The sequence below is a fragment of the Pseudomonas sp. M47T1 genome, from assembly GCF_000263855.1.
Taxonomy (GTDB): Bacteria; Pseudomonadota; Gammaproteobacteria; order Pseudomonadales; family Pseudomonadaceae; genus Aquipseudomonas.
Genome location: NZ_AJWX01000003.1, coordinates 114058 through 171728, shown reverse-complemented (window position 1 = coordinate 171728; position 57671 = coordinate 114058). Strand labels below are relative to the sequence as shown.

Annotated in this window: 48 protein-coding genes and 1 pseudogene (2 of these 49 only partly in view); 26 read left to right on the top strand and 23 right to left on the bottom strand. The window is 63.9% G+C overall.

The genetic code is table 11. The annotated features are described in order from the left end of the window. The 10 genes from PMM47T1_RS04650 to PMM47T1_RS04605 all read left to right on the top strand — a co-directional run. Positions 1-36 carry the end of a sensor histidine kinase gene (locus tag PMM47T1_RS04650; protein ID WP_043300723.1) on the top strand. Its footprint begins 1236 nt before the window's first position, so 36 of the gene's 1272 nt are visible here — the last part of the coding sequence; its start codon lies beyond the left edge, outside the window; it ends in the stop codon at positions 34-36. Between the two features lie 86 nt (positions 37-122). Then, positions 123-815 (top strand): YoaK family protein, encoded by a 693-nt coding sequence (locus PMM47T1_RS04645; RefSeq protein WP_008366257.1) that lies wholly within the window; start codon positions 123-125, stop codon positions 813-815. Positions 816-1004: 189 nt separating this feature from the next. Continuing rightward, positions 1005-1919 carry a LysR family transcriptional regulator gene (locus PMM47T1_RS04640; RefSeq protein ID WP_008366255.1) on the top strand — a complete coding sequence of 305 codons (915 nt, stop codon included), beginning with the start codon at positions 1005-1007 and terminating at the stop codon, positions 1917-1919. A gap of 135 nt (positions 1920-2054) precedes the next feature. Next, a complete protein-coding gene (locus PMM47T1_RS04635) occupies positions 2055-3515 on the top strand; it encodes a gamma-aminobutyraldehyde dehydrogenase (protein ID WP_008366253.1) in 1461 nt (486 codons plus the stop codon). A gap of 105 nt (positions 3516-3620) precedes the next feature. After that, on the top strand, positions 3621-4772 hold the full coding sequence (gene ydcS, locus PMM47T1_RS04630; RefSeq protein WP_008366251.1) for a putative ABC transporter substrate-binding protein YdcS: 1152 nt from the start codon (positions 3621-3623) through the stop codon (positions 4770-4772). Between the two features lie 153 nt (positions 4773-4925). Next, complete coding sequence (locus PMM47T1_RS04625) at positions 4926-5954, top strand: ABC transporter ATP-binding protein (protein WP_008366249.1); 1029 nt, start codon at positions 4926-4928, stop codon at positions 5952-5954. A gap of 1 nt (position 5955) precedes the next feature. Further along, on the top strand, positions 5956-6912 hold the full coding sequence (locus tag PMM47T1_RS04620) for an ABC transporter permease (RefSeq protein WP_008366248.1): 957 nt from the start codon (positions 5956-5958) through the stop codon (positions 6910-6912). Then, positions 6902-7711 carry an ABC transporter permease gene (locus PMM47T1_RS04615; RefSeq protein ID WP_008366246.1) on the top strand — a complete coding sequence of 270 codons (810 nt, stop codon included), beginning with the start codon at positions 6902-6904 and terminating at the stop codon, positions 7709-7711. The genes PMM47T1_RS04620 and PMM47T1_RS04615 overlap by 11 nt, the downstream gene beginning before the upstream one ends. Positions 7712-7733: 22 nt before the next feature. Further along, positions 7734-9158, top strand: coding sequence for a gamma-aminobutyraldehyde dehydrogenase (locus PMM47T1_RS04610; protein WP_008366244.1), 1425 nt, complete (start codon positions 7734-7736; stop codon positions 9156-9158). Between the two features lie 209 nt (positions 9159-9367). Beyond that, positions 9368-10846, top strand: a complete 1479-nt coding sequence (locus PMM47T1_RS04605; RefSeq protein ID WP_008366242.1) for an APC family permease — start codon at positions 9368-9370, stop codon at positions 10844-10846. A gap of 44 nt (positions 10847-10890) precedes the next feature. On the opposite strand, the gene PMM47T1_RS04600 is transcribed toward PMM47T1_RS04605, so the two are convergent. After that, positions 10891-11256 (bottom strand): hypothetical protein, encoded by a 366-nt coding sequence (locus PMM47T1_RS04600; RefSeq protein ID WP_008366240.1) that lies wholly within the window; start codon positions 11254-11256, stop codon positions 10891-10893. Positions 11257-11647: 391 nt separating this feature from the next. On the opposite strand from PMM47T1_RS04600, the gene PMM47T1_RS04595 reads away from it, so the two are divergent. Further along, positions 11648-13264 carry a glucan biosynthesis protein D gene (locus PMM47T1_RS04595; RefSeq protein WP_008366238.1) on the top strand — a complete coding sequence of 539 codons (1617 nt, stop codon included), beginning with the start codon at positions 11648-11650 and terminating at the stop codon, positions 13262-13264. A 146-nt stretch (positions 13265-13410) separates the two neighbouring features. On the opposite strand, the gene PMM47T1_RS04590 is transcribed toward PMM47T1_RS04595, so the two are convergent. From PMM47T1_RS04590 to PMM47T1_RS04580, 3 genes are all read right to left on the bottom strand, one after another. After that, positions 13411-14517: an NADH:flavin oxidoreductase/NADH oxidase gene (locus PMM47T1_RS04590; RefSeq protein ID WP_008366236.1), complete on the bottom strand. Its 1107-nt coding sequence runs from the start codon at positions 14515-14517 to the stop codon at positions 13411-13413. An 89-nt stretch (positions 14518-14606) separates the two neighbouring features. Further along, positions 14607-16316: a single-stranded-DNA-specific exonuclease RecJ gene (gene recJ / locus PMM47T1_RS04585; protein WP_008366234.1), complete on the bottom strand. Its 1710-nt coding sequence runs from the start codon at positions 16314-16316 to the stop codon at positions 14607-14609. 44 nt (positions 16317-16360) lie between these two features. Further along, positions 16361-16903 carry a YaeQ family protein gene (locus PMM47T1_RS04580; RefSeq protein ID WP_008366232.1) on the bottom strand — a complete coding sequence of 181 codons (543 nt, stop codon included), beginning with the start codon at positions 16901-16903 and terminating at the stop codon, positions 16361-16363. 141 nt (positions 16904-17044) lie between these two features. Here PMM47T1_RS04580 and PMM47T1_RS04575 point away from each other — a divergent pair, with 141 nt between their 5' ends. Then, on the top strand, positions 17045-17911 hold the full coding sequence (locus tag PMM47T1_RS04575) for a TIGR02285 family protein (protein ID WP_043300754.1): 867 nt from the start codon (positions 17045-17047) through the stop codon (positions 17909-17911). A 169-nt stretch (positions 17912-18080) separates the two neighbouring features. Here the strand turns inward: PMM47T1_RS04575 and PMM47T1_RS04570 are convergent, their stop codons facing one another. Then, positions 18081-18371 (bottom strand): DUF3509 domain-containing protein, encoded by a 291-nt coding sequence (locus PMM47T1_RS04570; RefSeq protein ID WP_008366227.1) that lies wholly within the window; start codon positions 18369-18371, stop codon positions 18081-18083. Between the two features lie 213 nt (positions 18372-18584). Here PMM47T1_RS04570 and PMM47T1_RS04565 point away from each other — a divergent pair, with 213 nt between their 5' ends. Continuing rightward, on the top strand, positions 18585-19271 hold the full coding sequence (locus tag PMM47T1_RS04565; RefSeq protein WP_008366226.1) for a response regulator transcription factor: 687 nt from the start codon (positions 18585-18587) through the stop codon (positions 19269-19271). On the opposite strand, the gene PMM47T1_RS04560 is transcribed toward PMM47T1_RS04565, so the two are convergent. The 6 genes from PMM47T1_RS04560 to xerD all read right to left on the bottom strand — a co-directional run bounded on the left by PMM47T1_RS04560 (position 19264) and on the right by xerD (position 29054). After that, the gene (locus PMM47T1_RS04560; protein ID WP_008366224.1) at positions 19264-20499 is read right to left on the bottom strand and encodes an EAL domain-containing response regulator; all 1236 of its coding nucleotides are present in this window, start codon (positions 20497-20499) and stop codon (positions 19264-19266) included. The genes PMM47T1_RS04565 and PMM47T1_RS04560 overlap by 8 nt on opposite strands. 88 nt (positions 20500-20587) lie before the next feature. Further along, on the bottom strand, positions 20588-24184 hold the full coding sequence (locus PMM47T1_RS04555) for a transporter substrate-binding domain-containing protein (protein ID WP_008366221.1): 3597 nt from the start codon (positions 24182-24184) through the stop codon (positions 20588-20590). 105 nt (positions 24185-24289) lie between these two features. Beyond that, positions 24290-25699, bottom strand: a complete 1410-nt coding sequence (gene thrC, locus PMM47T1_RS04550; protein WP_008366220.1) for a threonine synthase — start codon at positions 25697-25699, stop codon at positions 24290-24292. A 121-nt stretch (positions 25700-25820) separates the two neighbouring features. Next, positions 25821-27125: a homoserine dehydrogenase gene (locus tag PMM47T1_RS04545; protein ID WP_008366217.1), complete on the bottom strand. Its 1305-nt coding sequence runs from the start codon at positions 27123-27125 to the stop codon at positions 25821-25823. A gap of 135 nt (positions 27126-27260) precedes the next feature. Continuing rightward, a complete protein-coding gene (locus PMM47T1_RS04540) occupies positions 27261-27998 on the bottom strand; it encodes a thioredoxin fold domain-containing protein (RefSeq protein WP_008366215.1) in 738 nt (245 codons plus the stop codon). Between the two features lie 159 nt (positions 27999-28157). Then, the gene (xerD, locus tag PMM47T1_RS04535) at positions 28158-29054 is read right to left on the bottom strand and encodes a site-specific tyrosine recombinase XerD (RefSeq protein ID WP_008366212.1); all 897 of its coding nucleotides are present in this window, start codon (positions 29052-29054) and stop codon (positions 28158-28160) included. Between the two features lie 103 nt (positions 29055-29157). On the opposite strand from xerD, the gene PMM47T1_RS04530 reads away from it, so the two are divergent. Beyond that, positions 29158-30963 carry a cation:proton antiporter gene (locus PMM47T1_RS04530; RefSeq protein WP_008366210.1) on the top strand — a complete coding sequence of 602 codons (1806 nt, stop codon included), beginning with the start codon at positions 29158-29160 and terminating at the stop codon, positions 30961-30963. Here PMM47T1_RS04530 and PMM47T1_RS04525 read toward each other — a convergent pair. The 6 genes from PMM47T1_RS04525 to ffh form a co-directional block, all read right to left on the bottom strand. Beyond that, positions 30960-31379, bottom strand: coding sequence for an acyl-CoA thioesterase (locus tag PMM47T1_RS04525; protein WP_008366209.1), 420 nt, complete (start codon positions 31377-31379; stop codon positions 30960-30962). The genes PMM47T1_RS04530 and PMM47T1_RS04525 overlap by 4 nt on opposite strands. Before the next feature lie 190 nt (positions 31380-31569). Beyond that, positions 31570-31920 (bottom strand): 50S ribosomal protein L19, encoded by a 351-nt coding sequence (gene rplS / locus PMM47T1_RS04520; protein ID WP_008366207.1) that lies wholly within the window; start codon positions 31918-31920, stop codon positions 31570-31572. Positions 31921-31963: 43 nt separating this feature from the next. Then, a complete protein-coding gene (gene trmD / locus PMM47T1_RS04515; RefSeq protein WP_008366205.1) occupies positions 31964-32716 on the bottom strand; it encodes a tRNA (guanosine(37)-N1)-methyltransferase TrmD in 753 nt (250 codons plus the stop codon). A gap of 3 nt (positions 32717-32719) precedes the next feature. Continuing rightward, positions 32720-33262: a ribosome maturation factor RimM gene (gene rimM / locus PMM47T1_RS04510; RefSeq protein ID WP_043300721.1), complete on the bottom strand. Its 543-nt coding sequence runs from the start codon at positions 33260-33262 to the stop codon at positions 32720-32722. Between the two features lie 5 nt (positions 33263-33267). Beyond that, positions 33268-33519: a 30S ribosomal protein S16 gene (gene rpsP / locus PMM47T1_RS04505; RefSeq protein ID WP_008366201.1), complete on the bottom strand. Its 252-nt coding sequence runs from the start codon at positions 33517-33519 to the stop codon at positions 33268-33270. Between the two features lie 247 nt (positions 33520-33766). Then, on the bottom strand, positions 33767-35146 hold the full coding sequence (gene ffh, locus PMM47T1_RS04500) for a signal recognition particle protein (protein WP_008366198.1): 1380 nt from the start codon (positions 35144-35146) through the stop codon (positions 33767-33769). 190 nt (positions 35147-35336) lie between these two features. Here ffh and PMM47T1_RS04495 point away from each other — a divergent pair, with 190 nt between their 5' ends. From PMM47T1_RS04495 to PMM47T1_RS04485, 3 genes are all read left to right on the top strand, one after another. Beyond that, positions 35337-36149 carry a cytochrome C assembly family protein gene (locus PMM47T1_RS04495; protein WP_008366197.1) on the top strand — a complete coding sequence of 271 codons (813 nt, stop codon included), beginning with the start codon at positions 35337-35339 and terminating at the stop codon, positions 36147-36149. An 11-nt stretch (positions 36150-36160) separates the two neighbouring features. Beyond that, positions 36161-37387, top strand: coding sequence for a transporter associated domain-containing protein (locus PMM47T1_RS04490; RefSeq protein WP_008366195.1), 1227 nt, complete (start codon positions 36161-36163; stop codon positions 37385-37387). 256 nt (positions 37388-37643) lie between these two features. Then, on the top strand, positions 37644-38957 hold the full coding sequence (locus PMM47T1_RS04485) for an MFS transporter (protein WP_008366191.1): 1314 nt from the start codon (positions 37644-37646) through the stop codon (positions 38955-38957). Positions 38958-39047: 90 nt separating this feature from the next. Here the strand turns inward: PMM47T1_RS04485 and purT are convergent, their stop codons facing one another. The 4 genes from purT to PMM47T1_RS04465 form a co-directional block, all read right to left on the bottom strand. Beyond that, positions 39048-40229 (bottom strand): formate-dependent phosphoribosylglycinamide formyltransferase, encoded by a 1182-nt coding sequence (gene purT / locus PMM47T1_RS04480; RefSeq protein ID WP_008366189.1) that lies wholly within the window; start codon positions 40227-40229, stop codon positions 39048-39050. 185 nt (positions 40230-40414) lie between these two features. Next, a complete protein-coding gene (locus tag PMM47T1_RS04475) occupies positions 40415-40615 on the bottom strand; it encodes a DUF1289 domain-containing protein (RefSeq protein WP_008366187.1) in 201 nt (66 codons plus the stop codon). Then, positions 40615-41139: a gamma carbonic anhydrase family protein gene (locus tag PMM47T1_RS04470; RefSeq protein WP_008366185.1), complete on the bottom strand. Its 525-nt coding sequence runs from the start codon at positions 41137-41139 to the stop codon at positions 40615-40617. The genes PMM47T1_RS04475 and PMM47T1_RS04470 overlap by 1 nt, the downstream gene beginning before the upstream one ends. 41 nt (positions 41140-41180) lie before the next feature. Beyond that, entirely contained in the window at positions 41181-41780 is a 600-nt protein-coding gene (locus PMM47T1_RS04465; protein WP_008366183.1) for a CoA pyrophosphatase, read from the bottom strand. Positions 41781-41929: 149 nt separating this feature from the next. Between PMM47T1_RS04465 and PMM47T1_RS04460 the strand changes: the two genes are divergently transcribed. The 9 genes and pseudogenes from PMM47T1_RS04460 to PMM47T1_RS04420 all read left to right on the top strand — a co-directional run bounded on the left by PMM47T1_RS04460 (position 41930) and on the right by PMM47T1_RS04420 (position 56785). Continuing rightward, positions 41930-42487, top strand: coding sequence for an NUDIX hydrolase (locus PMM47T1_RS04460; RefSeq protein ID WP_008366182.1), 558 nt, complete (start codon positions 41930-41932; stop codon positions 42485-42487). A gap of 222 nt (positions 42488-42709) precedes the next feature. Further along, positions 42710-43132, top strand: a pseudogene (locus PMM47T1_RS04455) (L,D-transpeptidase family protein); the annotation flags it as partial. A 402-nt stretch (positions 43133-43534) separates the two neighbouring features. Next, positions 43535-44266 carry a GntR family transcriptional regulator gene (locus PMM47T1_RS04450; protein ID WP_008366178.1) on the top strand — a complete coding sequence of 244 codons (732 nt, stop codon included), beginning with the start codon at positions 43535-43537 and terminating at the stop codon, positions 44264-44266. A 30-nt stretch (positions 44267-44296) separates the two neighbouring features. Next, positions 44297-45403 carry an N-acetylglucosamine-6-phosphate deacetylase gene (nagA, locus tag PMM47T1_RS04445; protein ID WP_008366176.1) on the top strand — a complete coding sequence of 369 codons (1107 nt, stop codon included), beginning with the start codon at positions 44297-44299 and terminating at the stop codon, positions 45401-45403. Next, the gene (locus PMM47T1_RS04440) at positions 45396-46406 is read left to right on the top strand and encodes an SIS domain-containing protein (protein WP_008366174.1); all 1011 of its coding nucleotides are present in this window, start codon (positions 45396-45398) and stop codon (positions 46404-46406) included. The genes nagA and PMM47T1_RS04440 overlap by 8 nt, the downstream gene beginning before the upstream one ends. 23 nt (positions 46407-46429) lie before the next feature. Continuing rightward, on the top strand, positions 46430-48943 hold the full coding sequence (ptsP, locus tag PMM47T1_RS04435; protein ID WP_008366173.1) for a phosphoenolpyruvate--protein phosphotransferase: 2514 nt from the start codon (positions 46430-46432) through the stop codon (positions 48941-48943). Positions 48944-49011: 68 nt separating this feature from the next. Next, the gene (gene nagE, locus PMM47T1_RS04430; RefSeq protein ID WP_008366172.1) at positions 49012-50709 is read left to right on the top strand and encodes an N-acetylglucosamine-specific PTS transporter subunit IIBC; all 1698 of its coding nucleotides are present in this window, start codon (positions 49012-49014) and stop codon (positions 50707-50709) included. Positions 50710-50824: 115 nt separating this feature from the next. Continuing rightward, positions 50825-52450, top strand: coding sequence for a ShlB/FhaC/HecB family hemolysin secretion/activation protein (locus tag PMM47T1_RS04425; RefSeq protein WP_008366170.1), 1626 nt, complete (start codon positions 50825-50827; stop codon positions 52448-52450). Between the two features lie 24 nt (positions 52451-52474). Then, positions 52475-56785: a hemagglutinin repeat-containing protein gene (locus PMM47T1_RS04420; protein ID WP_008366169.1), complete on the top strand. Its 4311-nt coding sequence runs from the start codon at positions 52475-52477 to the stop codon at positions 56783-56785. 50 nt (positions 56786-56835) lie between these two features. Here PMM47T1_RS04420 and cutA read toward each other — a convergent pair whose 3' ends face one another. After that, positions 56836-57147 carry a Nif3-like dinuclear metal center hexameric protein gene (cutA, locus tag PMM47T1_RS04415; RefSeq protein ID WP_008366167.1) on the bottom strand — a complete coding sequence of 104 codons (312 nt, stop codon included), beginning with the start codon at positions 57145-57147 and terminating at the stop codon, positions 56836-56838. Between the two features lie 5 nt (positions 57148-57152). Continuing rightward, on the bottom strand, positions 57153-57671 hold the end of the coding sequence (gene purL / locus PMM47T1_RS04410) for a phosphoribosylformylglycinamidine synthase (protein ID WP_008366165.1). It continues 3378 nt past the right edge of the window; 519 of the gene's 3897 nt are visible here — the last part of the coding sequence; the start codon falls outside the window, past its right edge; it ends in the stop codon at positions 57153-57155.

Sequence of the window (57671 nt, the reverse complement as noted above, 5' to 3'; positions counted from 1 at the left end):
TGTTTTCGCCTGGACTGCGAACCGTCCCGAAAATAGAAACAATCATTTCACCTTCCGGATAATTGTTCCTGAAAGGCACCAGCGCCAGAATGGCGCTGCCCCCCAGCCCTCAAGGAATGACCATGCGCCCTCTCCACCCATCCATTGCCCCAGCGTTGAGCTTCAACGGCGGCTTCGTCGACACCGTTGGCTTCCTGGCCTTGCAGGGGCTGTTCACTGCCCACGTCACCGGCAACTTTGTCACCCTGGGCGTAAGCATTGTGCATGGCACCTCCGGCGCGCTGGCCAAATTGCTGGCCCTGCCGGTGTTCGTGTTGGTGGTGGGCCTCACTCACCTGGCGGCCAGCGCGCTGCACCGGCGCAACCTGGCCTCGCTGCACCTGTTGATGATCGCCCACACCGTTTTGCTCGGGCTGTTCCTGGCCCTGGCCGTGTGGCTGGGGCCGTTCAAGGACGGCGACAGCATCGCCGCGCTGCTGACCGGCATGGTCGGGGTATCGGCCATGGCCATCCAGAACGCACTGTCGCGCCAGCACTTGAAGGCGGCGCCGCCGACCACGTTGATGACGGGGAACGTGACGCAGGTGGCGATCGACGTGTTCACGCTGATCGGGCTGCGTGATGCCGAGGAGCGTGCAGCAGTGATGGCGCGCCTGGGGCCAATTGGCAAAAACCTGCTGGGCTTCACCGTGGGGTGTATCGGCTCGGCATTGTTGTACCTGGTGATCGGCCTGTGGTGCTTGAGCGTGCCCCTGGCCGTGGCCGCCTGGGCTTGCTGGGCGACTGCGACAGAGCGATCCGCCGTTACCCCATGAAAACCTTCCCTCAATGAACGGAGCACGTCTAGTTCGATGAGGACGAGCACATGCGCCCCTTTCGCAGAGGGCGGGAGGTAGCCATCGAAAAAAAAGATATACACTCCTACCCTTCTGCATGATCTGCCTGTAGCAGTTGCCGCCTGGCTGCGGCTACACGGGTCGTGCCCTGGAACGAGTGACCTGTTCATGATGACCCTGCGCCAGATCCGCCATTTCATTGCCGTGGCCGAGACCGGTTCGATCTCGGCCGCTGCCCAGGCGGTGTTCATTTCCCAGTCCACCCTGACCCTGGCCATCCAGCAGTTGGAGCAGGAAATCGGCGTCAGCCTGTTCAACCGCCACGCCAAGGGCATGACCCTGACCCACCAGGGCCACCAGTTTCTGCGCCAGGCGCATTTGATCCTGGCCACTGTCGACAACGCCAAGCGCAGCCTGCAGCAGAGCACCGATCAGGTGGCCGGGCAGTTGATCATCGGCGTGACCAGCCTGGTGGCCGGGTATTACCTGGCCGACCTGCTGACCCGCTTCCAGCGCGCCTACCCCAATGTCGAGCTGCGGGTGATGGAAGATGAGCGCCCCTACATCGAGCACCTACTGGTGAGCGGCGAGATCGATGTGGGGGTGTTGATCCTGTCCAACCTGGAAGACCGCCACGCCTTGCAGACCGAGGTGCTCACGCACTCGCCGCACCGCTTGTGGCTGCCGGCCCAACACCCGTTGCTGGAACACGACAGCATCAACCTGGCCGACGTGGCCCGCGAGCCGCTGATTCAGCTCAACGTCGACGAAATGGACCGCAACGCCCAGCGCATCTGGACCGGCGCCGCCCTCACGCCGCGTATCAGCCTGCGCACCGCCTCCACCGAAGCGGTGCGAAGCCTGGTGGCCGCCGGCCTTGGCGTGTCGATTCAACCGGACATGACCTATCGGCCCTGGTCGCTGGAAGGCGACATCATCGAGGCGCGGCCGCTGGCCGACCTCACCCAGACCCTGGACGTGGGCCTGGCTTGGCGCCGAGGCACCGCGCGCCCGGCACTGGTGGACCCGTTTCTGACCGTCGCCCGCGAACAACCGCACAACGGCCGCAGGCTATCTATTTAATCGAACGCTGCATTCAGTATTTAGAATTTGTAGCCCGCTCGCCCGCGCACTAGTCTCTACCCATCGAGACAATCCGTGCCCGGGCTGCCCTTCAGGAGCCTGCCCGTGAGCCCAAAAGAAAAGAGACCTCGCAACATGGCCGGCACTTCCCCCACGCCCCTGTGCACCGCACTGCTGATCGACGGCGAGCTTGTCGCCGGCCAGGGCCAGGTGGAAGCCATCATCAACCCCGCCACCGCTGAAGTACTCACCCACATTGCCGAAGCCAGCATCGACCAGGTCGAGCAGGCCATCCTGGCCGCGCACCGGGCCTTTGCCGGCTGGTCGCGCACCACGCCGCAGCAACGCTCCAACCTGCTGCTGGACATCGCCGATACAGTGGCCCGCCAGGCCGATCACCTGGCCCGCCTGGAAGCGCTGAACTGCGGCAAGCCACTGCACCTTGCACGCCAGGACGACCTCAACGCCACCGTCGACGTGTTTCGTTTCTTCGCCGGTGCCGTGCGCTGCCAGACCGGCCAGTTGGCCGGCGAATACGTGCCCGGCTACACCAGCATGGTGCGCCGCGACCCGATTGGCGTAGTGGCCTCCATCGCGCCCTGGAACTACCCCATCATGATGGCGGCGTGGAAGATCGCCCCGGCGCTGGCGGCCGGCAACACGCTGGTGTTCAAGCCCTCGGAGCACACGCCGCTGTCGATCCTGGCACTGGCGCCGGCGCTGGCGCAGATACTGCCGCGTGGCGTGCTGAACATTGTCTGCGGCGGCGGCGAAGGCGTCGGCAGCCATTTGGTGAGCCATGCCAAGGTGCGCATGGTGTCACTGACCGGCGACATCGTCACCGGCCAGAAAATTCTCCAGGCCGCCTCCAAGACCGTCAAGCGCACGCACCTGGAGTTGGGCGGCAAGGCGCCGGTGATCGTCTGCAACGACGCCGACCTGCAGGCCGTGGTCGACGGCGTGCGCAACTATGGCTACTACAACGCCGGGCAGGACTGCACGGCGGCGTGCCGGGTGTACGCCCAGGCGGGCATTCACGACCAGTTGGTGAGCGAGCTGGGCGATGCGGTGAGCAAGCTGCGCTTTGCCGGCAAGCGCGACGCAGACAACGAACTGGGGCCGCTGATCAGCTCCCGCCAGCGCGACCGCGTGGCCAGTTTTGTGGAACGCGCCCTAAGCCAGCCGCACATCGAACGCATCACCGGCGCCGCCGTGCATTCGGGGCCGGGCTTTTTTTACCAACCCACGCTGCTGGCCGGCTGCCGGCAGAACGACGAGATCGTCCAGCGCGAAGTGTTCGGCCCCGTGGTCACGGTGACCCGCTTCGACCAACTGAACCAGGCCGTGGACTGGGCTAACGAATCCGAATACGGCCTGGCCTCGTCGGTCTGGACGCAGAACCTGGACAAGGCCATGCAGGTAGCCGCGCGATTGCAGTACGGCTGCACCTGGATCAACAGCCATTTCATGCTGGCCAGCGAAATGCCCCACGGCGGCCTCAAGCGCTCCGGCTACGGCAAGGACCTGTCCAGCGATTCATTGCAGGACTACAGCGTGGTACGCCACATCATGGCCCGCCATGGGGAGCATCTCTGACCCGCGACCCGGTATCACCACTACTCTAAGAACCAGCCTCGACGAAGGCCCGCCGCACCCGTTCGAAAAACTGCCCCGACCATAATATGAAGAAGAGGGATACCCATGCACCAGCACAAGATTGCGCTGCTCAGCGCCTTGACCACCGCACTGCTGGCCAGCGCCAGCCTGCAGGCCGCCGAACCGCTGAAGGCGGTAGGCGCCGGCGAAGGGCAACTGGATATCGTGGCCTGGCCGGGCTACATCGAACGGGGCGAGAGCGACAAGAATTATGACTGGGTGACGGGTTTCGAGAAGGAAACCGGCTGCAAGGTCAACGTCAAGACGGCCGCCACCTCGGACGAAATGGTCAGCCTGATGGCCAAGGGTGGCTACGACCTGGTGACCGCCTCGGGCGACGCCTCGCTGCGACTGATTGCCGGCAAGCGCGTGCAACCGATCAATACCGCGCTGATCCCCAACTGGAAGAACATCGACCCGCGCCTCAAGGACGGCCCCTGGTACGTGGTCAACACGCAGACCTATGGCACGCCCTACCAGTGGGGCCCGAACGTGCTGCTGTACAACACCAACGTGTTCAAGACCCCACCCACCAGCTGGGGCGTGGTGTTCAATGCCCAGGACCTGCCCGACGGCAAGCCCAACAAGGGCCGCGTACAGGCGTACGACGGTCCGATCTACATCGCCGACGCGGCGCTGTACCTCAAGAGCACCAAGCCGGAACTGGGCATTCAGAACCCTTACGAGTTGAACGAAACCCAGTACAAGGCCGTGCTCGACCTGCTGCGCGCCCAGCATGCGCTGGTACACCGCTACTGGCATGACGCGACCGTGCAGATGAGTGACGTGAAGAACGAAGGTGTGGTGGCCTCCAGCTCCTGGGGGTACATGGTCAACGGCCTGAAAGCCGATAACCAGCCTGTGGCCTCGACCATTCCGAAGGAAGGCGCCACCGGCTGGGCCGACACCACCATGCTGCACACCGACGCCGCGCACCCCAACTGCGCCTACAAGTGGATGGACTGGTCGCTGCAACCCAAGGTGCAGGGTGACGTGGCCGCCTGGTTCGGCTCCCTGCCAGCGGTACCGGCGGCGTGCACCAGCAGCGAACTGCTGGGCGCCGAGGGCTGCAAGACCAACGGCATCGACCAGTTTGACAAGATCGCCTTCTGGAAAACCCCGCAGGCCGAGGGCGGCAAGTTCGTGCCCTACAGCCGCTGGACCCAGGACTACATCGCGATCATGGGCGGCCGCTGAGCGCTAGCCACGCCCTCCCCGTGCAGGAGCGGACCGTGTCCGCGAAGGCCTCACCGCGCTAATGCTCACATACCGCGGCGCCTGGTTCGCGGGCACGGCCCGCTCCTACACCGGGATCGCACCGCCCTTTTTTGCCCATCGGAGTCGCGCATCATGACGCTTGCAGTCCAGTTCACCCAGGTTTCCCGCGTGTTCGGCGAGGTGAAGGCCGTTGACCGGGTTTCCATCGATATCCAGGACGGCGAGTTCTTTTCCATGCTGGGCCCGTCGGGTTCGGGCAAGACCACCTGCCTGCGCCTGATCGCCGGGTTCGAACAGCCCAGCGAAGGCTCCATCCGCATTCATGGCGCCGAGGCGGCGGGGTTGCCACCGTATCAGCGCGACGTCAACACGGTGTTCCAGGACTACGCCCTGTTCCCGCACATGAACGTGCTGGATAACGTGGCCTACGGTTTGAAAGTGAAAGGCGTGGGCAAGCAGGAACGCCTGCAGCGCGCTGAAGAGGCCTTGGCCATGGTGGCCCTGGGCGGCTACGGCCAGCGCAAGCCGGTGCAGCTCTCCGGTGGCCAGCGCCAGCGCGTGGCCCTGGCTCGCGCCCTGGTGAACCGCCCACGGGTGCTGCTGCTCGATGAACCGCTGGGGGCCCTGGACCTGAAGCTGCGCGAGCAGATGCAGAGCGAATTGAAGAAGCTGCAACGCCAGTTGGGCATCACCTTCATTTTCGTCACTCACGACCAGACCGAAGCGCTATCAATGTCCGACCGCGTGGCGGTGTTCAACAAGGGCCGCATCGAACAGGTCGACACCCCGCGCAACCTGTACATGAAACCGGCCACCACCTTCGTCGCCGAATTCGTCGGCACCTCCAACGTGCTGCGGGGCGAGGCCGCGCGGCAATTGAGCGGCACCGACCTGCCGTTCTCCATTCGCCCGGAACATATCCGCTTCGGCGAGGCGTCCACCGCCCACGAAGTACAAATCAGCGGCCTGCTGCATGATATTCAATACCAGGGCAGTTCCACCCGCTACGAGCTCAAGCTGGACAGCGGCCAGGTGATCGCCATCAGCCAGGCCAACAATCAGTGGCAGGAACCCAGCATCGTCCTGCAACCCGGCCAGCGCCTGAACGCCCGCTGGGCCCGCGAAGCGATGACCGCCCTGCGCGAAACCGAGGGCCTGTGACATGAGCATGGCCCTGGATAAACCGGCGCTGCTGCCGCACCGCCCGCGCTCGCCCCTGCGGCGGCTTTGGACGCTGCTGTACCGCACGCCCAACCTGTACCTGTCGCTGTTGCTGGTGCCGCCGTTGCTGTGGTTCGGTGCCATCTACCTGGGTTCACTGCTGAACCTTTTATGGCAAGGGTTCTATACCTTCGACGACTTCAGCATGACGGTGACGCCAGACCTGACGCTGGCCAACTTCGCCGCGCTGTTCAACCCGGCCAACTTCGACATCATTCAGCGCACCCTGACCATGGCGGTAGTGGTGTCGATGGCCAGCGCCCTGGTGGCCTTCCCCATCGCCTACTACATGGCACGCTACACCAGCGGCAAGACCAAGGCGTTTTTCTATATCGCGGTGATGATGCCCATGTGGGCCAGCTACATCGTCAAGGCCTATGCCTGGACGCTGCTGCTGGCCAAAGGCGGCGTGGCCCAGTGGTTTGTCCAGCACCTGGGCCTGGCGCCGCTGCTGCAAGCGGTGCTGGGCATTCCGGGGATTGGTGGCAGCACCCTGTCCACCTCGCACCTGGGGCGCTTCCTGGTGTTCGTGTACATCTGGCTACCGTTCATGATTCTGCCGATACAGGCCTCGCTGGAACGCTTGCCGCCGTCATTGCTGCAAGCCTCCGCCGACTTGGGGGCCAAGCCGCGCCAGACGTTCCTGCAAGTGGTTTTGCCGCTGTCGGTGCCGGGCATTGCCGCCGGCTCCATCTTCACGTTCTCGCTGACCCTGGGCGACTTCATCGTGCCGCAACTGGTGGGCCCGCCCGGTTACTTCATCGGCAGCATGGTCTATGCCCAGCAAGGCGCCATTGGCAACATGCCCATGGCCGCAGCTTTCACCCTGGTGCCGATTGTGCTGATCGCGGTGTACCTGTCCATCGTCAAACGCCTGGGGGCCTTCGATGCACTCTGATAAAGCGCCGTGGGGCCTGCGCCTGGCTGCCTGGGGCGGGCTGGTGTTCCTGCACTTTCCCATCCTGATTATCTTCCTGTACGCCTTCAACACCGAAGACGCAGCCTTCAGCTTTCCGCCCCAGGGCTTCACCCTCAAGTGGTTCAGCGTAGCCTTCGCCCGCACTGACGTGCTGGAGTCGATCAAGCTGTCACTGCAAGTGGCCTGCGTGGCCACGCTGATCGCCATTGTGCTGGGCACCCCGGCGTCGGCGGCGCTGTACCGGCGCAACTTCTTCGGCAAGGAGGGCATTTCGCTGATGCTGATCCTGCCCATCGCCCTGCCCGGCATCATCACCGGCATCGCGCTGCTGTCGGCGTTCAAGAGCCTGGGTATCGAGCCCGGCCTGATGACCATCATCATCGGCCACGCCACCTTCTGCGTGGTGATTGTCTACAACAACGTCATTGCCCGGCTGCGGCGTACCTCGCACAGCCTGATAGAGGCGTCCATGGACTTGGGCGCCGACGGCTGGCAGACCTTTCGCTACATCATCCTGCCCAGCCTGGGCTCGGCGTTGCTGGCAGGCGGCATGCTGGCGTTCGCCCTGTCGTTCGACGAAATCATCGTCACTACTTTCACTGCCGGCCACGAGCGCACGCTGCCGATCTGGTTGCTCAACCAACTCAGCCGCCCGCGCGACGTACCGGTGACCAACGTGGTCGCCATGCTGGTGATGCTGGTGACCATGGTACCGATCCTGGGCGCCTACTACCTGACACGCGGCGGCGAAAGCGTGGCCGGCAGTGGCGGCAAATAAGACCTTCAAAGGGGAAAACAACATGCAAACCCAACTGCTGATCAACGGCCAATTCGTCCAGGGCGAAGGCCCGCTGCAATCGGTGTTCAACCCGGCCCAGGGCCGCGTGCTGGTGGAAATCCACGAAGCCACCGAGGCCCAGGTGGACGCCGCCGTGCGTGCCGCCGACGCCGCCTTCGACAGCTGGTCGCAGACCGCGCCCAAGGACCGCGCCCTGCTGTTGCTGAAGTTGGCCGACGCCATTGAAGCCCACGGCGAAGAGCTGGCCAAGCTGGAATCGGACAACTGCGGCAAACCCTACAGCGCGGCGCTGAACGACGAGATTCCGGCCATTGCCGACGTGTTCCGCTTCTTCGCCGGGGCCACGCGCTGCATGAGCGGTTCGGCGGCAGGCGAGTACCTGCCGGGCCACACCTCGATGATCCGGCGCGACCCGGTGGGCGTCATCGCGTCCATCGCACCGTGGAACTACCCGCTGATGATGGTGGCCTGGAAGATCGCCCCGGCGCTGGCCGCCGGCAACACCGTGGTGCTCAAGCCCTCCGAGCAAACCCCGCTGACGGCCCTGCGCCTGGCGCAACTGGCCAACGATATTTTCCCGGCCGGCGTGCTCAACCTGGTGTTCGGCCGCGGCCCAACCGTGGGTAACCCGCTGGTCACGCACCCCAAGGTGCGCATGGTGTCGCTGACCGGCTCCATCGCCACGGGCGCCACTATCATTTCCAGCACCAGCGACAGCGTCAAGCGCATGCACATGGAGCTGGGTGGCAAGGCGCCGGTGATCATTTTCGACGACGCCGACATCGATGCCGCCGTGGAGGGCATTCGCACCTTCGGTTTCTACAACGCCGGCCAGGACTGCACCGCGGCGTGCCGCATCTACGCGCAAAAGGGCATTTACGAGCAGTTTGTCGAAAAGCTCGGCGCCGCCGTCAGCACCATCAAGTACGGCCTGCAGGATGATCCGCACACCGAACTGGGGCCACTGATCACCGCCCAGCACCGCGACCGCGTGGCCGGCTTCGTGGAACGCGCCCTGGCGCAGCCGCACATTCGCCTGGTGACGGGCGGCAAGGCCGGCGAAGGCAATGGTTTCTTCTTCCAGCCCACCGTGCTGGCAGACGCCCAACAGGACGACGAGATCGTGCGCCGCGAAGTGTTCGGCCCAGTGGTGTCGGTGACCCGGTTCGAGGACGAAGCCCAGGTGCTGGGCTGGGCCAATGACTCGGACTACGGCCTGGCGTCGTCGGTGTGGACCCAGGACGTGGGCCGCGCCCACCGCCTGAGCGCACGCCTGCAATACGGCTGCACCTGGGTGAACACGCACTTCATGCTGGTGAGCGAAATGCCCCACGGCGGGCAGAAGCTGTCTGGCTATGGCAAGGACATGTCCATGTACGGCCTGGAGGACTACACCACCGTACGTCACGTGATGATCAAGCACTGAAACACCAGCAACCTGCAGGAGCGGGCCGTGCCCGCGAGGGCCGCACAGCAATACGCCAGATGCACCGCAGTGCCTGGTTCGCGGACGCAGTCCGCTCCTGCACGGGCCAAGTGTTCACCCTTCATACAACAACGACCTGGGACGTGCCTTTGGGCACCACCCCCGGGCACCCTGCAACCTGAATCTGCCGATTCTTTCGGAGCACACACATGAGCGTCACCCCTGACATGGCAGCCGTGGACCACGATGCCGAGCAGCTCAGACAACTGGGCTACACCTCCAACTTCAACCGCAGCATGAGCCTGTGGGAAAACTTCGCCCTGGGTTTCACCTACCTGTCACCGGTAGTGGGCGTCTACACCCTGTTCGGCCTTTGCCTGGCCGCCGGCGGCCCGCCGATGTTCTGGGCCTACCTGCTGGTGGGCCTGGGGCAGATGCTGGTGTGCCTGATATTCGGTGAAGTGGTGTCGCAGTTCCCCATTTCCGGTGGCGTCTACCCCTGGGCGCGCCGCTTGGTGGGCAAGCGCTGGGCGTGGATGGTGGGCTGGATCTACTCCATCGCGCTGTGCGTGACCATCGCCGCGGTAGCCGTGGGCGCCGGGCCTTACCTCGCCGTGATGCTGGGCTTTGAGCCAAGCAACAACACCAACATTGTCATCGCGTTGATACTGACCCTGTTCGCCACCCTGGTGAACCTCAGCGGCACCAAGATGCTTGCGCGCATCGCCATGTTCGGCTTCCTCTGCGAGCTCGTGGGCGCCCTGATCGTGGGTATCTACCTGTTGATCTTCGAGCGCCACCAGCCCATCAGCGTGCTCTGGAACACCTTCGACATCAGCGTCGACGGCTCTTACTTGCCGGCCTTCCTCACCGCCTCGCTGGCGGGTATGTTCCTCTACTACGGCTTCGAAGCCTGCGGTGACGTGGCCGAGGAAACCCCCAACCCCAGCAAGCGCATCCCGGTGGCCATGCGCATGACCATCTACATCGGCGGCATCTCGGCGATGTTCGCCTGCCTGGCGCTGATACTTGCCGTGCCGGACATGCAAGCGGTGATCAACGGCACCGACAAGGACCCGGTCACCACGGTGCTCAACAATGCCTTTGGCAGCGTCGGTTCGCGTGTGGTCATGGCCGTAGTGATGGTCTCGTTCATCTCCTGCGTGATCAGCCTGCAGGCCGCCGCCAGCCGCCTGCTGTATTCCTACGCCCGGGATGAAATGGTGATCGGCAGCGGTCTGCTCAAGCGCCTGTCGGCCACCACCCAGGTGCCGGTCAATGCCCTGTTCGTGGCCGGTATCCTGCCGGCGCTGATCATCATCCTCGGTTTCTTCCTGCAGGACGCGGTGGCCACTATTGTCAGCTTCGCCGCCATCGGCATCTACCTGGCGTTCCAGATGATCGTGCTGGCTTCCCTGTACGCCCGCCTGCGTGGCTGGAAGCCCAGTGGCAAGTTCAACCTGGGCCGCTGGGGCCTGCCGGTGAACGTTGGCGCACTGGTGTACGGCGTGGGCGCCATCATCAACATGGCGTGGCCGCGTACCCCGGACGCCGCCTGGTACGTGAACTACGCCATGGTGGTGACCACTGCGGTGGTGATCGGCCTGGGCCTGCTGTACATGTGGCTGGCCAAGCCCTACGACCGCGGCAACGCGCCGGCGGGCGATGCCTGGAAAATCGGCCGCTGACATAACCGCTTTCCCGTCGCAGGCCCGGTTGCCTGCGGCAGGGCTCAGTACAACTCGCGGGCGGCCAGGCGAAAGGTGCGTGATTCATCGTGGTATTGGGCCGACTCGCCCCGCCACTGCAGAATCACCAGCCTCAGCGCCTCCGCCACTCGCGGGCGCTGCACCGCACGCTGGTACGCGCGCTCCGCGTACGGCAGCAAGCGGCTCAATTGCAGCTTGCGCCAATCACTGCCATCGAAAATGCTCGCGGAAAAATAGCCCGGCTGCGCCGGTCTGACTCCCCCACCGTCCTCACCCGCCGCGCCGCTCACATCCCGCCAGTACAGGTGGATATCGCCGCTGCCACCGAAATTCGGATCGAAGACCACATGGCCGGTGATGATGATACGCGTGGGTCTGGCTCTGGGCATGAGGGGCGTCCTCTCTGGGGTGTTGATCACGGGAGAGGCGATTATTGAGGGGTTGCCGAGGGCATTGAGGAGGAAGGATCTGGAGTTTTTGTAGGATGTTTCCCAAGACGCATGTTCGACCTACCGCTCAAGCAAGGCACGGCTGGGTGTTGGTCACCAATAAAGTAATGGAATTCATCCTTGTTCCGGGGTTACACGTGGAAAACCGGGTTCAGGACGCGGTACCCCACGCGTGCACACTGACTTTTTTTCCCACACCTTGCGAACCCATCGCCCACTTTGTTATCTGTTATGAGTTGGTTGCGTTTGGCCGAGGGCATGTCCAGACCTTTATCTCGATCCAGCCAGGCCGCCAGGAGGCAGCCCGGATTCTTTGCAGACAGGTTTATTTATGCACCGTAGGCACCTTCTCAAGGCCTCGATGGCGCTCGCCGCCTATACCGGCCTATCCGGCACCGGCCTGCTGGCCGCGCAGGCCATGGCCGCCACCGCCGATGGCGATGCCGAGCCGTTCAGTTTCGATTTGCTGCAGGCCCAGGCACGACAGTTGGCCACCCAGGGTTATACCGACCGCAAGCAAGTATTGCCGCCGACCCTGGCGAACATGACGCCGCTGCAGTTCAATGCCATTCAGTACGACCCCGAACATTCGCTGTGGTATGACAACAAGGGCCAGTTGGACGTACAATTTTTCCACGTGGGCATGGGCTTCAAGCTGCCCGTGCGCATGTACAGCGTCGACGCCGGCAAGCAGCAGGCGCGCGAGGTGCACTTCCACCCCCCGCTGTTCCACTATGACAACACGGGCGTGGACACCAAGCAGCTCAAGGGCGACCTGGGCTTTGCCGGGTTCCGCCTGTTCAAGGCACCGGAACTGGACAAACACGACATCCTGTCCTTCCTGGGTGCCAGCTATTTCCGCGCGGTGGATACCACCGGCCAATACGGCCTGTCGGCGCGCGGCCTGGCCATTGATACCTACGCGAAAAAGCGCGAGGAATTCCCCGATTTCACCAAGTTCTGGTTTGAAACCCCGGACAAGGAAAGCACCCGTTTCACCGTCTATGCCCTGCTGGAATCCCCCAGCGCCGCGGGCGCCTACAAGTTCGACATCGACTGCCAGGCCCAGCAGGTGGTAATGGCCATCGACGCGCACGTGTTCGCCCGTACCGACATCGAGCAACTGGGCATTTCGGCGATGACCAGCATGTTCAGTTGCGGTACTCAGGAACGGCGCATGTGCGACACCATCCACCCGCAAATCCATGACTCCGACCGCCTGGCCATGTGGCGCGGCAATGGCGAGTGGATCTGCCGGCCACTGAACAACCCGGCCACGCTGCAGTTCAACGCGTTCGCCGACAACAACCCCAAGGGCTTTGGCCTGGTGCAGACCGACCACGACTTCGACAGCTACCAGGACACCGTCGACGGCTACGACAAGCGCCCAAGCCTGTGGGTGGAACCCACCACCAATTGGGGCGAAGGCGCGGTGAGCCTGATGGAGATCCCCACCACCGGCGAAACCCTGGACAACATCGTTGCCTTCTGGACCCCCAAGCAGCCGGTGAAAGCCGGTGATGCGCTGAACTTCGGCTACAAGCTGTACTGGAGCGCCCTGCCACCGGTGGGCACGCCGCTGGCGCGGGTGTTTGCCACGCGCTCGGGCATGGGCGGCTTTACCGAGGGTTGGGCACCAGGGGAGCACTACCCGCAAGTGTGGGCGCGGCGCTTTGCCGTGGACTTCAAGGGTGGTGGCCTGGAGCACCTGCCCGAAGGTACCGGTATCGAACCGGTGGTCACGGTGTCCAGTGGCAAGGTGCAAGACTTCAACGTGCTGGCGCTGCCGGACAAGGGTTATCGAATTACCTTTGACTGGCACCCCACCAGCGACAGCGTCGAGCCGGTGGAAATGCGCCTGTTCATCCGCACCCATGAGCGCACGCTGAGCGAGACTTGGTTGTACCAGTACTTCCCGCCGGCGCCGGACAAGCGCAAGTACACCTGATCCTGCCGGGGCACCCGTGACGCTGTCTGATGTGGGGGCGGGTTCTACCCGCGAAAAAGAGGCTGCGGTGTTTCAGAACGCCCCGGTGCCAGTTTCGCGGGTAGAACCCGCCCCCACATTAAGACAGTGCTCCCACAACGCGGTGTTCAATCGCGCAGGTCGGATTCGTGGATGGGCTGGTCGCGGTGGGTGGCGCGTTGGTATTGCGCCGGCCAGGTGGCCAGGCGGCCGCCCAGGTCGTCGTCGGCATGCAGCGGCCAGTAAGGGTCGCGCAGCAGTTCGCGGGCCAGCAGGATGATGTCGGCCTGGCAAGTGCGCAGGATATGCTCGGCCTGGGCCGGCTCGGTGATCATGCCCACGGTACCGGTGGCAATGCCCGATTCCTTGCGCACGCGCTCGGCAAAACGGGTCTGGTAGCCGGGCCCGGTGGGAATCTCGGCATTCGCCGCCGTGCCCCCCGATGACACATCAATCAGGTCCGCGCCCAAGGCCTTCAGGCGCTTGGCCAACTCCACGGTTTCGTCTGGATTCCAGCCATCCTCCACCCAGTCAGTGGCCGACACGCGCACGAACACCGGCAACTCCTGCGGCCACACAGTGCGAATCGCTTCGGTAACTTGCAGGGTCAGGCGGATACGGTTTTCAAAAGAGCCGCCGTAACTGTCCTGGCGCTGATTGCTGATGGGCGACAGAAACTGATGCAGCAAGTAGCCGTGGGCCGCGTGCACTTCCACCACTTTGAAGTTGGCTGTCAGCGCCCGTCTGGCCGCCTCGACAAACGCCAGTATCACTTCCTGGATCTGCGCCTCGTCCAATGCCGTGGGCGCGGTATGGCGCGGGTCGAAGGCAATCTTCGACGGCCCCACCGGCACCCAGCCGCCTTCGTTCACCGGAATACTGCCGGCCTTGCCCAGCCAGGGCCGCCAGGTGCTGGCCTTGCGCCCGGCGTGGGCCAACTGAATACCCGGCACGGCGCCCTGGGAGGTGATGAAACGGGTGATGCGTTGCAGCGGCTCGATCTGGTCGTCGTTCCACAGGCCCAGGTCTTCAGGGGTGATGCGGCCATCGGCGGTAACGGCGGTGGCTTCGGTAAACACCAGGCCGGCGCCACCCACGGCGCGGCTGCCCAGGTGCACCAGGTGCCAGTCGTTGGCCAGGCCGTCGACACTGGAATACTGGCACATGGGCGACACGGCAATGCGGTTGGGCAGGGTCAGTTGGCGAAGGGTGTAGGGTTCCAGCAGCAGGCTCATGGGGCACCTCTCAAGGCATGGGGTCGGGCGCAAATAATGCTTAGAGCCTAGTCGACAACATGACCTTGAACAGGGTTCAGCCGGTTTTCTCAGCGCGGCTCGATGTGCGCGATCATCAATTGCACGGTTTCCTGGCCACGGAACTCATTGACATCGAGCTTGTAGGCCAGCTCCACCCAGCGCACGGTCGGGTTGGGCCACACCTCGCGGTCCACGCCAAAGGCGATACCATCGAGCTTGACCGAGCCGCACTCGCTCTTGAGCACCACCTTGAGATGCCGTTCACCCACAACGCGCTGCTCAGCCAGCTGGAACACGCCGTGAAACAGCGGCTCGGGGAAGTGCTGCCCCCATGGCCCGGCATGGCGCAGGGCGCGGGCCAGCTCCAGGTGAAACTCTTCAACCGCCAGGGTGCCATCAGTGAGCAGGCGACCCGTCAGGTCTTCCTCCTGCAACTGGCGGCGCACTTCCTCATCGAACGCCTGGGCGAACGCCTGGAAATTACCCTCGGGCAACGACAGCCCCGCCGCCATGGCATGGCCGCCGAACTTGCTGATCAATTGCGGCTGGCGAGCGGCCACCGCATCCAGCGCGTCACGAATATGAAACCCGGGGACCGAGCGCGCCGAACCCTTGAGCATGCCGTCGCCGGCGTCGGCAAAGGCAATGGTGGGCCGGTGGTAGCGCTCTTTCAGGCGCGAGGCGAGGATACCGATGACACCCTGGTGCCAGTCGGCGTCGAACAGGCACAGCCCGAACGGCATAGACTCCAGCGGCAGGTCCTTGAGCTGGGCCAGCGCCTCGCGCTGCATGCCCTGCTCGATGGACTTGCGGTCCTGGTTCAATTCATCCAGTTGCACGGCCATGGCTTGCGCCAGGCTGGCGTCGTCGCTGAGCAGGCACTCGATGCCCAGGCTCATGTCATCCAGGCGGCCGGCAGCGTTCAAGCGCGGGCCCAGAATGAAACCCAGGTCGGTGGAGGTGATGCGTCGATGATCGCGCTTGGCCACTTCCAGAATTGCCTTGAGGCCCGGACGCGCGCGCCCTGCACGGATCCGCTCCAGGCCCTGGTGCACCAGGATGCGGTTGTTGGCGTCCAGCGGTACCACGTCGGCCACGCTACCCAAGGCCACCAGGTCGAGCAGTTCGCCGATGTTCGGCTGCGGTGCCGAATCGTAATGCCCCAGGCTGCGCAGACGTGCACGCAAGGCCATCAGCACATAGAAGATCACGCCCACACCCGCCAGCGCTTTGCTGGGGAATTCGCAGCCCGGCTGGTTGGGGTTGACGATAGCGTCGGCCGCCGGCAGTTCATGGCCCGGCAAGTGGTGGTCGGTAACCAGTACCTTGAGCCCGGCCGCCTTGGCCGCCGCCACGCCTTCGACGCTGGAAATGCCGTTGTCCACGGTCACCAGCAGGTCCGGTTGGCGCTGCAGGGCCACGGCAACGATCTCCGGTGTCAGGCCGTAGCCGTACTCGAAGCGGTTGGGCACCAGGTAATCGACATGGGCCGCACCCAGCAGGCGCAGGCCCAGCACGCCGACGCTGCTGGCCGTGGCGCCGTCAGCGTCGAAGTCCCCCACGATGAGGATGCGCTGGCGACTGGCCAGGGCCTGCACCAGCAAATCAACCGCCGCATCCATGCCCTTGAGTTGCTGGAACGGGATCAACCGCGCCAGGCTCTTGTCCAGTTCGGCCTCGCACTGCACCCCCCGCGCCGCGTACAGGCGCGTCAGCAGGGGCGGCAGATCACCGAGAAATGGCAGGATGGCAGGCAGTTGACGCGGTTCGATACGCATGGGGCTTCTTTTTCAAAGGGCAGAATCAGGAAAGACGGCGTGGCTTAGCCGCGCTCGCCCAGCAGCCATTCAAGCTGAACTTCGTGCTGGCCACGGTCATCGGTGACAAAGATTGTGCCTTCGCTGATCATCACGTCCCACTTGATGGACCGCGGCATGTCCTTGGCCAGTATTTCCAGCACTTCCTGGGGTACGGCGGCGATGTTGACGTTCTTCAGGTTTTTCACCGCGTCCACCACCTTGGTCTGCCATACGCGCAGGCTGCCGTAGGCCAGCAGGCTGGTGCGCTCGGTGCGGCGCGAGCACCAGGTCAGACGGTCGGCGTCTGGCTGGCCCACTTCGATCCAGTGCAATACACGATCGTCGAGGCTCTTTTCCCATAGCGCTGGCTCATCCACATCCGACAGGCCGCGACCAAACGCCAGTTGCTCGTTGTACCAGAAGGCGTAGGCCAGCAGACGCACGGTCATGCGCTCTTCGGTTTCCGATGGGTGACGGGCGATGGTCTGCTTGACGCTTTCGTAGACCCCACGGTCGAGATCGGTCAGATTGAGTTCGAATTTGTAGGTCGTGGACGGCTGGGCCATGAAAGGGGCTTCTTGCTACGAGGAAAAGTCGCACAGTCTAACCGATCGTGGCCTAATCAACTAAGACCGATGGCCGACAACGTTTACCAGCAGGCGCAGACCTGTGCTACCTATACACCCAGCTGTTTCGGAGCTCGCATCATGGAAGGTTGCCGCCGATTGACGTTGCTGTTGCTGTGCCTCGCCTTACCGCTCATCGCCCGCGCCGGGGAGCCGTTGACCTGGCTGGTGCGCGACCTGCCACCGCTGACCATCGAAAGTGGCCCGCGTGAAGGCCAGGGCGCCGTGGACCGCCTGCTGCCCCTGCTGATGCAGGCCCTGCCGCACTATGACCACAGTGTGGTGCGGGTCAACCGCGCTCGGGCCACGCAAATGCTGACGGAGCCTGCGCTCAGTTGCGACCCGACACTGCTGTGGACCGCAGAGCGTAGCCAGACCGTGGTGTACAGCATCCCGGTGTTCGCCACGCTGACCAACGGCCTGATCATCCGGCGACAGGACCGCCATGGCTTCAACACTTTCATTCACCACGACGAGCTGGACCTGCCAGCCGTGCTGGCCAGCCCCAATATCAAAATTGGCCGGGTGGCCGAGCGCAGTTACGGTTCAACCATCGACAACATCCTCGCCCAGGCGCCTGAAGGCGCCGTCAGTGCCCATCACGGCAACGATGCGGTGGCCAGCCTGTTGCAGATGCAACAGCGCGGGCGCCTGGACGGGGTGTTGGGCTACTGGCCCGAAGTACTGTACCTGGCCCCTCAGGAGCAAATTGATAGCGCCGACCTGATGTTTGTACCCGTGCGCGGTGTGCCGCGCTATCAACCGGTGTACATAGCCTGCTCAAACACGCCCGCAGGCCGCGCTGTGGTGGACAGGCTCAACCCGGTGCTGGCGGGACTGCGCAGCACTACGTTGCCGGTTTTTTACGCGCAATGGCTGGATGCGGCGTCACGCGATGATTACCTGCGTGATTCACGGCGGTTCTTCGAGGAGATGGCGCAGCACTGATCGAGCGTTTCTTTTCTTTTTGCCCAAAAAGAAACCCCGGGCAGTGGGGAGGCTACCCGGGGTTAAACATGGCCCATTTGGGCCAATACGACAGGTGGCAAGCACCGGAGCACAATGCAAGCCCCCCTGCCCTTACAGGATGTGAACACAAGGGTTTGGGAAGGTTCCCCTAACGCATCGATGCGCCAACGGCCGGGGTTGCCGGGCCGTTGGCCAGGGCCGCGAGCATGCAGGGTTGCAGGCGCCCTTCGGCAACCATCAAGTCGCGATGCAGGCCGTCGACCACGTCGGTCAGGCCGTGTTTGTCAGCAAACTGCCGGCGGTTGAAGCAACGATCCAGCACCAGAGCGCCAGTCGAATCGCGCAATATCACCCGGCATTCAAGCGGGCCGCCCACGTCAACCACGTCCACGTGGTAGGGCGTCAGTGCTTCAGTCAGCAGCTCGTTGATATTTTCCATTCGATCACCACTCAGTTGTTCGAAATCAAGGTGTCTATCAAAGACCCGCCGCCAAGCCAAAAAGTTCTAAAACCCGCAGCGGGGCATTCCAGATTGCCCGTCGAATATGACAGTTGCAATGCACAAAAATCCAGCGCGTGCACCGGTGCCGATCCAGACGGTAACGTTTGCGGGGGAAATGCCTGCGAATGTGCCAGACTCAGCGCCTGGACCATGGATTTTTGCTCGGAGCCTGCCGTGAATACGTCCCACACCTCGCCGCTGCGTATCCTCGTGGCCGATGACCACCCGATTTTCCGCATAGGCTTGCGCGCGGTGCTGGAACAGGACCCGGACATGCAGGTGGTGGGTGAAGCCAGCAGCCCGTCGGAACTGACCCAGTGGCTGGAGGAAGGCGAATGCGACCTGCTGATCACCGACTTCATGATGCCGGCAGAGAACCAGAACGATGGCCTGCGCCTGCTGGAAAACGTGCGCCGCCACTGGCCGCAGCTGCCGATCCTGGTGGTGACCATGCTCAATAACGCCGGACTGTTCCGCTCCATGCTCGGCCTGGGCGTGAAAGGGGTGCTGGGCAAGGCCAGCCTGGTCAGTGAGTTGCCGCTGGCCATTGCCCAGGTGCGACGCAACAAAGTGTTCATCGCCGAGTCGGTCAGCCAGGCACTGCTGCAGGACGGCGAGGTGCGCCCGGACCGCATGTTTGAACGCGAAGCCCTGTCACCCCGCGAGATAGAAGTGACCCGCCTGCTGGCCGGCGGCCTGTCGGTAGGTGAAATTGCCGCTCAGCTCAGCCGCAGCAAGCAGACCGTCAGCGCCCAGAAAATCAGCGCCATGCGCAAACTGGGCGTGGCCAACGATGCCGCGTTGTTCATCTACCTGCAGGAGCACGGCCTCAGTTAGGCAGCAGGTTCTCATCCTGCCATTGGGCGAGGTCGCGGCTGGCCATCCAGTCGCGCAGCGCCAGGGCCGACATCGGTCTGGCCACGTAATACCCTTGCAATGCCGGCTGGCCCAACGCTTTCAGGGCCTGGAAGTCGCTGGCGGTCTCGACGCCCTCGACCACTACGTCCAGGCCCATGCGCAGCGCCATGATCAGCGCACCAGCCACCACCGCCGCCTTGCGTCCGTCTTCGGCCATGCCCCGCACGAACAGGCTGGGTATCTTCAGTTCCGAGAACGGCAGGTCCAGCAGGCGCTGGATGTTTGAGTCACCCATGCCAAAGTCGTCAATGGCCAGGTGGCAGCCCAGCATGCGCAGTCGCAGCAATGCTTCCAGCTCCAGGCTGCTGGCCGGCGCTTGTCGGCTTTCGAGCATTTCCAGGGTCAATATCGACGCAGGCAGGTCCTTTTGCTTGAGCAACGCCTCGACCTGCGGTGCAAAGTGCTCGGCCTCGATGATACCCGGCGGCACGTTCACCGCCACTGACAAGGGCTCGCCACCCTCCTCGCGCACAGCGGCGCTCAGGTTCAATGCAGCCTCCAGCACGTGCCAGGTAAGGTGCGGCATCAGCCCCGCGTAACTGACCAGCGGCAGGAAACTGGCAGGTGACAGAAGCCCCAGTACCGGGTGATTCCAGCGCACCAGGGCTTCAACGCCCAGCAACCGGCCATCAAACGCCACCTTGGGCTGGAAGTGGGTTTGCCACTGCGCCTTGAGCTGCGGCAGGTGTTCGACCGTCAGCTCATCCATGCACACCAGCTCATTCACCTCCACCAGTGGAATGGATGCCTCGGCCAGAGCCTTCTGGCGATCGAAACCTTGCAGCAACTCGTGCAGGACTACCGGGTTGGCCGGTTTTTCCAGCACCCCCAGCACGTGCATTCCCAACTGGCGAGCCAGCAGGCTGGCGCTGTCGAGCACGCTGCGTTCCAGGCTCGACAGAATGATCAGCGCCCGAGCCTGGCGATGGCGCGCCAGGTGCCGGATCAGTTGCAGGCTGTCGCCTTCCTCCATCTGCAGATCGCAGATGGCAATGTCGACCGGGCCGCGCCGTTCCAATGACTGCAGCGCAGCATCAACACTTTCGGCCGTCAGTACGTCAAAGACCCCACTGGCGTTGAGCATCTGATGCAAGGCCATGAGCTGGAACGGGCTGTCTTCAAGAACCAGAACTTTAAGTGCGTGCATGTGCATACCTCCCAATCACGCCACAGTAGGCAGTGGCGCTTGATGCACACTCTAGGGATCTGGTCAGGGTCGACACATAGGACAAGTCCTAATCTTTGTAGGGCATTTCCCAAAGTTGCGTTTCTATGTCCTGGATCAATGTTTTCATGCATTCCTTGAGCGTTGCCCACTGCTCACCGCCCGAATCGCTGCGGCGCGCCCGCGCACTGGCGTCCAGCGCAGCGGCAGCCTTGGCCATGGGCGCGGCATCAATCAGGCACGCCACGCCCTTGAGCCGGTGCAGTGACGTACGCATCGACGCCCAGTCCACCCCGGCCACGGCAAATTCCAGCGTGGAGCTCTCATCGGCGAGGTTTTTGCGCAGCTCCACCAGCATGCGCTGCATGGCCTCGGGATTGGCCTGGGTGATGCGTCGCAAGGTCTGGATATCGAAGCTGGGCAACACGGCCAGGGAGGCCAGCAACTGCCCAAGACGCTCCAGGGCAATCGGTTTGACCAGCAACTGGTTCATGCCTGCCTGCCGGCAGCGCTCGGTTTCGTCGCTGAAGGCATTGGCGCTGCAACCGATGATGGGCAGCGGCGCCTGAGCGCTTGCCGCTTCGGCTTCGCGTATGGCCTGTGCCAGCCCATAGCCGCTCATGCCGGGCATGTTGCAGTCGGTAATGACAAGGTCCACCGGCTGCGCCTGCCAGTACGCCAGCGCCTCCTGGCCGCTGCCCACCGCATGCACTTGGTGACCGAAGAAACCCACCTGCTGGCTCAGCACCAGGCGATTGGCTGACAAGTCGTCGACCACCAACACCTGCAAAACCCTGGCGGGTCTGCCTTGGGCCACCGGCGGCGGCGCCTGGGGCACTGCCGCCACCCGTGGCAAGTCCAGGTCCAAGGTAACCTGGGTGCCCTGGCCCGGGCAGCTGTGCAGCACGATGCTGCCGCCCATCAGGCTGACCAGTTGCTTGCAGATACTCAGCCCCAGGCCTGTACCGCGGGTTTCCTGCTCGTCCGGGGCGCCTACCTGGACAAACGGCTTGAATAGCCGCGCCTGCTGTTGAGCATCGATACCCACGCCAGTATCGCGCACATCAATGCGCAGGTGGCCCTCGTCGACTGTCTGCACCTCCAGGTTCACGCTGCCCTCATGGGTGAACTTCAAGGCATTGCTGAGCAGGTTGTGAATCACTTGGCGCAGCCGAAGCGCATCGAACCAGTAGACACCGTCGGCGTTGGCATTCATGTTCAGGTTCAACGACAAATGCCTGTGCTGCGCCTGCGCACTGAACAGCTGCACAATGGCCTCGAAGAACGGCCGCAACGGCGTGGCCTCCTGGGCCAATTGCAGGCTGCCGGATTCGATCTTGGCCAGGTCCAGGCTGTCGCCGATCAGCGCAATCAGGTCCCGGGCCGACTGATAGGCCACGTCCAGCGCCTGGGAAGGCTGGCTGCCACGGGCCCGGGCCATTTCACGCTCCAGTTCCAGCAAGCCAATGATGGCAGCCATGGGCGTACGGATCTCGTGGCTCATGGTGGCCAGGAATGCGCTCTTGGCCTGGCTGGCCCGCTCGGCCACCTGTCGAGCCTCTACCAGTTCGTCTTCCAGGCGCTTGCGCTCGCTGATGTCTATCCAGCCACCCAGCATGCCCTGCAATTGGCCATCAGCGCGGTAGAACGGCACCATCCACTGCCAGGCTTGCACGGCCTGCCCATCGAGTTCTATCTGGCGGTCGATGAACAGCGGCTGCTGGTCCTCCAGCAGTTTCAGGTAGTCGGCGTGCAACTGCGCGGCCTTGTCCGGGGCAATCAACGACACCTCGGGCAACAACTTGCCGCGCACCAGCTCCAACCGAGTGGAAAAGACCGTCTCGTAGCTCTTGTTGCACATCACCATGCGCCCCTGCAGGTCGCGCACGTAGATAGGGTTGGGAATGCCATCGAGCAACGCCCGCTGAAACGCCAACTGGTCGTTCAGGGCTTCTTCGGCCTGCTGGCGTTGCAGTATCTGCGCTTTCAGGCGGCTGCTCCACATCAGCGACACCAGGCCGAACAAGAGCGCAGCTGCCAGCAACCACCACACCCACGGCGCTATGCGTTGCCACACCGGTGGCGCGCCGTCCACGGCGCCCAGCCATTTGAGGCGCACCGCACGCAGCTCGGCAACCGGATAGGCTTCCAGTGATTTGTTGAGAATGCTCAACAACAGCGGCTCATCCAGGCGCACCGCAAACCGGTCGGAGGCCCAGCGGCCATCGATGCTGCGGCCTACTTTCAGCTCCCCAGGCGGGTAGCGGCCGATGGATCGCCACGCACTGACTTCGCTGTCCAGGGTGGCGTCGGCCTCGCCTTTGCGCACCAGGTCGCGGGCCTGGTCATAGGTGTCCACCAGGCGCAGATGAATGTTCGGATATTCGTCGCGCACGGTACTTTCCAGTGCATGTTGCCGGGGCAACACAAGGATCCGTCCGGCCATCTCGTCCAGCGAGGTCACCGCCGGGCCATTGCCCCGCACCACCAGCACCCAGCCCTGCCCGCCATAGGAATGGGAAAAACCCAGTAACGCCTTGCGCTCGGGATTCTCCGACAAAGTGGTGTTCATGTCGGCGGTGCCCGTGCGCAACGCTTCCAGGCTCTGGGCAATGGACGCCGAAGGGACAAACTCGAATTGCAGGCCGCTCATGGAGGAGATGGTGGCCAGTACGTCGCGATTCAGGCCTACCCAGTTACCCTGCCGGTCGCGGTACAAGTACGGCGGGTAATCGCTGGCAACCACCCGAACCACAGGGTGCGCCCGGCGCCAGGCCTGTTCTTCCTCGCTCAGGGCCACGCGGGGCTGAGCTATGTCCGAGCCCAGGCCCGCCGTCCAGCGCCCCAGGATTTCCCGGCGCAGGGAGGGGTCGATGCTGGTCAGCGCGCGGTCGAGCATCGACAGCAACTGCCTGTCACCGGCACGCACGGCAAACGCGAAGCCCACGGCCGGCAGGCGCGCACTGTCGGCCACGCGCAGGCCCATGAACGGCCGCAGCGCGCTGTAGGCGCGCACCACCACTTCGTTGCCGATGAACGCCTGCACGTCGCCTTGGGCCACCGCCTCCAATCCGCTGGCCAAGCTGGGCGCCACCACGATTTCACTGTGTGGATAAGCCGCGTGCAGCACGTCCAGGTCTACGTAACCGTCCAGCACGGCAATCTTGGCGCCACTAAGCGGCATCGGCCCGGAGAGCGCCTGACGTTGCACCACCACGGCGTCGTCGGGCATATAAGGGCGGCTAAACGCCAACCCCTGACGTTGACGCTCGAAGCCGTTGGCACTGGTAAGGATATCGATATCGCCGTTTTCAAGGGCCTCCACGGCCTCTTCACGGCGAGTGAACCCGTGAATCTGCAGCGGCTCACCAAGCCGGCTGGCGATCAGGTTGAGGTAGTCGGCGCTGATGCCGCGGTAGCGGTTGCGGTCCACGGTAATGTCGACCGGCTCGTGATCAGTGATCGACACCCCCACCCGCAGCATGCGGTGCTGGTCCAGCCACGCGCGGTCGCTGGCGGGCAGCGCCAGGGGTTCGAGTTGGGTAAAAGCGGGCATCAAGGTGAAGGGCAGGCTTTGCGCGGCCTGCACGGAGCTGCAAAACGCCAGGCAAAACAGCGCCAGCCAGCCCAGCAGCCAGCGTGTCCATGCGTGATGCGAGTGCTTCATGCCCGTGTCCTTGTACCCGGAGGGAATGGTCCAGGCTCAAGTTTGACACGTAGAAATGATAAAGCCCGTCGAGTGACGGGCTTTATGTGTTGCAGATCTAGTCAATCACAGCGGTTTGCCGCGATTGCCATGCTGGCTGACGAAGGCCTGCACGGCTTTCAGGTCGTTCGGCAGCACCGTGCACTTCTCTTCACGGCTGAACAGATCCGTGAGGTGCGCTGGCAATTCCAGGGCCTTGCCAACGCCGGCCTTGACCACGGCATCCGGGAACTTGACCGGGTGCGCGGTGCCCAGCACTACCATTGGGATGTCCAGGCTGCGGCGGCATTCGCGCGCTGCCTTGACGCCAATGGCGGTGTGCGGGTCGAGGACTTCGCCGGTCTGGGCGAAGACCTCGGCGATGGTCTCGCAGGTGGCTTCGTCGCTGACCGCCAGGGAATCGAACAGCTTGCGCGCTTCAGTCCAGCGCTCTTGCTCGACACTGAAGCCGCCACCTTGCTTGAAGGTGTCCATCAGCCCGGCAACCGCTGCGCCATTGCGACCGTGCAGGTCGAACAGCAGGCGCTCGAAGTTCGACGAGACCATGATGTCCATGGACGGCGACAGGGTGGCGTGCAGGGTTTGCTTGGCATACTGGTTGCCGCTCATGAAGCGGTGCAGGATGTCGTTGCGGTTGGTGGCGACGATCAGTTGGTTGATCGGCAGGCCCATGTTGCGCGCCAGGTAACCGGCGAAGATGTCGCCGAAGTTGCCGGTAGGCACCGAGAAAGACACCGAGCGCGCTGGGCCGCCCAGCTGCAGGGCCGCATGGAAGTAGTAGACGATCTGGGCCATGATGCGCGCCCAGTTGATCGAGTTTACCGCTACCAGGCGAGTGCCCTTCAGGAAGCTCTGGTCAGCGAAGCTGTTCTTGACCATTTCCTGGCAATCATCGAAGTTGCCTTCGATGGCGATGTTGTGGATGTTGTCGCCGAACAGCGTGGTCATCTGCCGGCGCTGTACTTCCGACACGCGCTGATACGGGTGCAGGATGAAAATGTCGACGTTTTCGCAGTGCTTGCACCCTTCGATGGCCGCCGAGCCGGTGTCACCGCTGGTGGCACCGATGATCACCACGCGCTCGCCGCGCTTGGCCAGGGTGTAGTCCAGCAAGCGGCCCAGCAGTTGCAGGGCAAAGTCCTTGAACGCGAGAGTGGGGCCGTGGAACAGCTCCAGTACCCACTCGTTGCCGTTGAGCTGACGCAGCGGTGCCACGGCGTTGTGGGCGAACGCGCCGTAGGTTTCTTCGAGGATTTTCTTGAAGTCGGCGTCCGGGATGCTGCCGGTGACGAACGGGCGCATGATGCGGAACGCCAGTTCGTGATACGGCAGGCCGGCCCACGAGGCAATTTCTTCCACAGTGAAGCGCGGCAGGTTTTCCGGCACGTACAAACCGCCATCACTGGCCAGGCCAGCCAGCAGCACATCTTCAAAGTTCAGGGCAGGGGCTTTGCCGCGAGTACTGATATAACGCATGGTTCCAAACCTTTGGTTTGAGCTTCAAGCCTCAAGCTACAAGCTGCAAGCAAGTGCACGCAAGTTTCAGAACTTGCGCCGACTTGCTTGCCGCTTGCAGCTTACAGCTAGCAGCTCTCAATTAATTGAGATGCTCGACGCGGATGCGGACAACGGGGCAGACCACGCCTTCCAGCGCTTCCAGGGCCTTGATGGCATCGTTCATGCGCTGTTCCTGCACGCGATGGGTCAAGAGGATCATCGGCACGCGACCGTCCTGTTCCTCGACTTCCTTCTGCATGATGGACTCGATGTTGATGCCACGCTCCGACAGGATGCTGGCAACCTGGGCCAGCACGCCCGGGTGGTCCTTGGCGTGGATGCGCAGGTAGTAAGCGGTCTCGCACTGCTCGATCGGCAGGATCGGGTGCGCCGACAGCGAGTCGGGCTGGAAGGCCAGGTGCGGCACACGGTTTTCCGGGTCGCTGGTCATGGCGCGCACCACGTCCACAAGGTCGGCGACCACGGAGGAAGCGGTAGGCTCCATGCCGGCGCCAGCGCCGTAGAACAGCGTGGAACCGGCGGCGTCACCGTTGACCATCACGGCGTTCATCACGCCATTGACGTTGGCGATCAGGCGGTCGGCCGGGATCAGCGTGGGGTGCACGCGCAGTTCGATGCCGGCGGCGGTGCTGCGGGCCACGCCCAGGTGCTTGATGCGGTAGCCCAGGGCTTCGGCGTAGTTCACGTCGGCAGTGGTCAGTTGGGTGATGCCTTCGGTGTAGGCCTTGTCGAACTGCAGCGGGATGCCAAAGGCGATGGACGCCAGGATGGTCAGCTTGTGCGCAGCGTCGATGCCTTCGACGTCGAACGTCGGGTCGGCTTCGGCGTAGCCCAGGGCCTGGGCCTCGGCCAGCACGTCTTCGAAGGTACGGCCCTTCTCGCGCATTTCGGTGAGGATGAAGTTGCCCGTGCCGTTGATGATGCCGGCCACCCAGTTGATGCGGTTGGCCGACAGGCCTTCGCGAATGGCCTTGATCACCGGGATACCGCCGGCCACGGCCGCTTCGAACGCCACGATCACGCCCTTTTCGCGGGCCTTGGCGAAGATCTCGTTACCGTGCACGGCAATCAGCGCCTTGTTGGCGGTGACCACGTGCTTGCCATTCTCGATGGCCTTGAGCACCAGTTCGCGAGCGATGGTGTAGCCGCCGATCAATTCGATGACGATATCGATCTCAGGGTTGGTGGCCACTGCGAAGACATCGTTGGTAATGGGGGTACCGGTAATCTGGCAATTCGGGTTTTGCGAACGCATGGCAATTTGAGCCACTTCGATTCCACGCCCGGCACGGCGGGCAATCTCCTCGGCGTTGCGCTGAAGTACGTTGAAGGTGCCGCCACCGACGGTACCTAACCCACAGATGCCTACTTTGACCGGTTTCACTCTGAACTCCCCATAAAACGGCCGACGCAGGGTCGGCCGTGACAAACCGCCGCACACCGGTGCGGCTTGGTAAATTACGGCCTGGCGGGCATCCCCGTCAGGCCTTGATCTTTGATGACAGCAAGGCGGCGCGCATCAGCCCTTGGCGCCCAGGGCCAGCTTGGCGACTTGCGGGGCCGGCTGGTAGCCAGGAATCATCTCGCCGTTTTCCAGGACGATGGCGGGCGTGCCGTTGACACCGATGGATTGGCCCAGGGCGAACTGCTTGCTCACCGGGTTGGCGCATTTGGCTGGAGTGTCGACGTTCTTGCCGTTGATCAGTTTGGTCAGCGAGTCCTGGCGGTCCTTGGAGCACCACACGGCCTGCAACTGCTCGTCACCTGGCGAACCGAGGCCCTGGCGCGGGAACGCCAGGTAGCGCACTTCGATGCCCATCTTGTTCAGCGCAGGCACTTCTTCATGCAGCTTGTGGCAGTACGGGCAGGTGGTGTCGGTGAACACGGTGATGTGCGACTTGGTCTCACCCACGGCCGGGAACACAACCATTTCGGCGGCCGGAATGCCGTTGATGGTCTTGGCCACGCCCTGGCGCTCGGTGATTTCGGTGAGGTTGACCGGCTTGCCGTCCTGCACCTGGAACAGGTAGCCCTGCATCACGAACTTGCCGTCGGCGCTGGCGTAGAGTACGCGACTGCCTTGCAGCTTGACTTCGTACAGGCCGTTGAGCGGGCTGGCGGCGATGCTTTCCACCGGCGTGTCCAGTTGCAAGGCGGCGAGGGTCTTGCGGATGGCCTGTTCGGCCTTGTCGTCGGCCAGGGCCACGGTGCTGAGCAGCGCAAGGGCGGCGGCAGCGAGAATTCGGGTCACGCGCATGGGAACTCCTGAGGCAGCGGACTAAGGGGCCAATCGTGCTGGTCGGGCGGTCCGGAAACAGCCTGCCTTCGATGCCCGCTTTGATAACCGTCCAAGCCTACCACATTCGCCGGGCGTGTCCGACTGGCAAGGCAACAAGAGATGTTCGGTATTCGCCTGTCAGCCACGCGGGTGATGGCGGGCGTGCAGTTCTTGCAGGCGGGCGCGGGCCACGTGGGTGTAGATCTGTGTGGTGGACAGGTCGCTGTGGCCCAGCAGCATCTGCACCACCCGCAGGTCGGCGCCGTGGTTGAGCAGGTGCGTGGCGAAGGCGTGGCGCAGGGTGTGCGGCGACAGCGACTTGCTGATGCCGGCCACGCTGGCCTGGTGCTTGATGCGATGCCAGAAGGTCTGGCGGGTCATCTGTTCGCCGCGCTGGCTGGGGAACAATACATCGCTGGGGCGCCCGCCCAGCAGGTCGCCGCGGCCCTCGCGCAGGAAGCGCTCGACCCACACCACCGCCTCCTCGCCCATGGGCACCAGGCGCTCCTTGCTGCCCTTGCCCATCACCCGCAGCACGCCCTGGCGCAGGTTGACCTGGTCCAGGGTCAGGCTCACCAGTTCAGTCACCCGCAGCCCGCAGGCGTACAGCACCTCGAGCATGGCACGGTCACGCTGGCCGATCGGCTCGCTCAGGTCCGGCGCCTTGAGCAAGGCCTCCACGTCGGCTTCCGACAGCGACTTGGGCAGCGGCCGACCCAGCTGCGGCATATCCACCTGCAGGGTCGGGTCCACGGCGATCAGTTTCTCGCGCAGCAGGTAACGATAGAAACCGCGCACCCCCGACAGGAAACGCGCGGTGGAGCGCGGCTTATAGGCCTGATCCACCCGCCAGGCCAAATGATCGAGGATCAGCTCGCGGCCGGCATGGGGCAGTTCAACACTTTTTTCCTGTAGCCAGCCATTGAACAAAGTCAGGTCGCTGCGATAGGCGCCGCGGCTGTTTTCCGACAGCCCTTTCTCCAGCCAGAGGGCGTCGAGGAACTGGTCAATCAGAGGGTGGTCAATGGCGGCCATGGAAACTCGTAAAAAGACCGACGCAGGCGCGCCGGATAAATTAAGTGACTCGGCCGCCCTGCGGCTAGTCTTGCCTGATCCGACCATTTTCTAGGAAGCACGGATGAATGAACAACAGATATTAGTGGCAGTGGGCGGCATCGGCGTTGCCGCGCTGGCCTGCCAGTGGCTGGCGTGGCGCCTGAAACTGCCGGCCATCCTGTTCCTGCTGCTAACGGGCATCCTGGTAGGCCCGATACTGGGCTGGTTGGATCCCCAGGCGCTGTTCGGCTCCTTGTTGATGCCGCTGGTGTCACTGGCGGTGGCGCTGATTCTGTTCGAAGGCAGCCTCACCCTGCACCTGTCGGAATGGAAGGAAATCGGTAGCGTGGTGCACCGCCTGGTGACCATTGGCGCCCTGTCCACCTGGGCAGTCATCACCCTGGCCACCCACTGGCTGCTGGGTTTCGACTGGATGCTGGCCCTGCTGTTCGGCGCGCTGACCCTGGTGACGGGCCCGACGGTGATCGTGCCCATGCTGCGCGTGGTGCGGCCCAAGTCGACAATCGCCAATATTCTGCGCTGGGAAGGCATTGTCATCGACCCCATTGGCGCGCTGCTGGCGGTAGTGGTGTATAGCTTCATCATTTCCAGCACTACCGACGGCGGCTTGAGCCACAGCCTGCTGGTGTTTGCCGGGGTGATTGGTTGCGGCGCGCTTTTTGGCGTGGCGGGGGGCTGGCTGCTGGGGCTGGTGATGCGCCACCAGTGGTTGCCGGAATACCTGCACAACCTGGCCTCGCTGGCGGCAGTGCTGGCGATTTTCATCGTTTCCAACGAGGTGATGCATGAGTCCGGCCTGCTGGCGGTGACGTTGATGGGCATGTGGCTGGCCAACATGAAGGGCGTGGATGTACGGCAGATCCTGCACTTCAAGGAAAACCTCAGCGTGCTGCTGATTTCCGGGCTGTTCATTCTGCTGGCGGCGCGCCTGGACCTGCGCGCCATGATTGCCCTGGGCCCGGTAGTATTGGCGCTACTGGTGGTGATCCAGGTTATCGCGCGCCCATTGAATGTGCTGCTGAGCACCGCAGGCTCCAACCTGGCCTGGCGCGAACGCGCCCTGCTGGCCTGGATTGCGCCGCGCGGCATTGTCGCCGCCGCCGTGTCGGCGGTGTTCGCCATTCGCCTAAACGAGGCAGGTCAGCAAGGCGCATTGCTGTTGGTGCCCCTGACGTTCGCGGTGATCATTGGCACCGTGCTGCTGCAGAGCGCCACCGCCCGCCCCTTGGCGCGCCTGCTGAAAGTGGCCGAGCCCGCCCCCAGCGGCTTTTTGATCGTGGGCGCCAGCGCACCGGCGCGCAATATCGCCAAGGCCTTGCAGCAACTGGGCAGCCGCGTGCTACTGACCGACTCCAGCTGGGAAAACATCAGCGCCGCGCGCATGGACGGCCTGCCCGTGTATTTCGGCAACCCGGCCTCGCAGCACGCTGATGCCCACCTGGACCTGGTGGGCCTGGGCCACTTGCTCGGTTTGTCCCCGGCCGGCGAGCTCAATGCCCTGGCCTGCGCGCGCTTCCGCCATGACTTCGGCCACCGCCGGCTGTTCTCCCTGGCCAGCGGCCTGGAGAGCAAGCGCAGCGACAAGCACCGCGCCAGCCACGAACACCGTGGCGAAACCCTGGGCCTGCCAGCGCTGACCTTTCAGCAACTGTCCCAGCAACTCAATCGTGGTGCCGAGCTGTACAGCACTACCTTGACCGAGGGCTTTGGCTGGGAGGCCTACCAGGCCCTGCACGGCGAACGCGCCACCTTACTGTTCGCCCGTGACGACAGCCAGTGGGTACACGTGATGACGCCCCACAGCACCCTCAAGCCCGGCCCCGGCTGGACGCTGGTGGCGCTGATCCAGAAAGAACCCGACGCTTAATCGGCCCTGGCAAAGCCCGGCAGCACTGGCACCGGGCGCTTGTCATCGTCGATGGCGACAAAGCTGAACACGCCTTCGATGGCCTTTTCGCGGCCATCGCAGCTCATGCTCTCGACAAACACCTCGACCAAAACCTTCAGGCTGGTGTTGCCGACCTTCACCACGGTGCCCACCAGTTCGACGATGCTGCCGGCCGGGATGGGGTGGTTGAAGTCGATGCGGTCGGTGGACACGGTCACCAGCGGCAAGCGGCAGAAGCGCGTGGCCGTGATGAACGACACTTCGTCCATCCAGGCCAGGGCGGTGCCGCCGAACAGGGTGTTGTGATGGTTGGTGGTGGGCGGGAACACCGCCTTGGTGACGCGGCTGACCGACAGGTCGGTGCGGCGCTGAATTTCGAAGTCGCGTGGGGCCATGGAAAACCTGCTGGTTTGCACCGCCTGCAGGAGCGGGCCGTGCCCGCGAACCCGGCACCTCGGTACGCCAGGCAAATTGCGGCGCGGCGTTCGCGGACGCGGCCCGCCTCTACAGGTAATGGCAAAGCTGAATTTCGGGTACAAAAAAGCAGCCCGCAGGCTGCTTTCTTCTTGCATCGGTAGACCGGTGTTAAACCAGTTTTTCCTTGATGCGAGCTGCTTTACCCGACAGATCACGCAGGTAGTACAGCTTGGCTTTACGCACGTCACCACGACGTTTCACGGCCATGCTGTCGATCTGCGGGCTGTAGGTCTGGAAAGTACGCTCTACGCCAACGCCGTTGGAGATTTTACGAACAGTGAAAGCACTGTTCACACCACGGTTACGCTTGGCGATAACAACGCCTTCGAACGCCTGCAGACGAGCGCGATCGCCTTCCTTCACTTTCACCTGAACGACAATGGTGTCGCCCGGGGCAAAGGCCGGGATTTCTTTGGTCATCTGCTCAGCTTCGAGTTGCAGAATGATTTTGTTGGTCATGCTGTGCTCCTAAGGTAAATCCTTGTGATCTACCATCGATACGTTAACTATCGTCCCGCTCACTGAGGTACTCCGTGAGCAGCTTCTTCTCTTCTCCAGAAAGCGAGCGTCTTTCCAGAAGATCGGCACGTCGTTCGTAGGTCCGCCCAAGGGACTGCTGCAAACGCCAGCGCCGGATATGTGCATGATTGCCACTTAGCAATACGTCGGGAACACGCTGATCCGCATACACCTCCGGTCGGGTGTAGTGCGGGCAATCCAGCAGCCCATCCGTGAAGGAATCTTCCTCCGCGGAGTCCGCATGCCCTAAAGCTCCGGGCAGCAGTCGTGTAACCGCATCGATCAGGACCATCGCCGGCAGCTCACCGCCAGACAGTACATAGTCACCAATCGACCACTCTTCATCGACATGAGCCTGAATGAACCGCTCGTCAATGCCTTCATAGCGACCTGCAATCAGAATCAAAGACTCCGATTCAGCCAGTTCGCGAACCCCCTGCTGAGTCAGCTGGCGGCCTTGCGGCGACAGGTAAATGACCTTCGCCGACTCCCCCGCTGCGTTCCTGGCCTCGGCCAGCGCGTCTTCCAGGGGCTTGATCTTCATTACCATGCCCGGGCCACCACCAAACGGACGATCATCCACCGTATGGTGACGATCAGTGGTGTAGTCCCGCGGGTTCCAACAGGTAAGTTGCAACAACCCCTGTTTCACCGCGCGGCTGGTAATGCCGTACTCGCTGATAGCCGAAAACATCTCGGGGAACAGACTGATCACTTCTACGCGCAGGCTCGCCATTGCCTAGAAGTCCGCATCCCAATCAACCTTCATTTCGCCTGCAACCAGGTCGATGGCCAACACGCACTGCTCTGTATAGGGCAGCAGGCGTTCGCGATCATCCAGGCTGTCAGCGCAAGGCTTGACGACCATCACATCGTTCGAGCCAGTCTCCAGCAAGTGATCGATCTTCCCGAGCAATTGCCCGAGGTGGTCGATGACTTTCAGGCCTTCCAGCTGGTACCAGTAGTACTCGCCTTCGGTCAGGTCAGGAAAAAGGTTACGCGGCACGCAGATCTCGTAACCGGCCAGAAGCATGGCTTCATCACGGTCTTCGAGGCCCTTGAGCTTTGTGACCAGGAACTTGCTTTGCAAGCGTCCACTGACCAGCTCTACCTGCTTGTCAACGCTACCTTCGCGCTTGAGCGTCCAGGTGTTGTAGTCCAACAGGTTGTCTATCGGATCAGTAAAGGAGTAAACCTTCACTTCGCCGCGAACGCCGTGAACCGAAAAAATCTTGCCGATAACGATCAAATCATCAGCAGTAGTAGTAGGCGTCGCGTTCATATTGCTCAGGCCGCAGCCTTGGCAGCTTCCTTCAGCAACTGAGCAACGCGCTCAGAAGGCTGTGCACCAACGCTCAACCAGTGGTTGACGCGCTCTTGGTTCACGGACAGGCGGATTTCCTGACCACGAGCCACTGGGTTGAAGAAGCCAACGTGCTCTTTGTGCGAGCCGTCACGCGGGTTACGCGAGTCGGTCACGGTCAGTTGGTAGAATGGGCGCTTTTTAGAGCCGCCACGGGCAAGACGGATGGTTAGCATTGAACATCGTTCCTGTAGTCGGTGCTGCAAATCATAATGCACAGCGGGCACACGGGTGCCCGAAAGGCCGCATATTCTCAAGGAATATCCGGACTTTTGCAAATGCCTTTTTCCGGCGCCAAACACGCGCCCGACTGATTTGCCGTATATGGCCACCCCAGGGGTGGCCGATGGACCTGCCGAAGCAGGCTTACCGCAGTGTTCGCAAGGTTGCGAACGGCGCAAGCCCGGGGGCTTGCGCGGGTAATCACATCTTGGGCATGCCACCACCGCCGGGCAGCATGCCGCCCATGCCGCGCATCATCTTGGCCATGCCACCCTTGGTGGAAAACTTTTTCATCATCTTCTGCATCTGCTTGTGCTGCTTGATCAAGCGGCCAATGTCCTGCACCTGGGTGCCGGAACCGATGGCGATCCGACGTTTGCGCGAACCGCTGATCAGGTCAGGGTCACGGCGTTCGGCCGGGGTCATGGAGTTGATGATGGCTTCCATCTGTTTGAATTGCTTCTCGGCGGCGTTCTGGGCGTTGCCCATCTGCGACAGGTTCATGCCGCCGATGCTCGGCAGTTTGTCCATCAGGCCACCCAGGCCACCCATGTTCTTCATTTGCTGCAGCTGGTCGCGGAAGTCTTCGAGGTCGAAGCCCTTGCCCTTCTTCAGCTTCTTGGCCAGTTTGTCGGCCTTCTCTTTATCCAGGGTCTGCTCGGCCTGCTCGATCAGGCTGAGCACGTCGCCCATGCCCAGGATCCGCGAGGCGATACGATCCGGGTGGAAAGGCTCAAGCGCTTCGGTCTTCTCGCCCATGCCGATGAACTTGATCGGCTTGCCGGTAATGGCGCGCACCGACAGCGCGGCACCACCACGGGCGTCGCCGTCGACCTTGGTCAGGATCACACCGGTGAGCGGCAGCGCGTCGCCAAAGGCCTTGGCGGTGTTGGCGGCGTCCTGGCCGGTCATGGCGTCGACCACGAACAGCGTCTCCACCGGCTTGATGGCCGCATGCAGGGCCTGGATCTCGCCCATCATCTCGGCGTCGATGTGCAGACGGCCGGCGGTGTCGACGATGACCACGTCGATGAATTTCAGCTTGGCTTCGCGAATCGCCGCTTCGGCGATGGCTACCGGCTTCTGGCTGATGTCGGACGGGAAGAACGTCACGCCGATGTCGTTGGCCAGGGTTTCGAGCTGTTTGATGGCCGCCGGACGGTACACGTCGGCCGACACCACCATCACGCTCTTCTTCTTGCGCTCTTTGAGGAAGCGCGCCAGCTTGCCGGCGGTGGTGGTTTTACCCGCGCCCTGCAGACCAGCCATTAGCACCACGGCCGGTGGCGTGGCGTTCAACGCCAGGTCTTCGTTGGCCGCGCCCATCAGGCCTTCGAGTTCGATCTGGACGATCTTCACGAATGCCTGGCCAGGCGTCAGGCTGCGCGACACTTCCGTGCCGACCGCGCGTTCCTTGACCTTGTTGACGAAGTCCTTCACCACCGGCAGGGCGACGTCGGCTTCCAGCAACGCCATGCGCACTTCACGCAGGGTGTCTTTGATGTTGTCTTCCGTCAGCTTGGCCTTGCCAGTTACGTGGCGCAGCGTCTGCGAAAGACGTTCGGTAAGGTTTTCAAACATGCGCGATCCTTTCAGGCTCAATTGAACCGAGGTTAAGCAGCCTGGCCCGTGATAAGTAGAGGCGCGGCGAGGGCAGGTCGGCGATTATAGCGAGAAGTCCGCGCCACGCACACCAGTGCCGCACCAGTCTTTCGTCAGACCGCCCTTCTATGCCACACTCAGCGCCTTTAGGGCTTGCTCCACAGGACTTATGCTCCCCTTGTCACCCAGTTTGCTACCCAGCCTCGCCGCCGCCTTCCTTTATGCCGCTGCGACCGCCTATCAGGGCACCCGAGTCAGCCAGCGCGCCGCGGTCGACAAACGCCTGTTGTATGTCATCGGCGCCCTCGCCGTGGTGGCCCAGGCCGTCGCGCTCAAATTCCAGCTGATCACGCCCCTGGGCCTGAGCCTGGACTTTTTTGGCGCCGCCAGTCTGATCTCCGCCGCCGTCATCACCCTGACGCTGATTGCCTGCACGCGCATTCCGGTGGAGAACCTGCTGTTGCTGCTGTTCCCCCTGGGCGCGGTGACCACGCTGATCGCGCAGTTCATTCCCAAGGGCACGGTGCCCCTGATCAATGAAGAACCGGGCATGCTCGCGCATATCCTGTTGTCGATCCTGGCCTACGGCATGTTCACCATCGCAGTATTCCAGGCGCTGTTGCTGCTGGTGCAGAACCACCAGCTCAAGCACAAGCACCCGGCCGGGCTGATCAAGAACTTCCCGCCTCTGCAAACCATGGAAAGCCTGCTGTTCGGTTTCCTGTGGGCCGGCTGGGCATTGCTGTCGATGTCACTGATTTCCGGCTGGCTGTTCGTGGAAAACCTGTTCGCCCAGCACCTGGTGCACAAGACCCTGCTGGCCTGCCTGGCCTGGATCGTCTTCAGTGTGCTGCTGTGGGGCCGCAACCGCCTGGGCTGGCGGGGTCACAAGGCCATTCGCTGGACCCTGGCCGGTTTCTGCCTGCTGATGCTGGCGTATTTCGGCAGTAAACTGGTTCGCGAATACATTCTGCACATCTGACGGGCGCGTAAATGGACAATCTGCCGTTGGGCTCGATGCTGGGTGTCGTGCTTCTGTCGATCCTCTGGTCGGCACTGTTCACAGGCGTTGAAACCGCCCGCAATCACCTGGCGGCCCTGCGCACCCGGCGCAAGGTGGGCGAGCGCCCCAGCCTGGCCTTCCCGCTGGAAAGCCTGGTGCTGTGCAACACCCTGTGCCGCGTATTGGCCGTGGTGCTGGGCGTGTTCGTAGCGGTGTACCACTGGCATGTGAAAGGCCTGTGGATGGGCGGCCTGATCATGGCCGCAGCGCTGCTGACCTTCAGCGAATACCTGCCGCGCCTGCTGGCACGCCGTTACCCCGAGCCCTTCATCGGCCTGGGCAACTCCCTGCTGCGCCTGCCGCTCAAGTTGCTGTACCCGTTGGTATGGCCGTTCAGTGGCATTGCCCGTCTATTGCTCAAGCCGTTCGCGCCCATCGCCACGCCCATTGCGCGCCAACACGACGAACCGCGCAGCGACGAGCCTGAAGATGACGCGGAACAGGACGAGGAGTCCGACGCCTCGAACCTGCTGGGCGGCCTGCATTCGCTGAACCGCATCACCGTCAACGACATCTTGGTGCCGCGCAGCGAAGTCGACGGCCTGAACCTGGACGAGCCGATCGAGAAGATCGCCGAACAGCTGATCATCAGCCGCCACACCCGCCTGCCGGTGTACCACAATGACATCAACCAGGTGGAAAAGGTACTCAACACCCGCCAGGTCAGCCACCTGCTGCCCAAGGGCGAGCTGACCATTGAGGCGTTGCTGGCAGCCTGTTACGACGCCTACTTCGTGCCCGAAAGCACCCCGCTGCACCTGCAACTGCTCAATTTCCACAAGCAGCAGCGACGCCTGGGCATCGTGGTGGATGAATACGGCGAAGTGCAGGGCATCGTCACTCTGGAAGACATCCTCGAAGAGATTGTCGGCGAGTTCGAAGACGAGCACACCATGGACAACCCCCATGTGCACCCGCAGGCGGATGGTCGCTTTGTGGTGGACGGCGCGGCGTCCATTCGCGAACTGAACAAGACCCTGGGCTGGCATTTGCCCAGCGACGGCCCCAAGACCCTCAATGGGCTGGTGACCGAGGCGCTGGAAAGCATCCCCGACTGCTCGGTGTGCCTGAAAATAGGCCGCTACCGCCTGGAAATCCTGCAAGCCGAAGAGAACCGCGTAACCCGCGTGCTGATCTGGCATACCAGCAACTCGTAGGCGCTGCCGCCAGGCTGCGAAGAGGTGCGCAGGACCTTCGACGGTGTGACGTAGATCACGGGCGCGCGGTGCGCGCCTTCGCAGCCTGGCGGCAGCTCCTGCGGGGGTTGCGCCACCTTGCGCAATTCATATAATCGAGCAAGCTTACACGGCCAACTGCCGACACCCCTGCTACCCGCACGGAGGTGCACCGGCGCACTCCTGCGGCCCACCCTGCCCCGCACTTATAATAATCATGATTGCCAGGGAACCTGCCATGAGCACCAGCACCTATGCTGCCAGCGGCGTCGACAAGCCGCTCAATTCCACTGCCCGCGTGGCCACCGCCAGTTTCATCGGCACTGCCATCGAGTTCTACGACTTCTACGTGTACGCCACCGCCGCCGCGCTGGTGATCGGCCCGGTGTTCTTTCCCCAGGGCTCGGCCACCGCGCAGATGCTCTCGGCCTTCCTCACCTTTGGCATCGCCTTTCTCGCCCGCCCGCTGGGCTCGGCGCTGTTCGGCCATTTCGGTGATCGCATCGGGCGCAAGTCCACCCTGGTGGCGTCGCTGCTGCTGATGGGCGTGTGTACCACCTTGATTGGCGTACTGCCCGGTTACGATCAAATCGGCGCCTGGGCGCCCGTATTGCTGTGCGTGTTGCGCTTTGGCCAAGGCCTGGGGTTGGGCGGCGAATGGGGCGGCGCGGCGCTGCTGGCCACCGAGAACGCGCCCAAGGGCAAGCGTGCCTGGTTCGGCATGTTCCCGCAGTTGGGGCCCTCCATTGGCTTTCTCGCCGCCAACGGCCTGTTCCTGAGCCTGGCCGTGCTGCTCAGCGACGAGCAGTTCCGCGCCTGGGGCTGGCGCCTGCCGTTTCTGCTCAGCGCACTGTTGGTAATGGTAGGGCTGTACGTGCGGTTGAAACTGGAGGAAACCCCAGTATTCGCCAAGGCCATGGCTAACCATGAAAAACTCAAGCTGCCGCTGGCGGAACTGTTTGCCCAGTATTGGCGCCCGATGCTGCTCGGCGCGGCGTCCATGGTGGTGTGCTACGCGCTGTTCTATATCTCCACGGTGTTTTCCCTGAGCTACGGCGTGGCCAGCTTGGGTTATAGCCGTGAAAGCTTTCTGGGCATGCTGTGCTTTGCGGTGTTGTTCATGGCCTTGGCCACACCGATTTCGGCAGCCTTGAGCGACCGCTTCGGGCGCAAACCGGTGCTGGTGTTCGGCGGTGTGTTGGCGATTGTTTCGGGCTTTGCAATGGAGCCGCTGCTCACCCAAGGGTCGACCCTCAGCGTGACGCTGTTCCTGAGCATCGAACTGTTTCTGATGGGCTTCACCTTCGCGCCCATGGGCGCCTTGCTGCCCGAACTGTTCCCCACCCGCGTGCGTTATACCGGCGCATCGGCGGCGTACAACCTGGGCGGCATCGTCGGCGCATCGGCAGCCCCGTTCGCCGCGCAAAAGCTGGTAACCATGGGCGGGTTGAGCTGGGTAGGCGGGTATGTGTCGGCAGCAGCGGTGCTCAGTGTGCTGGCAGTGCTGTGCCTGAAGGAAACGCGGGATGAGGACCTGAGTCAGGTAGCATAACGCGGCCATCAGAGGTGGGAGCTGGCTTGCCAGCGAGCTTTTCAGGGCCTGACAAAAAACTCGCTGGCAAGCCAGCTCCCACAGGCACGATTACAACTCTACAGTAACGGCCTGGGCGGCGCGGGTGGCCTTGGAGCGGGCGGCGTCGATAGACTCGTCACGCGCCAGGGCCACGCCCATGCGGCGCTGGCCAGCCACTTCGGGCTTGCCGAACAGGCGCAGCGCAGTGTCCGGCTCGCTCAGGGCAGCGCCCAGGTTGGCGAAGGCGGTCTGGGTGGAGTTGCCTTCCACCAGAATCACCGCCGAGGCCGACGGGCCGAACTGGCGTACCAGCGGAATCGGCAAGCCGAGGATCGCGCGGGCATGCAGGGCAAACTGCGACAGGTCCTGGGAAATCAGGGTAACCAGGCCGGTGTCATGAGGGCGCGGCGACACTTCGCTGAACCACACCTGATCACCTTTGACGAACAACTCCACGCCAAACAGACCACGACCGCCCAATGCTTCAGTGACAGCCTTGGCCACACGCTCCGATTCTGCCAGCGCCACCGGGCTCATGGCCTGGGGCTGCCAGGACTCCTGGTAGTCACCCTTCTCCTGACGGTGACCAACCGGGGCCAGGAAGGTTGTACCGCCCACGTGACGCACGGTCAGCAGGGTGATTTCGTAGTCAAAATCGATGAAGCCTTCGATGATCACCCGGCCCTTGCCGGCACGGCCGCCTTCCTGGGCGTAGTCCCACGCTTTCTGAATGTCATCATTGCGCTTGAGCAGGCTCTGGCCCTTGCCCGACGAGCTCATGACCGGCTTGACCACGCACGGGAAGCCCAGGTCTTCGACGGCCTTGCGGTACTCTTCGAAGGTGTCGGCGAAGTGGTAAGGCGAGGTCGGCAAGTCCAGCTCTTCAGCGGCCAGGCGACGGATACCTTCGCGGTTCATGGTCAGCTGAGCGGCGCGGGCAGTGGGCACCACGGTGAAGCCCTCGGACTCCAGCTCCACCAGGGTAGCGGTGGCGATGGCTTCGATTTCCGGCACGATGTAGTGCGGTTTCTCGGCCTCGATCACCGCACGCAGCGCGGCGCCATCGAGCATGTTGATCACATGGCTGCGGTGGGCGACCTGCATGGCGGGGGCATTGGCATAACGGTCGACGGCAATCACTTCAACGCCCAGGCGTTGCAGCTCGATCACCACTTCCTTGCCCAGCTCGCCGCAGCCACACAGCAGTACGCGCGTCGCGGTCGGCGACAGTGGAGTTCCGATACGGGTCATTTCAGGTCCTTAAGGGGAACAGGTTATCGCGGGCCGCCCGGGTGCGGCCCACCAAGGCGGGCATTTTACATCAATCGCACAGTGGCGGCGCTGTGACTCGACCGCCGAGCACTTGGAGGGGCTGGCTTGCCAGCGAGTTTTTCAGGCGCCCCCAAGCGTTCGCTGGCAAGCCAGCTCCAACAAGGTCAGGCGCCGGCGACGAACATCATGCCGGCGGCCACGGCGCGTTCGTGGCACTTGACCAGCACCTGGCGGCGCTCATCGTTGTCCATGCGGCCCCAGCGGGTGATTTCGGCGGCCGTGCGCTGGCAGCCGGTGCACATGTCGTCGTCATCCAGGGCGCACACCTGCACGCAGGGCGAGGCGACGGGGCGTTCGTTGGTCATCAGTCTTCCTGGGGGGCCAGATCCCGCGCATAGCGCCGGGCATTGTGTACGTAATGGGCAGCGCTGCCCTCGAGCATTTTCATTTGCGCCTCGGTCAGCTCGCGGACCACCTTGCCGGGCGAGCCCATCACCAGCGAACCGTCGGGAATTTCCTTGCCCTCGGCGATCAACGCGTTGGCGCCGATGATGCAGTGCTTGCCGATTTTCGCGCCATTGAGGATCACTGCATTAATGCCGATCAAGCTGTAATCGCCCACCGTGCAACCATGCAGCATGGCGTTATGGCCAATTGTAACACCGCGCCCCAGGGTCAAGGGCGACCCCATGTCGGTGTGCATCACGGTGCCGTCCTGGACATTGCTGTCCGGGCCAATGTCGATCAGCTCATTGTCACCGCGCAGCACTGCGCCGAACCAGACGCTGGCGTTTTCCTGCAAGCGCACATTGCCGATCAACGTGGCATTGGGCGCGGCCCAACTGGAAGGATGGGTGTCGACACGGGCGTCGCCCAGGCGGTATTTCATCGGGTAGTCCTCAGGCAGGCAAAGGCGGCTCGGGTGTCCGCTCAAATTGACGTGAAATGCTCAGGGGGGCGATGCAGGCTGATGTCGGCGTCGTAGACCAGGTTCACCAGCTCGACAATCATGATGGCCGACAGGCCCCAGATCTTGTACTCGCCGAAACGGTAGCTGGGTACGTACCAACTGCGGCCCTGGTAGTCGATGCGGTGGGTGTGCTCGCGCGGGTCTTCGCGAAAGAACGCCAGGGGCACGCTGAACACGGCGGCAATTTCCGCATCATTGGGGCGGTATTCGACGAAATCGGGGATCACCCCGACAAAAGGCGTGACCTTCAGGCCATGCTTGGAAATCAATGGGCTCAGTGGCCCCAACACCTCGACCAGGCCGGGCGGCAGGCCGATTTCTTCCTCGGCCTCGCGCAGGGCGGTGAACACCAGGTCCGGGTCCTCGGGGTCGCGGCGGCCGCCGGGAAACGCCACTTCGCCGCCGTGGGTGGAGAGCCCCTTGGCGCGCAGGGTCAGCACCAGCTCGGGTTCGTCGCTACGGGTGATGGGCAGCAGTACGGCCGCCTCGGGAAAGCGATGGTCGGTCTCCAGGGTCCGTGGCCTGTGGCTGCTCATTCGACGCAGTAGCTCGTCCAGCATGGTCTCTCTCAATTCGATGCCTAGGGGCAATCATGCACCAAAGCCGCGCCCTGCCCAACCCCCTTGTCGGTGCATGAGCGTACGTGCCGGGCGCTTGCTACCCGCCGCCACTTGGCGCCAAGATAGGCGCAGCGATCAGGAAGCCCGACATGAAATTCTGCAGCCAGTGCGGCAACCCGGTAACCCAGCTCATTCCGCAAGGTGACAATCGCCTGCGCTATGTGTGCGGGGCCTGTGAATTCATTCACTACCAGAACCCCAATATAGTCGCCGGATGCCTGCCTGTGTGGGGCGACCGCGTATTGTTGTGCCGACGCGCCATTGAGCCGCGCCGCGGTTACTGGACCCTGCCTGCCGGGTTCATGGAAAACGGCGAGACCCTGGAACAGGCCGCCAGCCGCGAGACCGAGGAAGAAGCCTGCGCACGCGTCCGCCAGTTGGCGCTGTACACGCTGTTCGACTTGCCGCACATTAGCCAGGTGCATGTGTTTTTCCGCGCCGAACTCGCCGACCTGGCGTTCGCCGTGGGCGAGGAAAGCCTGGAAGTGCGCTTGTTCGAACAAGCCGAGATACCTTGGTCGGAGCTGGCTTTCCCCACGATCAACCGTACCTTAGAATGCTTCTTTGCTGACCGCCTGGGGCAACACTACCCGGTGCGCAACGAATTTCTGCCGCCGCTGCACGGGTTGGCGCAGACCTTGACCTGACCGTGTCACGCGGCACCGGCGCAAGCGGGGTGCGACTCTACCTGCAGGATTGATCGTTAAATGCGCTGGTTGCTTGCCCTCTTCTGTCTGTCGTTCGCCTCCCTGTCTTCGGCTGCGTTCACCGTCACCATCGAAAAAAAACCGCTGTCGGAATTGGCGCCCAACGTCATCGACCCCGTGCACAGCGTTACCCCCAGCGTGCCCCCGGCCCTGGCCAACGCGGTGATCGACAAGGTGCTGGTGCTCAAGTCGGCGCACCAGTTGCAATTGCTCAGCCACGGCCAGCCGCTGAAGACCTACCGCGTATCGCTGGGCAAGAGCCCCCACGGGCCCAAGGAATACGAAGGCGACCTGCGCACCCCCGAAGGCTTCTACTGGCTGGACTGGCGCAAGGTGAGCGACCGCTTCAACCTGGCCATCCACGTTTCCTACCCCAACGTTACCGACGCCGCCAAGGCCCGCAACGCAGGGCTGCCGCCCGGCGGCATGATCATGATCCACGGCACCCCCGACAGCGAGGACTACCCGGAGTGGTATTTCAACACCCTGGACTGGACCGACGGCTGCATCGCCATGAAAAACCAGGACATGCGCGAACTGTGGAGCATGGTCAAGGACGGCACGATGATCGAGATTCGGCCGTAGCCCAACGATCTATTGCCTGGCCTCCCAGGCGGACGCGGTGATCTTGCAGACAGTGCAAGCCAGAAACAGATGTGGGGGCGGGGTTCTCCCCGCGAAGCGCCGCACCGGTGGCGCGCGGTCTCAACAACACCAAAAGACCTCAAGCAAGCCCCTTTAAGCCCCCCCACGGCCCGTAGCCACCGCTGCCAGGCGGCTACAAGACTGTGTTTTCACGGGTAGCACCCGCGCCTACATGTGTTTCGCCCGTGCATCGTCACGAAGCTCACCTTGTCCGCCTTTTTGGCCAGACAGACAGTCTCCAAAAGCCCCATAAAATGGTATTGACGTGGTATCCAAGTGGTATTACTTTGAATACCACTCCCAAGCGCCATAACACTCATAAACCGCCTTCGGACACCACCAATGAACGACCTGCTCTCGCTGCGCCCCGACGACACCCAGGCCACGCCGCTGTACCTGCAACTGGCTCGCAACCTGGAAGCCGCCATTCACGCCGGTGTGTGGAAAGCCGAGCAGGCGTTGCCGTCGGAGCGCACCCTCAGCGAACAGTTGAGCCTGTCGCGGGTAACCGCCCGCAAGGCCCTGGAAATCCTTTTGGAGCAAGGCCTGATCCGCCGTAACCAGGGCTCCGGCACGTTCATCACGCCGCGCCTGGAACAACCGCTGTCGCGCCTTTCCAGCTTCAGTGAAATGCTGCGCATGAAGGGCTTTGCCCCCAGCTCCCAGTGGCTGGAGCGCGGTATTGTCGTGCCTACCCACGAGGAAGTGATACGCCTGGGCCTGTCGCCCACCGACAAGGTGGCGCGCCTCAAGCGCCTGCGAAAGGCCGACGACACCGTCATGGCCATCGAGATGAGCGCCTTGCCAGCAGCCCTGCTCCCCCACCCCGAAGCGCTGGGCGACTCGCTGTACCAGTACCTGGAAAGCATCGGCCGGCCGGTGGTGCGTGCCCTGCAACACATTCGCGCCATCAATGCCTCGCCCGAGTTCGCCACCCTCGTGGGCATAGAGCCAGGCACCGCCATGCTGCTGATGACCCGTATCGGCTACCTGGAAGACAACACGGTCATCGAATTGACCGACACCTATTGCCGTGACGATTACTACGACTTTGTCGCCGAACTGCGGCGCTGAACCGCGTTAACGGAACCAAGAGCCCCTGCCATGCCCGAAAACAACATCCTTACCCCCCACGGCTGGATTCGTGGCCACCTGCGGCACGAAGGCGGCAAGGTCATCGCCATCGAGGGCGCGCCCTGCCACCCGGCCGACAATGACCTGCCCTACCTGCTGCCCGGCTTCATTGACCTGCATGTGCACGGTGGGGGCGGCAAGGACATCATGCAGGGCGGCGACGCCATGGCCACCATCGCCCGTACCCACGTGCGCTTCGGCACCACGGCGCTGCTGGCAACCACCATGACCGCACCGGCCAGCGAGATCAGCGCCGTGCTGGCAGGCCTGGCCCATGACTGCCAGGGGCGTCAGCCGAACAGCGCACGCGTGCTGGGCGTGCACCTGGAGGGCCCCTACATCAACCCGGGCAAGCTCGGTGCACAACCCAACTTCGCCCACACCGCGCTGCTGGAGGAAGTGGACCACTACCTGAGCCTGGCGCCCATCAAGGTGATCACCATTGCCCCGGAAATCGCCGGGCACAACGAGTTGATCCGCACCCTCAGTCAGCGCGGCGTACGCCTGCAGATCGGCCACACCCTGGGCAGCTACGAAGACGGCGTCGCCGCCCTGGAAGCCGGCGCCAGCAGTTTCACCCACCTGTACAACGCCATGAGCCCGCTGCATCACCGCGAACCGGGCATGGTCGGCGCGGCGCTGGCCCATGCGCACTTTGCTGAGCTGATTCCCGACCTGTTGCATGTGCACCCCGGCGCCATTCGCGCGGCGCTACGGGCGATTCCGTGTGTGTACTGCGTCACCGACTCCACGGCCGCCACCGGCATGCCCGACGGCAACTACATGCTGGGCAGCAACCACGTGACCAAGTGCCTGGGCGGCGTGCGCCTGGCCGACGGCACACTGGCCGGCAGCACCCTGACCATGGACCTGGCACTGCGCAACCTGGTGAAGATCGGCGTGCCGCTTGACGAGGCGTCGCGGCGCCTGTCGCAATTTGCCGCCGACTACCTGGGCATGACCGACCGCGGCCGCCTGCAAGCTGGCAGCTGGGCCGACTGCGTGCGCCTGGACCGCCACCTGATGCTCACCGATGTGATGGTAGAAGGAGAAGCCGTTGACTTGCATGATGCTTGAAGAGGCCCGCGCCTCCCACGAGGCGGTCAGCCGCCAGTTGCAGGCCCTGGACCCGGCGCTCATGGCCCTGGCCGAACGCCTGCGCCAGCAACCACCCTACGTGGCCATGACCCTGGCGCGCGGCAGTTCCGACCACGCCGCCAGCTACTTCGCCTACCTGGCCATGCAACAGGTGGGTGTACCGGTAGCCTCGGTGCCCATGTCCCTGGTGACCTTGCAGCATTCGCCGCTCAAGGTGGCCGGGCAAATGGTGCTGGCCATCTCGCAGTCGGGGCAAAGCCCAGACCTGGTCGACAGCCAGCGCCTGCTGCGCGAGCGCGGGGCCTTGAGCGTAGCGCTGGTCAACGCGCACGGCTCACCGCTGGAAGACGCCAGCGAGTTCACCCTGCCCTTGTGTGCAGGCCCCGAGCTGAGCGTGGCCGCCACCAAGAGCTTCATTGCCTCGCTCAGCGCCAGCGCCCGGCTGATCGGCCTTTGGCGCCAGGACAATGAACTGCTGGACGCCTGCCTGGCCTTGCCCGATGGCCTGCACCGGGCGGCCGCAGTGGACTGGCAGCCGGCCATCGACTGTTTCAAGGGCTGTGAAAAGCTCATGGTCATCGGCCGCGGCGCAGGTTTCGCCATTGCTCAGGAAGCAGCCCTCAAGCTCAAGGAGACCTCAGCCATCCAGGCTGAAGCCTTCAGCAGTGCCGAGGTGCGCCATGGCCCCATGGCCCTGATCGGCGCCGGCTACCCGCTGCTGGTGTTGGCCCCACGCGGCGCCGAACAGGAAAGCCTGCTCAAACTGGCTGCCGACATGCGCGAGCGCGGCGCCAAGGTGCTGCTCGCGGCCCCCGATGACGTTGTCGGGCGCGACCTGGACCTGTGCCGCGCCGCCCACCCGGCCCTGGACCCGATTCTGACCATCCAGAGTTTCTACATCATGGCGGCCGGCCTGTCCCTGGCGCGCGGCATGAACCCGGACCAACCGCGTTACCTGAGCAAAGTGACCCGCACCCACTGAGTTGCCCGACGAGTACTGCGTCCATGAACAACAATAATGAAGTCACCCTTGGCGCCCCCTTGAGCGGCCCGGTACTCGCCCTGGCCCAGGTCCCCGACCCGGTGTTCGCCAGCGGCACCTTGGGCGAAGGCATCGCCATCGACCCCATCGACAATTGCCTGGTGGCACCCTGCGCCGGCGAGATCATCCACCTGGCCCACACCCTGCACGCGGTGACCCTGCGCGCCGACAACGGCGCCGAACTGCTGATGCACCTGGGCCTGGATACCGTTCAGTTGCAGGGCCAGGGTTTCACCGCCCAGGTGCAGCCCGGCATGCGCGTCAGCCCCGGGCAGCCGCTGCTGACCTTCGACATGGACCAGGTGGCGCACCGCTGCACCAGCCTGATCAGTTTGATTGTGGTCACCAACGGCGAGCATTTCTGCGCCGAGCGCCTGGCGGCCTCGCACGTGAACGCGGGTGAGCCGCTGCTGCGCATCGCCGCCCGGCACGGCCATGCACCGCGCAGCGTGCAGGTGGGCGAAGCAGTTCAAGGCGTCGCCTTCGTCGCCCACGCGGGCGGCCTGCATGCGCGTCCGGCGGCGCGCCTGCGGGAAATTGCCAAGGGCTTCGACTGCACGGCACAACTGAGCTACCACGGACACCTGGCGGACATCGACAGCCTGATGTCGGTCATGGCCCTGGGCGTGGATGAACACGCCCAGGTACAGGTGATCTGCCGTGGCCCGCAACGCGAAGCGGCGCTGGCCGCCTTGTTGCAAGGCCTGAGCACGCCGATCGCCGGTGAGCAGCCGATACCAGTGGCTGTAGCTTCCACGCTCAGCCCCCTGCCCGCCCTTGCCGCCGGCCTGCTGGCTGGCATTTGCGCGGCGCCAGGCCTGGCCAGCGGCCCCCTGGTGCGACTGGGCAGCATCACCCTGCCCGCAGACCCGGGTGGCCATGCCCCAGGCGAGCAACAACAGGCGCTGGCCACGGCACTGGCTGCGGTAACCCGCAGCCTGGAACACACCCGGGCCAAGGCCCGCCAGCGCCACGACAGCACCGAAGAAGCCATTTTCGCCGCTCACCTGGCGCTGCTGCACGACCCAGCCCTGAACCAGGCCGCCGAGGCCGCCATCACCAAAGGCAGCGCCGCCAGCCATGCCTGGAGCAACGCCATTGATGCCCAGTGCCAACTGCTTCTGGACACCGGCAAGCCACTGCTGGCCGAACGTACCAACGACTTGCGCGACCTGGGCCAACAGGTGGTGCGCGAACTGCTGGGCGATTGCGGGCGCATGCCCCTGCCCAGGGGCGCCATCGTGGTTGCCCGGGAAATCACCCCTTCGGACTTGCTCTACCTGAACAGTCAGGGCGCGGCGGGGCTGTGCATGGCTGCCGGCGGCGCCACGTCCCACGTGGCCATTCTCGCGCGGGCCAAGGCGCTGCCCTGCCTGGTGGCCATGGGCGAGGCACTGCTGGAACAGACGCTGGATGGCGCCGTGGTACTGGACGCTGACAATGGCCGGCTGGAACTGACACCGGACAGCCACCGCCTGCAACAGGTCAGCGACCAGCTTGCTGCCCACCACGCCCGACACCAGGCGCAGCAAGCCCAGGCCCATGCGCCGGCGCATACCCTGGATGGCACTACCATCGAGGTAGCCGCCAACGTCGCCGGCGCCCAGGATGCGGCCCTGGCGCATCAGGCCGGTGCCGATGGCGTGGGTTTGCTGCGCACCGAGTTTCTGTTCGCCGACCGCCACGTAGCCCCTGACGAAGAGCAACAGCTGGCCGCCTACCAGGCCGTGCTCGACGCCATGGGCGACAACCCGGTCATCATCCGGACGCTGGACGTGGGCGGCGACAAACAGTTGGACTACCTGCCGCTGCCGCCCGAAGCCAACCCGGCGCTGGGGCTGCGCGGCATTCGCATGGCCAGAGCCAACCCGGCGCTGTTCGATCAGCAATTGCGCGCCCTGTTGCGCACCCGCCAGCCGCACCGCTGTCGCCTCCTGCTGCCCATGGTGACCGAGGTGGATGAACTGTTGCAGATTCGCCAGCGCCTCACTGAACTGGCCGGCGAACTGGGCATCGACTCGCCGCCCCAGGTAGGCGTGATGATCGAAGTGCCTGCCGCCGCCTTGCTGTCCGCGCAATTGGCCGAGCACGCGGACTTCCTGTCCATCGGCACCAACGACCTGTCCCAGTACACCCTGGCCATGGACCGCGACCATGCCGGCCTGGCCGCACGCGTGGATGCCCTGCACCCGGCGGTGTTGGCGCTGATTGCCCAGGCCTGCGACGGCGCCCGCCAGCACGGCCGTTGGGTAGGCGTGTGTGGCGCCCTGGCCAGTGACCCGCTGGCCACGCCTGTGCTGATAGGGCTGGGGGTTCGCGAACTGTCGGTCAGCCCGCCACAGGTGGGCGAAATCAAGGCACGGGTGCGCAGCCTGGACCTTGCCCAGTGCCAGCGCCTGGCCCGGGAACTGTTGACGCTGCCCGGCGCCGGCGCCGTGCGCCGGGCCTGTGAGCAGTATTGGCCTTCAGCCCATTGAAAACGCCCGCCTGACCGCTGCTTCCAGGCAGCGGCTACACCCAGTTGGAATTGCCAGGGAGAGACGTCATGTATCAACACTTCATCGAAGGCCTGCAACGCCTGGGGCGCGCGCTGATGCTGCCCATCGCCATCCTGCCGATTGCCGGCCTGTTGCTGCGCCTGGGCGACACCGACCTGCTGAACATCGCCATCATCCATGACGCCGGCAACACCATCTTCGGCAACTTGGCACTGATCTTCGCCATCGGCATCGCCGTGGGTTTCGCCCGCGACAGCAATGGCACCGCCGGCGTGGCCGGTGCCATCGGCTACCTGGTGATGGTCTCCACCCTCAAGGTGCTGGACCCCAGCATCAACATGGGCATGCTCGCAGGCATCATCAGCGGCCTGGTGGCCGGTGGGCTGTACAACCGCTTCAAGGACATCCAGTTGCCCGCCTACCTGGCCTTCTTCGGCGGGCGGCGCTTCGTGCCCATTGCCACCGGCTTCGCCGCTGTGGCGCTGGGGGTACTCTTCGGGCTGATATGGCCGCCCATCCAGGATGTCATCAACCACCTGGGGCAACTGCTGTTGGCCAGCGGCAGCTTCGGTGCGTTCATCTTCGGCGTGCTGAACCGCATCCTCATCGTCACCGGCCTGCACCACATCCTCAACAACATGGTCTGGTTCGTGTTCGGCAGCTTTACCGACCCGAGCACTGGCCACGTCGTCACCGGTGACCTGGCGCGCTACTTTGCCGGCGACCCCAATGGCGGCCAGTTCATGACCGGCATGTTCCCGGTGATGATGTTTGGCCTGCCCGCTGCCTGCCTGGCCATGTACCGCAACGCGCTGCCCGAGCGGCGCAAGCTGATGGGCGGGATCTTGCTGTCCATGGCCCTGACCTCGTTCTTGACTGGGGTGACCGAGCCCATAGAGTTCGCCTTCATGTTCCTCGCCCCGCTGCTTTACGCTGTGCACGCCGTGCTGACCGGGTTGTCGATGGCCATCACCAACCTGTTGGATATCCACCTGGGCTTCACCTTTTCGGGTGGCGCCATCGACATGGCGCTGGGCTGGGGCAAGTCCACCCATGGCTGGCTGATTTTTCCGGTGGGCATCGTCTATGCGCTGATCTACTACTTTGTGTTCGACTACTGCATTCGCCGCTTCGGCCTGAAAACACCGGGCCGTGAAGACCTGGCCAGCACCCCGGTCGGCAGCCCCCGCGAGGCAAACCGCGCCACCCACTTCATCCAGGCCCTGGGCGGTGTCGCCAACGTGATCAGCGTGGGGGCGTGCACCACTCGCCTGCGCCTGCAACTGGCCAACCGCAACAAGGCCGACGACGCACGCCTCAAGGCGCTGGGTGCCATGGGCGTGGTGCGCCCCGGCCATGGCGCCAGCCTGCAAGTGGTGGTGGGGCCAATGGCCGACAGCATTGCCGACGAAATTCGCCTGGCACTGCCCGAAGGCCACACGCCCGAAGCCTTGGCGCCGGAGCCTGCCGCCCCTGCGGCAAGCGTGCCCGCCACGCAGTTGCACGCCTGGCTGCAAGCGCTGGGCGGGCGTGAAAATGTCGGCGCGTTGCAATGCGTGGCGCTGACCCGGCTGCGGGTGCAACTCAATGGCGCGCGCCTGGACACCCAGGCGCTGGCCGCCCTGGGCTGCGAAGGCATCAGCGAGTTGGACAATGGCGTGTGGCACCTGCTGGTGGGCGAACAGGCCGCAGGCCTGAGTAGCAGCCTGCGCAGCCTGCTCAAACCCAGCACGGCCTTTGCCTAAATCGGCAACTGACCGCTGAATTACGGAACGGTCCTACAGAAAGACTGGACGCATCTGAGTTCGTTCAGGCGTGCAAATGGGTAGATTCATCCCAAACGGATGAATAGCCGCCCAAATGAATAGACTGATTCGTACCTCGCTGCTGGCCTGTTCCACCCTCCTTGCCCCGCTGGCGCAGGCCGATGACACCCTGCGCTGGCTGGACCAGCAGCAGCGCGAGCGCGAAACCCTTGACCGCGAGCAACGCCTGCGCCAGTTGCAACGGGCCCTGCCCCCTGCGCCCAGCGCGCCTGGCGCCCTGGCCACGGACACCCGTTGCTGGCAACTGCCAGGCCTGCACCTGCGCGGCAACCGACTGGTTAGCGACAACAATTTGCAAGCCGCCATCAGCCCGCACGTGCGCCCCTGCATGGGCGTGAACGCCCTGCGCCAAGTGCTGACCCGCATCACCCGCGTCTACGTGGAGCGCGGCTATATTGCCGCCCGGGCTTACCCCGCGCAGCCGCCAGTGGACGGCCAACCGCTGGCGATCGTGATCGACGAAGGCTTCGTGGAAGCCATCGAGCTGGACGACGAGCAACTGCCAGTGTGGCTACAAGGCGCATTCCCCGACCTGCTCGGAAACCCCCTGCACCTGCCTGCCTTGGAACAGGGCCTGGACCAGCTCAATCGCCTGCGCAGCGTGGACGTTGAGGCGCAGATCGTCCCCGGCGACCTGGAAGGCGGCTCGCGTATTCTGCTCAGCGCGCGTAGCCACGCGTCCCCGTGGGGCGCGCGGGTGCGCTACGGCAATGGCGGCGACCTGAGCAGTGGCCGCCATGGTGCCAGCCTGGTGATCAGCCGCGACAACCCGCTGCACCTCAATGACCGGTTGCAGGTCAGCCTGTTCAGCAGCGCCGGCAACGCCCCCCACTACAGCCGCGCACTCAGTGCCTACTACAGCGTGCCTTATGGCCCCTGGACCCTGGGCGCCAGCCTGGGGCGCAGTCAGCAGGTGGCGTTTACCCCGGTGGGGCGCAAACGCTATGCCTACACCTCCGACAGCCAGGGCCTGAGCCTGGGGCGAACCCTGTGGCGCAACCAGCGCGCCTTGCTGCACGGCCAGTTGCGCCTGAACCGCAAACAGCAGCAACGCAGCTTCGACGGGCAGCGCATGGCACTGCCCGATGCCCGCCAGACCAGCGCCGGTATCGACCTGAGCCTGCTGTGGCTGGGCCGCGCAACCTGGAGCACGCAACTGGGCTACGGCCGCAGCCTGCCCTGGCTGGGCAGCGACAGCCGTGCTTTCGATCACTGGCGCCTGGGGGTAATACGTACACAGGTATGGCCCGGCAACGGCCACCAGTGGCGCTGGGACAGCAGCCTGGAAGCCCAGTACAGCCCCAAGCCGTTGCCGGCCGGCGAACAGGTGCTGTTGAGCAATTCGGCCAGCGTGCACGGCTTTCGCGACAGCAACATCGCCGCCAGCAGCGCTGCGGTGTGGCGCAACAGCGTGGCTCTGGCGTTGCCGATTAGCCCGGCCCTGCGGCTCACCCCACACGTGGCCGTGGACTATGGCCGTGGCTGGGGCACGTGGACCCACGACCGCCAGCACCCTGTCGTTGCAGGCATCAGTACCGGTGCCAGCCTGGGATGGGCTGGCGGCGAAGTGACACTCGATTATCGCCACGCCGTGGTGATCAAGGATGGCCCTCCCGCAGAACCAGGCTTCTGGAACATGGAGCTGAAACTGGACTTCTGACTCATCAATAAAAGCGATAACAACATGAATCAGCGACCTACCCGTTTTATCCTCAACCCGTTGCGCTGGGCCGTTGCCACGGCGCTGCTGACCCACTCGCTGCCCAGCCTGGCCGAAGGCATCGTGGCGTTGCCCGGCCCTGGCGGCCAGGCAGCACTGGATCGGCGCCAGGGTGTACCGGCCCTGAACGTGGTGATGCCCAATGACCAGGGCGTCTCCGAAAACCACTTCAGCCATTACAACGTCGATGCCCCTGGCCTGGTGATCAACAATTCGCTGGCACCCGGCCAGGCGCAATTGGGCCCGGCCATGGAAGCCAACCCGCACTTTCAGGGGCGCGCTGCCAGCACCATCCTGATGAACGTCTCCGGCGCCAGCCCCTCGCACATCCAGGGCCCTCAGGAAATTTTCGGTCAGCGCGCCGACTACCTGCTGGCCAACCCCAACGGCATCCTGCTCAACGGCGCCAGCTTCATCAACGCCAACCGCGCCAGCTTCCTGGTGGGTATCGCCGAACTGGAAGACGGCCGCATCGTGCGCCTGAGCGCCAGCCATGAACAGGCACTGCTGCAGGTTGGCCAGGACGGCGCCAGCAACCTTGACGGGGCGCTGGAACTGGTGACGCCCACCCTCGACGCCCAGGGCGCCCTCACCGCCCGCGATGAGCTGAACGTGGTGCTGGGCCACAACACGCTCGATGCCCGCGACCGCAGCCTGCTGCACACCGCAGCCGCAACCGCCACCGCCATTGATGCCCACCTGCTGGGCGCCATGCGCGCCGGGCGCATCCGCATTGTCAGCACCACCGAAGGCGCGGGAGTGAAAATGCCCCAGGCGCAGCTGCTCGGCCGCGACGGCGTGCACATCCAGGCCCGTGGCGATGTGCACCTGAGCGGCAGCGCCAGCCGCAACGGCGCGGTGCAGGCCAAGGATGGCGACGTATGGCTGCACAGCAGCGGCGACCTGCGCCTGAGCGCCGTGGACGTCGAAGCCCGGCATATCACCGCGAAGGCCGGCAAGGCCCTGCGCCTGGACACCCTGACGCGCGAACGCGTGGCCCGCGACCACGAACAGCGCAACCGCAAGGCCTGGTTCATCCCCACCGAGGAATACTCCAGGCGCACTACGCAAACCACCGTCCAACACCTGGCCACGCACCTTGAGGCAAGCGGCACCGTGCACCTGGAATCAGGCACCGACATGCAGTTGACTGCCGCCACCGTGAAGGCGGGCGAAAAGATGAGCATCGACACTGGCGCACGCCTGACCATAGACGCCGTGACGGACAGCAAAGAGACGTTCGAAACCGTTCGCCATCGCAAGCACCTGTGGCGCGGCGACAGCAACACCACCACCCGCGCGGACACCGCTCGCGGCAGTGACTTGAGCGCCGATACCCTGCACATCAACAGCCTGGGCGACGTGGCCATTCGCGGCAGCAAACTGCACGCCCGGGGCGACGGCATTCTGCGCACCGCCGGCAAGGCCACGATCGACAGCGTTGCGGTGAATTTCTCGAAAGACGCCCAGGACTTTCGCGGCGACCTGATCGGCGGGCACTTCTTCAGCACCACCACCGATAACAAGCACACCCACACCGCCCAGCGTGGCAGCGAACTGCGCTCGGAAAGCAACCTGCGCCTGGAGGTCACCGACACCGCCACACTCATCGGCTCTCGGCTCAGCGCTGCCGGCAAGCTTCAGGTCGACGCGGAAAAAGCCGTGCAGTTGTTGCCGGCGCTAAACACCCAGCACCGCATGACCAACGTGCAAACCCAGGGCTTTAGCGCCAAGGTCGGTGAAACCAAGGTCGCCGCCGATGGCAAGGATGGCAGCCGGCAGTATTTCGCCGATGTCGGCTACGAGCTACAGACCGAACATCAGGAACACACCCGGCAGTTGAACACGGCCAGCGAAATCAGTGCGGGCCAGATCACTATCAACAGCGAGACCCACGTGCTGGTAAAAGGCGCGCGGCTGGAGAGTGAGTCGGGCACCCAGGTCAGCGCACCACGTATCGACTTGTTGCCCAGCCGGGACGAAGAGCGCAACAGCGGGGAAACCACTCGCACCGACGTCAATCTGCGCGTCACCGGCGGCATGGATCGCGCAGGCTCGGCCTTCACCGGCGGCCGTGAGACAGGCAGTAACAGCGACATGACCGTCACTCAGGTACCCACGCAATTGAGCAGCCACGGCGACCAGTCGCTGAATGGCGTTTCCCTGGTCAACGAAGGCTCGAAGGTCAACAGCGACGGCACTACCTATTTGGCGTTCGACAACATCGAACAGCGTGCCGTGCATGACCGGCGCGAACAGACCCAGGCCAGCAGCAACAGCCGTGGTGTACTGGGCGCTACCGTGGAGTACACCGACATCACCCGCCCCATCGAGAAGGTGGTCAAGGGCGAGGAGCAGATCCGCTTTCAGCAGCAGGCCGTGGAAGACAACCTGTTTGCCCCCAGCCTGGGCGCCGACCTGATCGTCGAACACCAGCAGCGCGAAGCGCGGCAGGCCAGTGAAACCGCCGTGCCGGCCCAGGTCGGCGGCGCACAGGTGAAGGTCGAGGTCGCAGATGCGCTGGTGGACGTCGGCACCCAGTACACCGCATCGCACGGCCAGGTCGAGATCCACGCCGGCAGCCATGACCAGCAGGCCACCTACAACAGCAAGACCACCTCGTTGCGGCGACTGGACGCCGACACCCGCCTGCGGGTGGACACCAACACCGGTGCCGACCTCAACGCCAAGATCGTCGGCAGTGGCGGCTCCATCGACACGCGCGACCACAGCGTTAGCGCCGTGCCCAGCCTGATCGACGGCGCGGCTGGCATCCAGGTACAGCTGGGCACCGATGGCCGCTACGAGGGTGGCCACTTCAGTAGCAAATCGGGGGACATAGCGCTCAAGGCACCGGGCACCATCAGCCTGCCCGCCGCCACCGACCAGCAGACCACCGAACAGCGCACCCTCGACGGTTCGGCCTGGGTCAAGGGCGGCAACAGCCCGGTGCCGGGCAAGAGCATAGGTGGCAGCGCCATTGGCAAGTACCAGCGGGGGGATAGCCACGACACCCAGGCGCAGGTCGCCCGCTTCGACACCCCGGGCGCCGTGCGCATCCACGCTGGCAAACAGGTTGACTTGGAGGCACCGCGCATCGGCAGCGCCGAGCAGCCGGTGGCCAGCATCGACATCGAGGCAGGCGCCAGCACGCTGATCGACACGGCCAACGACACCCACACCGCCAACGGCCGCACCTACGGTGGCGGGTTGCAGGCCAGTGTGTCCGGCAACGGCGCCAGCGCACGCAACACCGGCGGCCTGGGCGCCAGCCTGGAACTGGGCCAGGTGGACGAAACCGGCCGTGTCGCCAAACGCAGCGAATGGCACACTTCAGGCACCGCACGGGTCGCCAGCAAGGCACGCGCCGACGAGGCGGTGGTGATCAACGGCTTGAACGTTGCTGCCGACACCCTGGCATTGAGCGCCCCTCAGGGCGGCATCGTCATGACGCCTGCGCAATCGACCCAGCAACGCAATAACAAAGCCGTAGGCGTCGGCCTGGGAGTGAACGGCGCCACTGCCACTGAAGCCGCCAAGGGCTACAACGCCGTGCACGGTCGCGCCACCCTGAACCTGGACAAGCTCGACAGCACGACCTACGCCAACAGCCAGGTGAACGTCACGCAATTGCAGATTGATAGCCGCCGCGACGCGCAGTTAACCGGCGTGCAGGTGGACGCCGAGCGCATCGGCGGTACCGTTGCCGGCGACCTGCTGGTGGCCAGCCGGCAGGACCAGGTTAATGGCTACACCGTGGGCCTGGACGCGCGGCTCAATGCCGAGAAAAACCCCCAGGGCTTGCTCAATGGTGCTGGCGCACTGGCGGGCCCGGCGGCGGGCAAGGTCAAGGACGCGATCGGCAGCGGCCTGCAAAAAGTCGACCCCGGTTTTGCCCCTACGCTGCACCTGGACGTCAACAAGGTGTCGCGCAACACCGTAGGCGCCCAGTCGGTGCTCAGTGGCCGCGAAGGTATTGCCCTGGCGGTAGAAGGCGACACCCGGCTGGACGCGGCATTGCTCAAGAGCGCCAAGGGCACGGTTGAGCTTGGCGGCAACGCGGTGAGCACCGGCACCTTGAGTGGCAGCGATCATTCGTTCGGGTTGGAGGGCAAGCTGTCACTGGTGCCCGAAGAGATGACCCAGAACCTGATCAACGCGTTCACCGGCACGCCGGACCGCACCGACCAGACCTCGGACCTGGGGCTGATACGCACCAAGGGGCATGACCGCGAGCAGACGTTGCAAGGCGAGATAAAACAAAGGGAAGGCTAACCCGCCCGTAGGAGATGCCGCCCCGCAGCTCCGAAGCGTTTGGCAAGCATTTAGAAATCCGACAGGCGCCAGACTTCGTAGGCGGGCGTTTCATAGGGGTGGCTGTGCTTGAGCGCAGCCACCACCTGTTCGATCCGCTCATCGGCCACTACAAGCTCTACCTTCCATTCCTCTACCCGCTCCAGTTGCCCGGTTTGCCCCAGGAACGGCGTTGCACCATCCATGGGTCGAAACTGGCCCTGGCCCAGGACCTGCCAGGCGCAGCTGTCATAGTCGCCAATGCGACCGCCACCGGCGGCAAACACAGCGCTTTTGACAGCCTCCACATGGCTGGGCGGGACGAAGAAGGCGAGCTTGTACACCGGCCTCAGTTCACCCAGACGCGGGCGTTGCGGAACATGCGCATCCACGCCGCGTCTTCGTTCCAGTCATCAGGGCGCCACGAGTTCTGCACGGCACGGAACACCCGTTCAGGGTGCGGCATCATGATGGTGACGCGCCCGTCGCGGCTGGTCAGGCCAGTGATCCCGCGCGGCGAACCGTTCGGGTTGGCCGGGTAGGCTTCGGTGACCTTGCCGTGGTTGTCGACGAAACGCAGTGCCACGCAACCCGACACGTCGGCTTCGATCAGCGCCTGCTCGTTGGCGAACTCCGCATGGCCTTCGCCGTGGGCGATGGCGATCGGCATGCGCGAACCGGCCATGCCCTGCAGGAACACCGAGTTGGACTTCTGTACCTCGACCATCGCCACGCGCGCTTCGAACTGCTCGGAGCGGTTGCGCACGAAGTGCGGCCAGAACTCGGTACCCGGGATCAGCTCGTGCAGGTTGGACATCATCTGGCAACCGTTGCACACGCCCAAGGTGAACGTGTCGTTGCGTTCGAA

What these genes read in the sequence shown, in the direction of transcription:
- PMM47T1_RS04645 (WP_008366257.1), top strand. Translation starts at nt 123, where the DNA reads ATGCGCCCTCTCCACCCATCCATTGCCCCAGCGTTGAGCTTCAACGGC.
- PMM47T1_RS04640 (WP_008366255.1), top strand. Translation starts at nt 1,005, where the DNA reads ATGATGACCCTGCGCCAGATCCGCCATTTCATTGCCGTGGCCGAGACC.
- PMM47T1_RS04635 (WP_008366253.1), top strand. Translation starts at nt 2,055, where the DNA reads ATGGCCGGCACTTCCCCCACGCCCCTGTGCACCGCACTGCTGATCGAC.
- ydcS (WP_008366251.1), top strand. Translation starts at nt 3,621, where the DNA reads ATGCACCAGCACAAGATTGCGCTGCTCAGCGCCTTGACCACCGCACTG.
- PMM47T1_RS04625 (WP_008366249.1), top strand. Translation starts at nt 4,926, where the DNA reads ATGACGCTTGCAGTCCAGTTCACCCAGGTTTCCCGCGTGTTCGGCGAG.
- PMM47T1_RS04620 (WP_008366248.1), top strand. Translation starts at nt 5,956, where the DNA reads ATGAGCATGGCCCTGGATAAACCGGCGCTGCTGCCGCACCGCCCGCGC.
- PMM47T1_RS04615 (WP_008366246.1), top strand. Translation starts at nt 6,902, where the DNA reads ATGCACTCTGATAAAGCGCCGTGGGGCCTGCGCCTGGCTGCCTGGGGC.
- PMM47T1_RS04610 (WP_008366244.1), top strand. Translation starts at nt 7,734, where the DNA reads ATGCAAACCCAACTGCTGATCAACGGCCAATTCGTCCAGGGCGAAGGC.
- PMM47T1_RS04605 (WP_008366242.1), top strand. Translation starts at nt 9,368, where the DNA reads ATGAGCGTCACCCCTGACATGGCAGCCGTGGACCACGATGCCGAGCAG.
- PMM47T1_RS04600 (WP_008366240.1), bottom strand. Translation starts at nt 11,256, where the DNA reads ATGCCCAGAGCCAGACCCACGCGTATCATCATCACCGGCCATGTGGTC.
- PMM47T1_RS04595 (WP_008366238.1), top strand. Translation starts at nt 11,648, where the DNA reads ATGCACCGTAGGCACCTTCTCAAGGCCTCGATGGCGCTCGCCGCCTAT.
- PMM47T1_RS04590 (WP_008366236.1), bottom strand. Translation starts at nt 14,517, where the DNA reads ATGAGCCTGCTGCTGGAACCCTACACCCTTCGCCAACTGACCCTGCCC.
- recJ (WP_008366234.1), bottom strand. Translation starts at nt 16,316, where the DNA reads ATGCGTATCGAACCGCGTCAACTGCCTGCCATCCTGCCATTTCTCGGT.
- PMM47T1_RS04580 (WP_008366232.1), bottom strand. Translation starts at nt 16,903, where the DNA reads ATGGCCCAGCCGTCCACGACCTACAAATTCGAACTCAATCTGACCGAT.
- PMM47T1_RS04575 (WP_043300754.1), top strand. Translation starts at nt 17,045, where the DNA reads ATGGAAGGTTGCCGCCGATTGACGTTGCTGTTGCTGTGCCTCGCCTTA.
- PMM47T1_RS04570 (WP_008366227.1), bottom strand. Translation starts at nt 18,371, where the DNA reads ATGGAAAATATCAACGAGCTGCTGACTGAAGCACTGACGCCCTACCAC.
- PMM47T1_RS04565 (WP_008366226.1), top strand. Translation starts at nt 18,585, where the DNA reads ATGGATTTTTGCTCGGAGCCTGCCGTGAATACGTCCCACACCTCGCCG.
- PMM47T1_RS04560 (WP_008366224.1), bottom strand. Translation starts at nt 20,499, where the DNA reads ATGCACGCACTTAAAGTTCTGGTTCTTGAAGACAGCCCGTTCCAGCTC.
- PMM47T1_RS04555 (WP_008366221.1), bottom strand. Translation starts at nt 24,184, where the DNA reads ATGAAGCACTCGCATCACGCATGGACACGCTGGCTGCTGGGCTGGCTG.
- thrC (WP_008366220.1), bottom strand. Translation starts at nt 25,699, where the DNA reads ATGCGTTATATCAGTACTCGCGGCAAAGCCCCTGCCCTGAACTTTGAA.
- PMM47T1_RS04540 (WP_008366215.1), bottom strand. Translation starts at nt 27,998, where the DNA reads ATGCGCGTGACCCGAATTCTCGCTGCCGCCGCCCTTGCGCTGCTCAGC.
- xerD (WP_008366212.1), bottom strand. Translation starts at nt 29,054, where the DNA reads ATGGCCGCCATTGACCACCCTCTGATTGACCAGTTCCTCGACGCCCTC.
- PMM47T1_RS04530 (WP_008366210.1), top strand. Translation starts at nt 29,158, where the DNA reads ATGAATGAACAACAGATATTAGTGGCAGTGGGCGGCATCGGCGTTGCC.
- PMM47T1_RS04525 (WP_008366209.1), bottom strand. Translation starts at nt 31,379, where the DNA reads ATGGCCCCACGCGACTTCGAAATTCAGCGCCGCACCGACCTGTCGGTC.
- rplS (WP_008366207.1), bottom strand. Translation starts at nt 31,920, where the DNA reads ATGACCAACAAAATCATTCTGCAACTCGAAGCTGAGCAGATGACCAAA.
- trmD (WP_008366205.1), bottom strand. Translation starts at nt 32,716, where the DNA reads ATGGCGAGCCTGCGCGTAGAAGTGATCAGTCTGTTCCCCGAGATGTTT.
- rimM (WP_043300721.1), bottom strand. Translation starts at nt 33,262, where the DNA reads ATGAACGCGACGCCTACTACTACTGCTGATGATTTGATCGTTATCGGC.
- rpsP (WP_008366201.1), bottom strand. Translation starts at nt 33,519, where the DNA reads ATGCTAACCATCCGTCTTGCCCGTGGCGGCTCTAAAAAGCGCCCATTC.
- ffh (WP_008366198.1), bottom strand. Translation starts at nt 35,146, where the DNA reads ATGTTTGAAAACCTTACCGAACGTCTTTCGCAGACGCTGCGCCACGTA.
- PMM47T1_RS04495 (WP_008366197.1), top strand. Translation starts at nt 35,337, where the DNA reads ATGCTCCCCTTGTCACCCAGTTTGCTACCCAGCCTCGCCGCCGCCTTC.
- PMM47T1_RS04490 (WP_008366195.1), top strand. Translation starts at nt 36,161, where the DNA reads ATGGACAATCTGCCGTTGGGCTCGATGCTGGGTGTCGTGCTTCTGTCG.
- PMM47T1_RS04485 (WP_008366191.1), top strand. Translation starts at nt 37,644, where the DNA reads ATGAGCACCAGCACCTATGCTGCCAGCGGCGTCGACAAGCCGCTCAAT.
- purT (WP_008366189.1), bottom strand. Translation starts at nt 40,229, where the DNA reads ATGACCCGTATCGGAACTCCACTGTCGCCGACCGCGACGCGCGTACTG.
- PMM47T1_RS04475 (WP_008366187.1), bottom strand. Translation starts at nt 40,615, where the DNA reads ATGACCAACGAACGCCCCGTCGCCTCGCCCTGCGTGCAGGTGTGCGCC.
- PMM47T1_RS04470 (WP_008366185.1), bottom strand. Translation starts at nt 41,139, where the DNA reads ATGAAATACCGCCTGGGCGACGCCCGTGTCGACACCCATCCTTCCAGT.
- PMM47T1_RS04465 (WP_008366183.1), bottom strand. Translation starts at nt 41,780, where the DNA reads ATGCTGGACGAGCTACTGCGTCGAATGAGCAGCCACAGGCCACGGACC.
- PMM47T1_RS04460 (WP_008366182.1), top strand. Translation starts at nt 41,930, where the DNA reads ATGAAATTCTGCAGCCAGTGCGGCAACCCGGTAACCCAGCTCATTCCG.
- PMM47T1_RS04450 (WP_008366178.1), top strand. Translation starts at nt 43,535, where the DNA reads ATGAACGACCTGCTCTCGCTGCGCCCCGACGACACCCAGGCCACGCCG.
- nagA (WP_008366176.1), top strand. Translation starts at nt 44,297, where the DNA reads ATGCCCGAAAACAACATCCTTACCCCCCACGGCTGGATTCGTGGCCAC.
- PMM47T1_RS04440 (WP_008366174.1), top strand. Translation starts at nt 45,396, where the DNA reads ATGCTTGAAGAGGCCCGCGCCTCCCACGAGGCGGTCAGCCGCCAGTTG.
- ptsP (WP_008366173.1), top strand. Translation starts at nt 46,430, where the DNA reads ATGAACAACAATAATGAAGTCACCCTTGGCGCCCCCTTGAGCGGCCCG.
- nagE (WP_008366172.1), top strand. Translation starts at nt 49,012, where the DNA reads ATGTATCAACACTTCATCGAAGGCCTGCAACGCCTGGGGCGCGCGCTG.
- PMM47T1_RS04425 (WP_008366170.1), top strand. Translation starts at nt 50,825, where the DNA reads ATGAATAGACTGATTCGTACCTCGCTGCTGGCCTGTTCCACCCTCCTT.
- PMM47T1_RS04420 (WP_008366169.1), top strand. Translation starts at nt 52,475, where the DNA reads ATGAATCAGCGACCTACCCGTTTTATCCTCAACCCGTTGCGCTGGGCC.